The sequence below is a fragment of the Microbulbifer sp. TYP-18 genome (genome assembly GCF_040932045.1).
Lineage (GTDB): Bacteria > Pseudomonadota > Gammaproteobacteria > Pseudomonadales > Cellvibrionaceae > Microbulbifer.
In genome coordinates, this window is the sequence record NZ_JBFRBC010000011.1 from 1 (window position 1) to 57,671 (window position 57,671).

Annotated in this window: 49 protein-coding genes and 1 tRNA gene (1 of these 50 running past the window's edge); 34 read left to right on the plus strand and 16 right to left on the minus strand. The window is 56.7% G+C overall.

Annotated elements, in window-relative coordinates; translation table 11 throughout:
- Positions 1–301: 301 nt before the first annotated feature.
- The 3 genes from ABVT36_RS10590 to ABVT36_RS10600 form a co-directional block, all read right to left on the minus strand.
- Positions 302–2,953, minus strand: coding sequence for a TonB-dependent receptor (locus tag ABVT36_RS10590; RefSeq protein WP_367150370.1), 2,652 nt, complete (start codon positions 2,951–2,953; stop codon positions 302–304).
- A gap of 477 nt (positions 2,954–3,430) precedes the next feature.
- On the minus strand, positions 3,431–4,015 hold the full coding sequence (locus ABVT36_RS10595; protein WP_368456551.1) for a MarC family protein: 585 nt from the start codon (positions 4,013–4,015) through the stop codon (positions 3,431–3,433).
- A 273-nt stretch (positions 4,016–4,288) separates the two neighbouring features.
- A complete protein-coding gene (locus ABVT36_RS10600; RefSeq protein ID WP_368456552.1) occupies positions 4,289–5,188 on the minus strand; it encodes a cupin domain-containing protein in 900 nt (299 codons plus the stop codon).
- Positions 5,189–5,322: 134 nt separating this feature from the next.
- On the opposite strand from ABVT36_RS10600, the gene ABVT36_RS10605 reads away from it, so the two are divergent.
- Positions 5,323–5,709, plus strand: coding sequence for a hypothetical protein (locus tag ABVT36_RS10605; protein WP_367150373.1), 387 nt, complete (start codon positions 5,323–5,325; stop codon positions 5,707–5,709).
- A gap of 594 nt (positions 5,710–6,303) precedes the next feature.
- On the opposite strand, the gene ABVT36_RS10610 is transcribed toward ABVT36_RS10605, so the two are convergent.
- From ABVT36_RS10610 to ABVT36_RS10625, 4 genes are all read right to left on the minus strand, one after another.
- Complete coding sequence (locus ABVT36_RS10610) at positions 6,304–7,467, minus strand: metallophosphoesterase (RefSeq protein WP_368456553.1); 1,164 nt, start codon at positions 7,465–7,467, stop codon at positions 6,304–6,306.
- A gap of 24 nt (positions 7,468–7,491) precedes the next feature.
- Complete coding sequence (locus ABVT36_RS10615; RefSeq protein ID WP_368456554.1) at positions 7,492–8,040, minus strand: hypothetical protein; 549 nt, start codon at positions 8,038–8,040, stop codon at positions 7,492–7,494.
- 1 nt (position 8,041) lies between these two features.
- Positions 8,042–8,401 carry a PadR family transcriptional regulator gene (locus ABVT36_RS10620; protein ID WP_368456555.1) on the minus strand — a complete coding sequence of 120 codons (360 nt, stop codon included), beginning with the start codon at positions 8,399–8,401 and terminating at the stop codon, positions 8,042–8,044.
- A 501-nt stretch (positions 8,402–8,902) separates the two neighbouring features.
- Positions 8,903–8,989 (minus strand) — tRNA-Leu (locus ABVT36_RS10625).
- A 150-nt stretch (positions 8,990–9,139) separates the two neighbouring features.
- Here ABVT36_RS10625 and queA point away from each other — a divergent pair.
- The 4 genes from queA to secF all read left to right on the plus strand — a co-directional run bounded on the left by queA (position 9,140) and on the right by secF (position 14,524).
- Positions 9,140–10,186, plus strand: a complete 1,047-nt coding sequence (queA, locus tag ABVT36_RS10630; protein ID WP_368456556.1) for a tRNA preQ1(34) S-adenosylmethionine ribosyltransferase-isomerase QueA — start codon at positions 9,140–9,142, stop codon at positions 10,184–10,186.
- A gap of 147 nt (positions 10,187–10,333) precedes the next feature.
- Positions 10,334–11,452, plus strand: coding sequence for a tRNA guanosine(34) transglycosylase Tgt (gene tgt, locus ABVT36_RS10635; protein WP_368456557.1), 1,119 nt, complete (start codon positions 10,334–10,336; stop codon positions 11,450–11,452).
- Between the two features lie 189 nt (positions 11,453–11,641).
- Positions 11,642–13,510 (plus strand): protein translocase subunit SecD, encoded by a 1,869-nt coding sequence (gene secD, locus ABVT36_RS10640; RefSeq protein ID WP_368456558.1) that lies wholly within the window; start codon positions 11,642–11,644, stop codon positions 13,508–13,510.
- A 12-nt stretch (positions 13,511–13,522) separates the two neighbouring features.
- Complete coding sequence (gene secF, locus ABVT36_RS10645; RefSeq protein ID WP_367150432.1) at positions 13,523–14,524, plus strand: protein translocase subunit SecF; 1,002 nt, start codon at positions 13,523–13,525, stop codon at positions 14,522–14,524.
- Between the two features lie 57 nt (positions 14,525–14,581).
- Here the strand turns inward: secF and ABVT36_RS10650 are convergent, their stop codons facing one another.
- From ABVT36_RS10650 to pyrC, 3 genes are all read right to left on the minus strand, one after another.
- Complete coding sequence (locus ABVT36_RS10650; protein ID WP_367150433.1) at positions 14,582–14,779, minus strand: hypothetical protein; 198 nt, start codon at positions 14,777–14,779, stop codon at positions 14,582–14,584.
- A gap of 216 nt (positions 14,780–14,995) precedes the next feature.
- Entirely contained in the window at positions 14,996–15,643 is a 648-nt protein-coding gene (gene rnt, locus ABVT36_RS10655) for a ribonuclease T (protein WP_367150434.1), read from the minus strand.
- Between the two features lie 10 nt (positions 15,644–15,653).
- Positions 15,654–16,694 (minus strand): dihydroorotase, encoded by a 1,041-nt coding sequence (pyrC, locus tag ABVT36_RS10660; protein ID WP_368456559.1) that lies wholly within the window; start codon positions 16,692–16,694, stop codon positions 15,654–15,656.
- Positions 16,695–16,997: 303 nt separating this feature from the next.
- Here pyrC and ABVT36_RS10665 point away from each other — a divergent pair, with 303 nt between their 5' ends.
- From ABVT36_RS10665 to ABVT36_RS10710, 10 genes are all read left to right on the plus strand, one after another.
- Positions 16,998–18,218: an argininosuccinate synthase gene (locus tag ABVT36_RS10665; protein ID WP_367150436.1), complete on the plus strand. Its 1,221-nt coding sequence runs from the start codon at positions 16,998–17,000 to the stop codon at positions 18,216–18,218.
- A gap of 145 nt (positions 18,219–18,363) precedes the next feature.
- Entirely contained in the window at positions 18,364–19,821 is a 1,458-nt protein-coding gene (gene ccoN, locus ABVT36_RS10670) for a cytochrome-c oxidase, cbb3-type subunit I (protein ID WP_368456560.1), read from the plus strand.
- An 11-nt stretch (positions 19,822–19,832) separates the two neighbouring features.
- Positions 19,833–20,450, plus strand: coding sequence for a cytochrome-c oxidase, cbb3-type subunit II (gene ccoO, locus ABVT36_RS10675; protein ID WP_367150438.1), 618 nt, complete (start codon positions 19,833–19,835; stop codon positions 20,448–20,450).
- Between the two features lie 17 nt (positions 20,451–20,467).
- Complete coding sequence (locus tag ABVT36_RS10680; RefSeq protein WP_368456561.1) at positions 20,468–20,725, plus strand: cbb3-type cytochrome oxidase subunit 3; 258 nt, start codon at positions 20,468–20,470, stop codon at positions 20,723–20,725.
- A complete protein-coding gene (ccoP, locus tag ABVT36_RS10685; RefSeq protein ID WP_368456562.1) occupies positions 20,722–21,630 on the plus strand; it encodes a cytochrome-c oxidase, cbb3-type subunit III in 909 nt (302 codons plus the stop codon). The genes ABVT36_RS10680 and ccoP overlap by 4 nt, the downstream gene beginning before the upstream one ends.
- A gap of 144 nt (positions 21,631–21,774) precedes the next feature.
- Positions 21,775–23,193, plus strand: a complete 1,419-nt coding sequence (gene ccoG, locus ABVT36_RS10690; RefSeq protein ID WP_368456563.1) for a cytochrome c oxidase accessory protein CcoG — start codon at positions 21,775–21,777, stop codon at positions 23,191–23,193.
- A 46-nt stretch (positions 23,194–23,239) separates the two neighbouring features.
- Positions 23,240–23,761 carry a FixH family protein gene (locus tag ABVT36_RS10695; protein ID WP_368456564.1) on the plus strand — a complete coding sequence of 174 codons (522 nt, stop codon included), beginning with the start codon at positions 23,240–23,242 and terminating at the stop codon, positions 23,759–23,761.
- Positions 23,758–26,220, plus strand: a complete 2,463-nt coding sequence (locus tag ABVT36_RS10700) for a heavy metal translocating P-type ATPase (protein ID WP_368456565.1) — start codon at positions 23,758–23,760, stop codon at positions 26,218–26,220. Before ABVT36_RS10695 ends, ABVT36_RS10700 begins: the two co-directional genes overlap by 4 nt.
- On the plus strand, positions 26,221–26,421 hold the full coding sequence (gene ccoS / locus ABVT36_RS10705) for a cbb3-type cytochrome oxidase assembly protein CcoS (RefSeq protein ID WP_368456566.1): 201 nt from the start codon (positions 26,221–26,223) through the stop codon (positions 26,419–26,421).
- A complete protein-coding gene (locus tag ABVT36_RS10710) occupies positions 26,418–27,140 on the plus strand; it encodes a sulfite exporter TauE/SafE family protein (RefSeq protein WP_368456567.1) in 723 nt (240 codons plus the stop codon). The genes ccoS and ABVT36_RS10710 overlap by 4 nt, the downstream gene beginning before the upstream one ends.
- Positions 27,141–27,153: 13 nt before the next feature.
- On the opposite strand, the gene nadC is transcribed toward ABVT36_RS10710, so the two are convergent.
- Entirely contained in the window at positions 27,154–28,008 is an 855-nt protein-coding gene (gene nadC / locus ABVT36_RS10715; RefSeq protein ID WP_368456568.1) for a carboxylating nicotinate-nucleotide diphosphorylase, read from the minus strand.
- Positions 28,009–28,489: 481 nt separating this feature from the next.
- Between nadC and ABVT36_RS10720 the strand changes: the two genes are divergently transcribed.
- The 7 genes from ABVT36_RS10720 (at position 28,490) to ABVT36_RS10750 (ending at position 37,504) form a co-directional block, all read left to right on the plus strand.
- The gene (locus tag ABVT36_RS10720) at positions 28,490–30,802 is read left to right on the plus strand and encodes a DUF1631 domain-containing protein (RefSeq protein WP_368456569.1); all 2,313 of its coding nucleotides are present in this window, start codon (positions 28,490–28,492) and stop codon (positions 30,800–30,802) included.
- A 485-nt stretch (positions 30,803–31,287) separates the two neighbouring features.
- Positions 31,288–31,857, plus strand: a complete 570-nt coding sequence (gene ampD / locus ABVT36_RS10725; RefSeq protein WP_368456570.1) for a 1,6-anhydro-N-acetylmuramyl-L-alanine amidase AmpD — start codon at positions 31,288–31,290, stop codon at positions 31,855–31,857.
- An 85-nt stretch (positions 31,858–31,942) separates the two neighbouring features.
- Entirely contained in the window at positions 31,943–32,818 is an 876-nt protein-coding gene (gene ampE, locus ABVT36_RS10730; protein ID WP_368456571.1) for a regulatory signaling modulator protein AmpE, read from the plus strand.
- Positions 32,819–33,023: 205 nt separating this feature from the next.
- Positions 33,024–34,439, plus strand: a complete 1,416-nt coding sequence (locus ABVT36_RS10735; protein ID WP_368456572.1) for an aldehyde dehydrogenase family protein — start codon at positions 33,024–33,026, stop codon at positions 34,437–34,439.
- A gap of 134 nt (positions 34,440–34,573) precedes the next feature.
- Positions 34,574–35,566 carry a threonine/serine dehydratase gene (locus ABVT36_RS10740; RefSeq protein WP_368456573.1) on the plus strand — a complete coding sequence of 331 codons (993 nt, stop codon included), beginning with the start codon at positions 34,574–34,576 and terminating at the stop codon, positions 35,564–35,566.
- Positions 35,563–36,162: a YbhB/YbcL family Raf kinase inhibitor-like protein gene (locus tag ABVT36_RS10745; RefSeq protein WP_368456574.1), complete on the plus strand. Its 600-nt coding sequence runs from the start codon at positions 35,563–35,565 to the stop codon at positions 36,160–36,162. Before ABVT36_RS10740 ends, ABVT36_RS10745 begins: the two co-directional genes overlap by 4 nt.
- A gap of 40 nt (positions 36,163–36,202) precedes the next feature.
- Positions 36,203–37,504 carry an AmpG family muropeptide MFS transporter gene (locus ABVT36_RS10750; protein WP_368456575.1) on the plus strand — a complete coding sequence of 434 codons (1,302 nt, stop codon included), beginning with the start codon at positions 36,203–36,205 and terminating at the stop codon, positions 37,502–37,504.
- A 21-nt stretch (positions 37,505–37,525) separates the two neighbouring features.
- Here the strand turns inward: ABVT36_RS10750 and ABVT36_RS10755 are convergent, their stop codons facing one another.
- A complete protein-coding gene (locus ABVT36_RS10755; protein WP_368456576.1) occupies positions 37,526–37,768 on the minus strand; it encodes an MGMT family protein in 243 nt (80 codons plus the stop codon).
- On the opposite strand from ABVT36_RS10755, the gene ABVT36_RS10760 reads away from it, so the two are divergent.
- Positions 37,761–38,927, plus strand: coding sequence for a DUF481 domain-containing protein (locus ABVT36_RS10760; RefSeq protein ID WP_368456577.1), 1,167 nt, complete (start codon positions 37,761–37,763; stop codon positions 38,925–38,927). The two genes, ABVT36_RS10755 and ABVT36_RS10760, sit on opposite strands and share 8 nt — an antisense overlap.
- 23 nt (positions 38,928–38,950) lie before the next feature.
- Positions 38,951–39,712 carry an SDR family oxidoreductase gene (locus tag ABVT36_RS10765; RefSeq protein ID WP_368456578.1) on the plus strand — a complete coding sequence of 254 codons (762 nt, stop codon included), beginning with the start codon at positions 38,951–38,953 and terminating at the stop codon, positions 39,710–39,712.
- Between the two features lie 52 nt (positions 39,713–39,764).
- On the opposite strand, the gene cfa is transcribed toward ABVT36_RS10765, so the two are convergent.
- A complete protein-coding gene (gene cfa / locus ABVT36_RS10770; RefSeq protein ID WP_368456579.1) occupies positions 39,765–40,916 on the minus strand; it encodes a cyclopropane fatty acyl phospholipid synthase in 1,152 nt (383 codons plus the stop codon).
- A gap of 394 nt (positions 40,917–41,310) precedes the next feature.
- On the opposite strand from cfa, the gene ABVT36_RS10775 reads away from it, so the two are divergent.
- The 5 genes from ABVT36_RS10775 to ABVT36_RS10795 all read left to right on the plus strand — a co-directional run bounded on the left by ABVT36_RS10775 (position 41,311) and on the right by ABVT36_RS10795 (position 45,476).
- The gene (locus ABVT36_RS10775) at positions 41,311–41,778 is read left to right on the plus strand and encodes an FxsA family protein (protein ID WP_368456580.1); all 468 of its coding nucleotides are present in this window, start codon (positions 41,311–41,313) and stop codon (positions 41,776–41,778) included.
- Positions 41,779–41,988: 210 nt separating this feature from the next.
- Positions 41,989–42,282 carry a co-chaperone GroES gene (gene groES / locus ABVT36_RS10780; protein WP_367149668.1) on the plus strand — a complete coding sequence of 98 codons (294 nt, stop codon included), beginning with the start codon at positions 41,989–41,991 and terminating at the stop codon, positions 42,280–42,282.
- 49 nt (positions 42,283–42,331) lie between these two features.
- Positions 42,332–43,972 (plus strand): chaperonin GroEL, encoded by a 1,641-nt coding sequence (groL, locus tag ABVT36_RS10785; RefSeq protein WP_367149667.1) that lies wholly within the window; start codon positions 42,332–42,334, stop codon positions 43,970–43,972.
- A gap of 285 nt (positions 43,973–44,257) precedes the next feature.
- A complete protein-coding gene (locus tag ABVT36_RS10790; protein ID WP_368456581.1) occupies positions 44,258–45,061 on the plus strand; it encodes a hypothetical protein in 804 nt (267 codons plus the stop codon).
- Positions 45,054–45,476 carry a type II secretion system protein GspG gene (locus ABVT36_RS10795; protein ID WP_368456582.1) on the plus strand — a complete coding sequence of 141 codons (423 nt, stop codon included), beginning with the start codon at positions 45,054–45,056 and terminating at the stop codon, positions 45,474–45,476. The genes ABVT36_RS10790 and ABVT36_RS10795 overlap by 8 nt, the downstream gene beginning before the upstream one ends.
- Positions 45,477–45,577: 101 nt before the next feature.
- Here the strand turns inward: ABVT36_RS10795 and ABVT36_RS10800 are convergent, their stop codons facing one another.
- Positions 45,578–45,856, minus strand: coding sequence for a hypothetical protein (locus ABVT36_RS10800; protein WP_368456583.1), 279 nt, complete (start codon positions 45,854–45,856; stop codon positions 45,578–45,580).
- 625 nt (positions 45,857–46,481) lie between these two features.
- On the opposite strand from ABVT36_RS10800, the gene ABVT36_RS10805 reads away from it, so the two are divergent.
- From ABVT36_RS10805 to ABVT36_RS10815, 3 genes are all read left to right on the plus strand, one after another.
- Positions 46,482–47,306 carry an ankyrin repeat domain-containing protein gene (locus ABVT36_RS10805; RefSeq protein WP_368456584.1) on the plus strand — a complete coding sequence of 275 codons (825 nt, stop codon included), beginning with the start codon at positions 46,482–46,484 and terminating at the stop codon, positions 47,304–47,306.
- Between the two features lie 678 nt (positions 47,307–47,984).
- Complete coding sequence (locus ABVT36_RS10810; RefSeq protein WP_368456585.1) at positions 47,985–48,983, plus strand: alpha/beta fold hydrolase; 999 nt, start codon at positions 47,985–47,987, stop codon at positions 48,981–48,983.
- A 589-nt stretch (positions 48,984–49,572) separates the two neighbouring features.
- Positions 49,573–50,997 (plus strand): serine hydrolase domain-containing protein, encoded by a 1,425-nt coding sequence (locus ABVT36_RS10815; protein WP_368456586.1) that lies wholly within the window; start codon positions 49,573–49,575, stop codon positions 50,995–50,997.
- A 178-nt stretch (positions 50,998–51,175) separates the two neighbouring features.
- Here ABVT36_RS10815 and ABVT36_RS10820 read toward each other — a convergent pair whose 3' ends face one another.
- Complete coding sequence (locus ABVT36_RS10820) at positions 51,176–52,294, minus strand: polysaccharide pyruvyl transferase family protein (RefSeq protein WP_368456587.1); 1,119 nt, start codon at positions 52,292–52,294, stop codon at positions 51,176–51,178.
- 72 nt (positions 52,295–52,366) lie between these two features.
- Entirely contained in the window at positions 52,367–52,792 is a 426-nt protein-coding gene (locus ABVT36_RS10825; protein WP_368456588.1) for an MAPEG family protein, read from the minus strand.
- A gap of 648 nt (positions 52,793–53,440) precedes the next feature.
- On the opposite strand from ABVT36_RS10825, the gene ABVT36_RS10830 reads away from it, so the two are divergent.
- Together ABVT36_RS10830 and ABVT36_RS10835 are read left to right on the plus strand one after the other, a co-directional pair.
- Positions 53,441–56,143: a hypothetical protein gene (locus ABVT36_RS10830; RefSeq protein ID WP_368456589.1), complete on the plus strand. Its 2,703-nt coding sequence runs from the start codon at positions 53,441–53,443 to the stop codon at positions 56,141–56,143.
- Between the two features lie 691 nt (positions 56,144–56,834).
- Positions 56,835–57,671 carry the 5' end (the start) of a choice-of-anchor D domain-containing protein gene (locus ABVT36_RS10835; RefSeq protein ID WP_368456590.1) on the plus strand. Its footprint extends 2,508 nt past the window's final position, so the window shows 837 of its 3,345 coding nt (coding positions 1–837); its start codon is at positions 56,835–56,837; its stop codon lies beyond the right edge, outside the window.

Below are 57,671 nucleotides of genomic sequence, written 5' to 3' on the forward strand. Positions count from 1 at the left end.
CTTGAAGGCGGGGAAAGCCCGCCACCAAGGCCCGTAAGGGTAAAAAATGGCCTTAAATCGTCTATTTGGGCCGAGAATTGCGGATTCAAACGATTACCGTGTTCGAATCTGAGTGAAAATCAACGGCCTGCTAGGTTGCTGCGCAATGCCAGCGCTAAGCACTGAATTTAAGGCTATTACATAATTGCGAGGGATTTCAAGGGCTCTCTACATAGCTACGGATGCTTTAAATTGGCCGGTTTATAAACAAAGAAAAAGGGGCGCTAAAGCGCCCCTTTAGTTGACGATTGCTGCAAGTTGTCTAGAACTCGTAACTCACGCCAGCCCATGCATAGCGGCCTCTGAAGTCATAGGCGCTGTTCCAGTCGCCGAAGCCGGAGACATCTTCAGGCTCTTCGTCGGTGACATTGTCAATACCTGCGGACAAACGCACCGCATCGGTTACAGTCCAACCTGCATTGAGGTCGAGATAGGTTACGGCGTCTATCGGCCGGAATGAACTTTCCCCATCGCTCAGATACCGGATATCAGTACCAACCTGCCAATCGTTGCCGTACCAAGTGGCACTGGCGAGGCCTCGCCAGTCTACATACAGGCCGCTGGTTGTGCCGACGAAGTTGACCAAATCAGTCTCAGTGCCGGATTGTTCATTGAACTCCTCGTACTCCAGCAGGTGCGTGGCCTGAGCACGCAGATCCAGCTGTCCTGCGTTGAAGTAGAAGCTCTTGGACACATCCAGGTCGATACCGCGGGTATCAGTTCGGCCAATGTTCAATTGCGCACCTTCGAGCTGGATAATCTGGTTGCCAGCACCGCGGGTAACAAATTGACAGGCGTCGGCAATCCCCTCCCGGTAACAGTCGTCGAGAATACGCTGTAAATCGGGGGAGGTGATGGTATCGTCGATATGAATATCAAAATAATCCAGTGTGACAGACAGATCTTCTACAAAGCCCGGTGTCCACACTATACCCGCAGTGAAGGTTTTGGCTTCTTCTGGTTGGAGATCTTCGTTGCCGCCGATATTGGTCGGTACCTGGTTACCGGCCTGGGTGAACCCAGGATTAACAGCTGAGCAGTTGGCACCCTGACCTTCGCCATTGGCCGGACTGGTATCACAAGGATCGATCAGGAATTCAAAACTTTGAGCCGTACCGCTGAACAGCTCGTAAATGCCAGGTGCACGAAAGGCGGTGGAGTAGCTGGCACGAAAACGCAGATCTTCGATTGGCGCATATACCAGCCCAAACTTCCCGGTGGTTTCGCCGCCAAAAGTGCTGTAGTCAGAGTAGCGCACTGCTACATCTGCTGACAGCTCCTTCGCGAACCTGGCATCCTCAAAGATCGGTAGGTTGAACTCTGCAAACACCTCAGAAACATTGTAATCGCCGCCAGTGGCATCCTGCTGGTTACCAAAAGTATCGCCGCTTTGGGTTTCCGGGCTCGGATTGAACTCTCCGGACTCTTTCCGGTACTCCAAGCCAGTGGCAAAACCCAGTGCGCCGCCCTGGAACTGTATCGACTCAATGTCACCGGACAGGGATGCCCCAACATTGATCAGTTCATATTCGTTGTCTTCGCGGTCGTTGTAGCGGAAGTAATCGATAATCTCGGGGCTTATTCCTCCGGCAAGCTGGACGTCCAACCCTGCCTCGCCACTTAGGACTTCATCCAGTCGAGCCCTGTTATAGGAGTTGCCGATGGAGTTTTCACCCTCATTTCTGCCATAGCTGGCGAATGAGTCCCAGTTCCAGCCATTGGCCAGATCACCACGGAGACCGCCTACGAAGCGGTAGGTATCAGTGGTTTGTTCTGAGTTGCGGGTGCCGCCGGTTACCGGCCGGATACGAAAGTCGTTGAACCCTTCAACCCAACTGTTGCCAGGGAAGGGGTTCACCGCGTCATCAGGATTGCTTCCATTGGCCACCCAGGCATTGAATGCTTCCTGCCATGTACTTTCCAATTGGTTCTGAATCTCGACTGGCAGGTGTTGCTCCGGATTTATGACAAGGCCCGTGCTGGAAAGCATTGGTTGTGCGGCCAATTGCTGGTTGGTGGTTTTGTTGGTGTAACTGAATTCACCGTAGGCCTCAACCGAATCAGTCAGAGAATAATTACCAGACAAGCTGAAACTGGTACGATCCAGGGCACCGGATAGCCACATAAATTGGCCGATATTGTAGGGCGAATAGGGGTTCAGACTGGTGCCATCGTCACCGACAGAAAAGTTGCCGTAATTGGTAAAAATATTGCCGTTAGGGGCTATAGAGCTAAACAGACTGGCCCACTCGCGGTCGTTATAAGTGATTTCATCCCGTGTGCTATGAGTGATGTTGCCAATTATGTTGCCGCGCTCACCTTCGTTCCCGAACGTAATCGAGAGTTCGCCATTCTCGCCGCCACCCTCTTCAGTAACGCCGCCACGGGCACTTATGCGTACGCCATCATATGAATCTTTCATGACCACATTGATGACACCCGCTACTGCGTCCGAACCATATACCGCGGAAGCACCATCGGTGAGGACTTCGATGCGATCTATCATGTCCACTGGGATATTGTTCATATCCACTGCGGAACTGACACCCGAAGCAGACGACACGAAACGGCGCCCATTGACCAGAACCAGAGTGCGTGCAGAACCCAAATTACGCAGATCGACAAATGCCAGACCCAGGCCGCCGTTGTTGTCGTTCGCATTGATTCCGGCGTTGCCCAGGGAGGGCAATTCGTTCAACAGCTCATCGATGGTGCCGACACCGGACCGTTGAATCGCCTCAGAGTCAACCACTGTGATCGGCCCAGTAGTAGATAGAGGGTCACGTGCGATACGCGAACCGGTTACTACAACTTCTTCCACAGCAGGTCCAGAAGTAGAGTTTTGAGCCATCACACCGGTAGCGGTCACAGTGCTAAGAGTTGCGACAGCAACGCTCAATTTGGTTTTGATCATACTGCGTCCTTATTAAACTTAAATAAATTTAAATTAAATTGTGCTTATGAAGTATTTATCGCGGATGCGGACTTTAATGCATTAAGGGTAAATAAGGAACTAAACTGACTATATTGCGGTCAACTTACGAACGCCAAGCTGGGTAAAAATTAAACTAAACGGTCATTTTTCGTTCTTAACTAGGTAGATTTATCCTACTTTTTGTATCTAGCAGTTAATTTTTTACAAAAAAAGGTGAATTTTGTGACAATACATTTATATTGAAGTGAGTGAAGGAGGCGAGGTTAATAATTGATCTATTTGTCTATTTATTAACCTATTTCTAAGCATCTGCAACAATAAATACAATAGGCCAATACAACTGGCTGTCAGTGGCACAAATCCATTGGGTGATAGTTACACCTGGGGGCAGGAAGAAAGTATCTATGGGGGCCTTTCGCCTCTACTCAGTGGAATGGACGTGGTTGTGGGAGGGAATCAGGCAAAGGACTCTTTTACCCCATCGAGAAATAGTTGCACCGCCAGCATCACCAGCACCATGCCCATCAGGCGCTCTACCGCGATTAATCCTCGGCCACCCAGTAGTCGTGCCAGGGGTGCCGAAGCCAGCAGAATAAGTGCCGATACCGTCCAGGCTCCCAGCAGCGCCAGGGTCCATTCGAGCAGCCGCTCCCCCTCGCTGTTGGTCATCAGCATCAGGATTGCCATGGTGGACGGCCCCGCCACCAGGGGCACTGCCAGGGGTACGAAGAAAGGTTCACCCTCCAACCGTTCGCCCATGATGCCCCCTTCGGAGGGGAATACCATGCGGATGGCGATCAGAAACAGAATAATGGCGCCCGCTATACGAATGGCTTCCTGTGAAAGGCCGAGCCAGGCCAGGAGAAACCGCCCGCCATACAGGAAAACCAGCAGCACCAGTAGCGCAAAGATCAGTTCACGCATAATGACGTAGGGCTGGCGCTTGGGGGGGACACTCTTCAGTGCCGCCAGGAATATGGGGATATTGCCCAGCGGATCCATGACGAACAGCAAAGTGAGAAAGGCAGTTAGAGTATCCATTTATCCATCAACTTGAGAAGGTGCCGGCGGCAATGCCCCGGTTTCCTGGCAGGCGAAATTGCGCCCCGACCGGTAGTGTTCCAATTTTAACAGACCACAGGGTCCGGCGTGGTGCCATAAGCTAAGGTTCACCCGCCCCCAGGTGGAGCGAGATCTGGTTGGCCATAAGCGTCAGGCCTGCAGTGTGGAAAGTATTGATGTACCGTGCCCGCTCGGCAGCCTTGACCATAGGTTCCGCCACGCCCAGGGCAATGGTCTTCAGGCTACCTGTCGCTATTCACACTCCCGCTTGCGATATTGGCCCGGCGAGCATCCGGTCACCTGCTTGAACGCCTTGCGAAAGGCGGCCTCGGATTGATAGCCAGCCTGCTCTGCAATATCCGCAATGCTGCGCTGACTGGTCAGCAGAATCTGCTGGGCATCACGCATACGCCACTGTGTAAGGTATTGCATGGGCGTGATATTGACCAGGTCGCGGAACCGATTGACAAACGCCGTCCTTCCCATGGCAACGGCTTGGGCCAGAGAGTCCAGTGTCCAGGGTTGCTGCGGCTCATTGTGAATCAGGTTGAGGGCCTTGCCGATTTTCGGGTCTGCCAGGGCGCCCAACAGGCCCCGTTGCTCGGCCTGGTGCATTTGCAGGCGTAAAACCTCGATAAACAGCAGGTAGGCCAGGTGATTTGCAGCTGCGAAACAGCCCATTTCCCTTGTCTGAAGTTCGTTGATCAAGAGGCCGACAATGGTACGGATCTGCGGCTGGGAACTCTGAACCCCAAAATCGAGAATCACCGCCGGCGGCATGGCATCCAGTAATGGCCAGGCAATTCGGCTGCTGAACTCAAAGAAACCACAAACCATATTGGCGGAAACCGCCTGGCCTTGGTCGATCGGTTGATTGACTTTGTCCTCCGGGGGCTCTTTTGACTCGCTGGACACCACATGTTGATGGTCGTAGGGAAACAGCACCAAGTCACCAGCCGTCAGCAGGGTCGGCTCCTGGCCGGGCCGATGCAGCCAGGCCTTGCCCACCGTCAGTAAATGGAAGGGCATCCGACGCGACCCCGAGGTATCGATTGCCCAGTGGCCGCAGAAGTCCCCATGGGCATAGACATCTACCTTCAACCCCAGGCCCTGCAGGATCCTGCTCAGGGCGTCCCTATCATCAAGGTACATAATAGCTCTCGAAATCGTACGATCTGACCGAAAAAGTGAACAAAGTAGCATTTTAAGTTCATATGGTCCTACTTTATAGTCCACTCCGCAACCTGGTTGCCAACACTGACTATCTGTATTTGGAGGAACTAAGCATGACAATCAGAAAGATCTTTGCCCTGTGTGTCCTGGCTAGCGGCCTATTGATGGCTGCGGTCGGCTATGCCGGCACACCGCAAAAAAACAGCGAAGGCGTGACTGTGATTCATCTTGATGAATACAACGGCTATTTCGAAGCCAAGGAAACCGTCGCTGGTTTGGAGGCTGGTGAGTACGAATTTGTTGTCACCAACAAAGCTAATAAACTGGTAGGATTTCAAATCCAAAACTACAAGACACACGCCCAACTGGACATGTTCCCACTGGAGCCAGGCGAGACACGCAGATCGCGGGTTACCATCACCGAGCAAGGGGTTCGTTTCCGTTGCCCCATCAACCCCACGCCTTGGTATGACCTGGACGTTGTCAAAGCGGCGAAATAATTCTAAAGCATATCTAGGGCCTGTTCACACTAACTGAGATAGCCCTACTGCTACTGGTTTTGTGGCCTGCAAGGCAGGAATTGCGCAGTGTGGTGGGTCCACATAAGCAATTTCTAACGCCGCAGGGCGCGAAACCAGCTGCAGTCCTTCGGGTTGTGCTGGAAAAGACGCCACTCTTCGTTGCTCGTCGCTCATTTGGAAAAACCAAACCGCGCTCCTCTTGCCTCGATTGGCCCCTTTTCTGTCACAACAGGGCCAATTCAGTGGTGTGAACAGGCCCAAGTGCAGATTCAATTCAGAGTATATCGAGATGCCGGTCCGGGTGGCTGGCATCTCGAGAATAATCGGAGGTTCCCTGGTTGCCGGCTACAGGATAGAACCCCCGCAAGAACAGGGTGACAATGCGGTGGGCTGTTGGCTCACATTCCCGCAACTGGAGGCTGTAAAGAGGGTGAATTAATATGAAACCCTATTTTTAGAAGTACTACAAAGTCTTTTTTCCCGATAGGGATCGCCAGGAATTTTTTCAATCAATTCAATTTATCTGGTCCAAAAATTCCAGCTTCCCACATTAATTTATTTCAGGTTCCCAGTTTAAATAGCTTTTGCTTCACCATTTTCCAGCAACCTGAAATACTGCCCGTTTTTGATCAGTAGACCTTCGCTTTTCCGGATGGGGAAACTGACTACATAGTCCTTTGGATGTTTTACATCAATTGCCAGAACCTTGTTCTTGTATAAGGCTGTGACTTTGCTTTGCAGTGTATGGCCAACGACCACCGCATTGGCGCCTACGGCTTCCAAACCCTGCTCAATCTCCCGCTGTGATAAGTCGTCCTTAAAGTAACCTCGATACCAGGCTGGCCCGGTTGTGCTGGATCTCAAAAAAGATTCCATAGTCTCGACAACTGGCGTGTAATATAGATTTCTATAGCTTTCGCGGACAAGGTTATTGATTTCCTGCAGGGAAAGATCGAATTCCGCTAAACGGGGATGAATGCCGCCATGTGTAAAAGCAATCTCATTAATCACCTCCAGAACATTTTTTGATGCCATCCAGCGGCCCAAAAATGAGTTTTCATCGAACAGGTGATACTGTTGTTTTCCCAGCATGCCTGCAATATAAAAATATTTTTTATTCGCAGACTGATAATTACCCTGTAGACTTTTTATTTCATGATTTCCGATTATAAAATGTACCTTTCCTCCGGCCAGTTTGGCAGACTGCTCTAACTTATAGATCCCCCAAAGGACTTGGGTTGTGGAGGCGCCGCGATCCACAAAATCGCCGACAAGCACAAGGTGACCCTGGCCAAAAGTCCAGTTTAATTGTTTGTCCGCCACACCGTGAGTCACCAAAAAATCCCTGAAAGCACTGAAATTGCTTTCAATATCCGATATGGCGACTATAGGCTCTCCGTCATCATAAGTTGTTTCTGGGGTTATGATTTCAGGGTCAATAGTGACAGTAAATTCACTGGCGTCTAATGGAAATGGAACAGCAAAACTGAGTGATCCATATTCGGTATTAAATGTTTCATCGGTATAAAATCCATTTTCTTTACTGCCTTTTATTCTTTTGGCAAACGGTAGATTGTTTTCATAGAAGACATGGACTTCCCCGCCCAGTTTATAGGCAAGTTTATCTTCAGATAAATGAGCATCGGCGCCAATATACAGTCCGAATCCAATCGCGCACAGAAATAGTAAGGTAAAGGTAATTCCAAAGTGTTTTAAGTTGGTGAAAATAACAGACACGGATTAATTCCTTTTATTGTTGGTTTAAATATGCATTTTCAATATGCGGGAAATCCTGGAGGTTAAATAGAATGTCGAAAAACCAATCAATATAGCCGTGGAAATCACCCATACAGTGCCTAGATCTTGGGCTGATTGGTCTGCTTGGCTAAATGAGATTATTAAACTGTTACCATGTTCCGCAATCCAAACGCTAAAAATAGAGGGGCTGATTAATTTGACTATTGCGGCTGCAATGAGGGCGATGCTGATGCCAAATCCAGCGCTGACAATTAAATAGTAGATGCTTTTGCTAATCCCTTTCCTGATTCCCGACAAAGGCTTTAGCCCTTTTGGAGGTGCAGCACCTGTAGTAACATGCTCTATATATCCTGCTGCCAAATCCCTTGGAGTGCCCAGTCTGGCTAAAATCAATTCAATTTCTGTATTGTCAGATTTTTCCTGTAGATCGAGAGAATCATAGATATGACTTTCGATTTCCCGAACTACTTCCAGAGCTTGAATTTCACTTATTCTGGATAAGTAAATTTCCAATTCGGATAAGTAATTATGTATTAGTTTGCTTCGCGCCATATTACTTCCTTTTATCCTTTAATTCACACTGTTTAAATAACTTGTTAATATCTTTAACAGACCTTAGCCACCGGTTTTGAAGTCCATCCAGCTTGTCTTGCCCTGCAGCGGATAATCGATAGTATTTACGTGGTCTGGACTCACCTTCTTGTAGCCAATAGCTTTCAATAACACCTTCACGCTTTAGGCGATCAAGGAGAGGGTACAAGGTCCCTTCGGTAATCTTCATGGTTTCAAATTGATGAAGGCTGTGAAGAAGCTGAAGGCCAAACTGGGCTTCGTGGCCAAGCAGGGCCAAGATCACCATTTCCAGTGTCCCTTTTCGGAACTGCACATCCCATTTATGTTCGGTAGGCTCCAAATTGTATTCCTTCTATGTATTGTCAAGTAACTTTGTACTGCAATGTAGCCTTGTAATGCATTTTGATTTGAAGTGCAAGCAAATTCTTAATTCCCGAAGCTTGGTGCTACTCCTGCCCGCTCCCAATGGGTGCTTTTTAGCCCATGTTCCTTTTGAACGGATCTACTTACTGGCATCTGTCCGGAAGTGGAGATGCCAAAAAAAAGTTGTATGCGCCTAAACAGTGACTGATTACCACAAGATAATAATAAAGAAGGAGTGGGTGGCGAGTGGTCGTGGGGTGCAGCGTCTTCGAGCAAATGCTAAACCGCTCCGCGACTTCGGCAATGCTATGGATTAGTTTAGACAGGCTGTTGAAAAATACTTTTTCAACAGCCTGCAGACTTGATCTGACAGTCCGTATTAAGGCATTCGCGATTATGCGTTGACACTTTGTTGGCATTTTGGCGGGATTTTCAAAGAGTAAGGTTAAGGCACAAATCGCTAACCCCTTGATTTTACTGGTACCAGAGGCCGGACTCGAACCGGCACGGGTTTTACCCCAACGGATTTTGAATCCGTCGTGTCTACCAATTTCACCACTCTGGCACAGGTGCCGAGGTATTGGGAGGCGCCTCGGCGAGGGGGACGATTATAGCGATGGCCTGGAAGCGGTCAACCGGATTTGGCGGCGGGGCGCCTTTCCGTTACCCTTCGCGCCCCGAACTACTGACATAGCGGAACGCCTAGACTCTAGCCATGCGCCGCCAGGACTTCCATTTTGACCTCCCCGATGAGCTGATCGCCCGGACCCCCACCGAGGAGCGGCGCGGCAGCCGTCTGCTGTGCCTGAACGGGGGCACGGGAGGGCTGCAACACCGCCGCTTTGCCGACTTGCCGGAACTGGTAAAACCGGGTGACCTGCTGGTGTTCAATGATACCCGCGTAATCCCGGCAAGGCTGTTTGGGCGCAAGGCCAGTGGTGGCAAGGTGGAGATCCTGGTGGAGCGGGTGCTGGACAGGCGCCGCGCTCTGGTCCATATCCGCTCCAGCAAATCCCCCAGGCCCGGTAGCGCCATTCTGCTGGAGGACGATACCGAAATACAGATGCTGGCCCGGGAAGGCGTGCTGTTCGAACTGGAGTTCCCGGCGGAGGGGGTGCTGCCGGTGTTGGAGCGGCTGGGCCATATGCCCTTGCCCCCCTATATTGACCGGCCGGACGATGACTCGGACAAGGAGCGCTACCAGACGGTATACGGCCGCCATGCGGGCGCGGTGGCGGCACCTACCGCCGGTTTGCACTTCGATGAGGCGATGCTGGCGGCATTGCGAAGCAAGGGGGTGGAAACGGCCTTTGTCACCCTGCATGTGGGTGCGGGCACCTTCCAGCCGGTGCGGGTGGACAATATTTTTGAGCACCGGATGCACAGCGAAGTGTTGCGGGTGCCGGAATCTGTGTGTCGAGCGGTAGCGGATTGCCGGGCGCGGGGCGGGGCTGTGATCGCGGTGGGCACCACCAGTGTGCGTGCCCTGGAGAGTGCCGCGGCCGGTGGCCAACTGGCGCCTATGGTGGGTGAAACCGACATTTTTATCTATCCGGGTTACCGTTTCCAGGTGGTGGACCGGCTGATTACCAATTTCCACCTGCCGGAATCGACCCTGCTGATGCTGGTGAGTGCCTTTGCCGGCTATGGCCATACCATGGATGCCTATCGGCAGGCTGTGCAGCAAAAATACCGCTTCTTTAGTTACGGCGACGCTATGCTGATCGATCGCAACGACGACGTGCGGGGGCTGGATGACTAGGGCCTGCTCACACTAACTGAGTTGGCCCTAGCCGGGCAGGCGCGGGGCGGCGGAGTTTCTGCGGAGCGTTTAACCGTTGTTTTGCTCCCAAATTTTGACCACCGAGGATTGTTGATGAGCGGTTCCACATCTCGCCCAGAGTGTTTTATGCAGTTCGAACTGGACACTGCCGACGGCAATGCCCGCCGCGGCCGGTTGCGCTTTCCGCGCGGGGTGGTGGAGACGCCGGCGTTTATGCCCGTGGGGACCTACGGTACCGTGAAAGGTATGTTGCCGCGGGATCTGGAGGCCATTGGTGCACAGATTATTTTGGGTAACACTTTTCACCTGATGCTGCGCCCGGGCACGAAAGTGGTGGCGGAACACGGTGATCTGCATGATTTTATGCAGTGGCGCGGCCCCATTCTGACGGACTCCGGCGGTTTCCAGGTGTTCAGCCTGGGGGATCTGCGCAAGATTTCGGAGGAGGGGGTTTCCTTCCGCTCGCCCGTGGATGGCAGCCCGGTGTTCCTCACCCCGGAGGGGTCCATAGAGGTGCAGCGGGAGCTGGGCTCGGATATCGTCATGATTTTTGACGAGTGCACACCCTATCCGGCCACTGCGGATGCCGCGCGCAAATCCATGGAGTTGTCCCTGCGCTGGGCGGAGCGCTGCAAGAGTGCCCACGGCGATGGGGCTTCGGCGCTGTTTGGCATAGTGCAGGGCGGCATGTATCCGGAGTTGCGCGATGTGTCGCTGCGCGGTCTGGAGGCGATAGGTTTCGACGGCTACGCCATCGGCGGCCTGTCGGTGGGCGAGCCCAAAGAAGAGATGCTTGCGGTACTGGATCACCTGGTTCAGCGGATGCCGGCGGACAAGCCGCGCTATCTGATGGGCGTGGGTAAGCCGGAGGATATCGTCGAGGCGGTGCGCCGGGGTGTGGATATGTTCGACTGTGTGATGCCCACCCGCAACGCGCGCAACGGCCATCTGTTCACATTCGAGGGAGTGGTAAAAATCCGCAATGCCCGGTATCGCCACGATACGGGACCACTGGAGACCGGCTGCGATTGCTATACCTGTGAACACTTCTCCCGCGCCTATCTGCACCACCTGGATCGCTGTGGTGAGATGCTGGGTGCACAGCTCAATACCATTCACAATCTGCGTCACTACCAGCGGCTGATGGAGCGGCTGCGCGATGCCATCGCGGCCGGGGAGCTGGAGACCTGTGTGGAGGACTTCTACCGGCGCCTGGGGCGCGAGGTGCCGCCACTGGCATCCTGAGGGCAAGGGGGGTAGCCGGCGCGGCCGTTTGCGGATGGGTGCGCATTGTACCCCCGCGTTATCCCCGTATAATCGGCGCAGATTCCGGACGGGTGCGGCCGTCTTGCCACTGTGTGGCCAGGCCCCGGCACCGCCCGAAATTGCCAAGTTTTATGGCCCGGCAGGGTCGACCAGAACAATGAGAGCAGCATGAATCGCTACCCACTGTGGAAATATCTGTTGATTGTCGTGGTTGTGGCACTCGGCTTCCTGTACGCCGCGCCCAACCTGTACAAACCCGATCCGGCGGTGCAGATCTCCGGCCAGTCCAGTGCCCTGACTATAGGCCCGGCTGTGCTGGCCAAGGCGCAGGAGGCGCTGGATGCGGCCGGGATCGAGTATTTTGGCGGTGAGGTGGGCCAGAAATCGGTGTTGTTGCGGCTCACTGCCATCGAGGAACAGTTGCCGGCCAAGCGCGCGATTCAGGATGCGCTGGGCCACAGCGATTACGTGGTGGCCCTGAACCTGGCCTCCACTACTCCCGAGTGGCTGCGCAACCTGGGTGCCAGCCCCATGAAGTTGGGCCTGGATCTGGCGGGCGGTGTGCATTTCCTGCTGGAGGTGGACACGGACACCATAGTGCGGACCAACCTGGATGGTTACGCCCAGGACCTGAAGGCCAAGCTGCGCGCTGCCAAGGCGCGCTATCGCAGTGTGGACTTGGTGGACAACCGTGAAATCGTTGCCCGCTTCCGCACGGAGGAGCTGCGCGAACTGGCCATGTCCACCATACGCCGGGAGTTTCCTCAGCTGCAACTGACGGAGTCCGGCGGGGGCGACAACCTGGAGATCCGTGCCTCCCTGTCGGAGCAGGAAATCAAGCAGTTGGAAGACTATGCGGTAACCCAGAACCTCACCACTCTGCGCAACCGGGTCAATGAGCTGGGCGTGGCCGAGCCGATCGTGCAGCGCCAGGGGCGCAATCGCATCGTGGTGGAGCTGCCGGGCGTGCAGGACACGGCCGAGGCCAAGCGTATCATCGGCAAGACCGCCAATCTGGAATTCCGTATGGAGGCGCGGCCCAATACGCTGGTGACCGACAAGGAGTACTTCGAGTACCGCGACGAACAGGAGGCTGCCGCCTATGGCGGTGCCTGGCTGGAACGCAAGGTGATTATCAAGGGCGACCGCGTCACCGATGGCCGGGTGGGTTACGACGAAAGTGGCTTTCCCCAGGTGAATATCACACTGGACGCCCGCGGCGGTGAACTGATGCACCGGGCCACCTGGAAGAATGTTGGCCGGCGGATGGGCACCCTGTTTATCGAAACCCGCTTTACACCCCAGCCCGGGGTCGATGCCGAGGGCAACGAAACTATTGTGCAGGTGCGCTCGGAAGACAAGAAGATTATCAGCCTGGCCACGGTGCAGAGCGCACTGGGACGCCAGTTTCGGGTTACCGGACTCGGCAGCCCGGCGGAAGCCCAGGAGCTGGCGCTGCTGCTGCGTGCCGGTGCTCTGGCCGCGCCCATGTATTTTGTGGAAGAGCGGGTGATTGGCCCGTCCCTGGGGGCTGACAATATCGATGTCGGCGTCAAGTCGGTACAGATAGGCCTGCTGGCGGTGCTGGTGTGCATGCTGTTGTTTTACCGGGTGTTCGGGCTGGCTGCCAATATTGCCCTGGCGGTCAACCTGATACTGCTGGTGGCGGTGATGTCGATTCTCGGGGCCACCCTCACGCTGCCGGGCATAGCGGGTATCGTGTTGACGGTGGGTATGGCGGTGGATGCCAATGTGCTGATTTTCTCCCGCATCCGGGAAGAACTCAGGAACGGTATGCCTCCCCAATCGGCGATCAGCGCAGGTTTTGACAATGCGTTTAGCACCATCGTGGACGCCAACATCACCACCTTGATTGTAGCGGTGATCCTGTACGCGATTGGCTCCGGGCCGGTGCAGGGGTTTGCGGTAACTTTGTCCATCGGCATCCTGACGTCCATGTTCAGTGCCATTCTCGGTACCCGGGCGCTGATCAATATGTTCTACGGCGGTCGCCGTGTACAGAAACTGTGGATTTAAAAGGGGCTGGCCATGAGTGAGACCAAGGTGGAAAACGGCAAGATCACCGAGTACATGGGCAAGCGCGTGTACGATTTTATGCGCTGGCGCAAGCTGGCTTCGGCGGTGTCCATCGCGATGGTGCTGGCATCGCTGGTGGCACTGGCGATGAATGGGCTGCGATTTGGGCTGGATTTTACCGGCGGTACCCAGGTGGAGGTGGGTTATGAGATAGCGCCGCGGGTAGAGACTGTGCGCCAGCAGTTGGAGCAGGAAGGCTATGCCGGTGCTACGGTGGTGCGTTTCGGTTCCGACAACGAGCTGCTGATCAAGCTGCCTCCGGAGGTGACCGCCGAGCAGACGCAGGCGACCGCGGGAGAGCGGGATGCCACCCAGTCTATCGGTGACAAGGTGGTGGGCCTGCTGCGCCAGAACAGTGATGGCGCGGTGGAATTGCGTCGGGTCGAGGTAGTGGGTCCGCAGATCGGTGAAGAGTTGCGGGACGACGGCGGCCTGGGCATGCTATTCGCACTGGTTGTGGTGATGGCCTATGTGGCGCTGCGGTTTCAGTATAAGTTTTCCGTGGGGGCGGTGACGGCACTGGCCCACGATGTGATTATCGTACTGGGTTTTTTTGCGCTGCTGCGGCTGGATTTCGACCTGACGGTGCTGGCGGCAGTGCTGGCGGTGATCGGCTATTCCCTCAACGATACTATCGTGGTGGCGGACCGCATCCGCGAGAATTTCCGCAGGGTGCGCAAGGCGACTTCCGCAGAGATTATCAATATCTCTATCAGTCAGACCCTGGGCCGTACCTTTATGACCTCATTCACCACTTTGCTGGTGCTGTGGGCACTGCAGTTTTTCGGTGGTGAGCTGATTCACAACTTCTCACTGGCCCTGATTGTGGGTGTGGTCGTGGGCACCTATTCTTCCGTTTACGTCGCCGCCAACGTGCTGATGGTTATGAACATTAGCAAGGAAGACCTGATGCCGCCGGTGAAAGAGGGTGCCGAGCTGGAGGAGATGCCCTGAGCGGGCCGTTGCGGAAACGGGCGGGAGGGCAGCCTGTGCGGTGCTTTCCCGTGGGGCTCAGGCCCGTGGCTTTTTGCCCAGGGTGATGTGTCGCGGGCCGGAAACATTGGTCTGGCCGCTCACGCCCTTGGGAACCTGCTCAATTTCACCACCAGCGGCAAGAAACGCCTGCACCTGCTGCTCGATGGTTTCACGAGTGTCAACAGGGGCGCTGGGTTGTTTGCGCTTGGCAGTGCTGGAAGCTTTTTTGGCCACGATAATTACCCGATATCTATACGTGAACCGGCCATTCTACAGTGTTTTGATTAAAAAATCACCCCCGGGCGCAGGCGCCTGCCGCGCGTGGTTGCGCCGGGGCGGCCTCTATCCCTGTCTGTTGGAAACTGCCAGCTATCCCTGAGCCCTCGTGACGGCGCCACTGAGCAGCGTTTTGTTCGCTTTGCGGGTGGTCCATAGGGCCGGCGATGCCGGTTATTCGGAGAGCGGCCAACCCCCCAGTTCCCGCCAGCGGTTGACGATGTGGCAGAACAGTTCCGCTGTTTTTTCCGCATCGTAGTGTGCTGAGTGGGCGCTGTTGTTATCGAAGCCGAATCCGGCAACCTGGCAGGCTTTTGCCAGTACGGTTTGCCCGAAGGCGAGGCCGGCCAGGGTCGCGGTATCGAAACACGAAAAGGGGTGAAAGGGGTTGCGTTTGATCCCGCAGCGCTCCACCGCGGCATTGAGGAAACCGAGGTCGAAGTGGGCGTTGTGGGCTACCATTACCGCGCGGGTACAACCGTGTTTTTTGATCGCGGTGCGAATCTGGCGAAACAGCTCTGGCAGCGCAACCTCTTCCGGCAACGCCTCCCGCTCCGCTGACTCCAGATCGATGCCGATAAAATCTAGCGCCGACTGCTCCAGGTTGGCGCCGGCAAAGGGCTCCAGATCAAAGCTGTGGGTCGCCTGGGGCAGCAGTACGCCGCTGTCATCCATATCCAGGATCACCGCGGATATTTCCAGCAGGGCGTCGGTGCGTGCGTTGAAGCCGCCGGTTTCCATGTCCACCACCACCGGCAGAAAGCCGCGGAAGCGCTGTGCCAGCAAGGTTTTTGAGTCTGTGGGTTCTTCTGCAGGGGTCACTCGAAATCCTTTACTCGGCCTTGTCGACGAGGCGCCAGTTCAATATTTCACCCGCGGCCAGCGGGATTAGCTGTCCGTCGCCCATGGTCAGGCTGGCGGGAAGCCGCCAGGGATCGCGCGCCAGGTAGATGCTGCCCAGGTTGCGTGGCAGGTCGTAAAAGTCCGGGCCGAACTCGCTGGCGAAGCTCTCCAGTTTGTCCAGTTTGCCGGCCCGCTCGAAGACTTCGGCATACATCTCGATGGCGGCAAAGGCGGTATAGCAGCCGGCGCAGCCACAGGCGTTTTCCTTTTTGTCCCGGCTATGGGGCGCCGAGTCTGTGCCGAGAAAAAACTTGGGATTGCCACTGGTGGCCGCTTCGATCAGCGCGGACTGGTGATAACTGCGTTTCAGAACCGGCAGGCAGTAAAAGTGCGGGCGTATGCCGCCGGCCAGCAGGTGGTTGCGGTTGTACAGCAGGTGGTGTGCGGTAATGGTGGCACCTACGCCGTCGCGGGCGTTTTGGACAAATTCCGCCGCGTGGGCGGTGGTAATGTGTTCCAGGACTATCTTCAGGGTCGGGAAATCCTGTACCAGGCGCGACAGGATATTGTCGACGAACATCTGTTCGCGGTCGAAGATATCGATATCGTCATGGGTGACCTCCCCGTGCAGCAGCAGCTTCATGCCGCAGGCCTGCATGGCCTCCAGGGCGGGGTAGATGTTGGCGATATCCGTGACGCCGGAGTCGGAGTTGGTGGTGGCGCCGGCCGGATACAGCTTGGCGGCCACCGCGCCGGCCCGGTGGGCCCGCTCGATGGTTTCGGCATCGGTCCGGTCGGTCAGGTAGATCACCATCAACGGCTGAAAGGGGTTGCCGGGGGGAATCTGCTGGCGGATGCGCTGCTGGTAGGAGAGCATGTCTTCGGCATCGACCACCGGCGGCACCAGATTGGGCATCACTATGGCGCGGCGGAACTGGCGTGCGGCATCGCCGACGGTTCTGCCCAGGGCTTCGCCATCGCGCAGGTGAATGTGCCAGTCGTCGGGAGTGCGAAGGGTGATCCGCTCCATAGTGTCTTACCGCAGGTTGGCCGATTGCGTCTTGGGGCGCAGATGCTACCGGAAGCCCGGTAGAATTGCGATGTGCCTGGCATTGTATATTAATCGAGCTATTTGGGTGCGAGGGTACCCCGGCGCTGGCCGGCGGCGGTCGGAGAGGCTACAATCGCGCCCGGAAAAAGGGCGGCACTGCCGCCGTTCCTGGGCACATCTCCAACAATAATTCTCCCAGACTGACACTCTAATTGAACTCCGCAGGGTAGTTGCGCCCGCGGCATTGTTACCGGTGGCGGCGTCCGCCGGCAGGGGAAACCGATGAGCAGGATCGACAAGGTAGTGCTGGCGTATTCCGGAGGGTTGGATACCTCTGTGATAGTGCGCTGGCTCCAGGACAGTTACGACTGTGAAGTGGTCACTTTTACCGCGGATATTGGCCAGGGCGAAGAGGTGGAACCGGCGCGCGCCAAGGCCGAGGCACTGGGGGTAAAAGAGATCTACATCGATGATCTGCGCGAGGAGTTCGTGCGGGACTTCGTCTTCCCCATGTTCCGGGCCAACACCATTTACGAGGGCGAATACCTGCTCGGCACTTCCATCGCCCGGCCGCTGATCGCCAAACGCCTGATCGAGATCGCGAACGAGACAGGGGCCGACGCCATCTCCCACGGCGCCACCGGCAAGGGCAACGATCAGGTGCGCTTCGAGCTGGGTGCCTATGCGCTAAAACCCGGTATCCAGGTGATAGCGCCCTGGCGGGAGTGGGATCTGAATTCCCGCGAGAAGTTGATGCAGTACTGTGCGCAGCACAAGATCCCGGTGGATTTTGCCTCCGGCAAGAAGAAGTCCCCCTACTCCATGGACGCCAACCTGTTGCATATCTCCTATGAGGGGGGAATCCTCGAGAACCCCTGGGCGGAGGCGGAAGAGGACATGTGGCGCTGGAGTGTGAGCCCCGAGGCCGCGCCCGATGAGCCCACCTATATTACGCTGACGTTCGACCGGGGCGATGCCGTGGCCCTGGATGGCGAGCCACTGAGTCCCGCCACCATGCTGGCAACCCTGAACAGGCTCGGGGGCGCCAACGGCATAGGCCGGCTGGATATCGTGGAAAACCGCTATGTGGGCATGAAGTCCCGCGGCTGCTACGAAACTCCCGGCGGCACCATACTGCTGAAGGCCCACCGGGCCATTGAGTCGATAACCCTCGATCGCGAAGTCGCGCACCTTAAAGACGAGTTGATGCCCCGCTACGCGCAGTTGATTTACAACGGTTACTGGTGGTCGCCGGAGCGCCAGATGCTGCAGCTGGCCATTGACGATTCGCAAAAGGTGGTCAATGGCGACGTGCGGCTGAAGCTCTACAAGGGCGGCGTCACCTGTGTTGGGCGCCGGTCGGCGGACAGCTTATTCGACGAGCGTATCGCCACTTTTGAAGAGGATGCCGGCGCATACAACCAGAAGGATGCGGAGGGATTCATCAAATTGAACGCCCTGCGTCTGCGTATCGCGGCCCGCAAGGAGCGAAAACTGATCTAGATCAGTTTCTGCGGGTGAATGATGCGTTTAAATCGTCGCCTGCGGGGCGGCTCGGACTACTTTGATTGGATGTAGCTGTAAATCTAACGGCGGGCTGCCGCATGTTTAGTGGAAACGAACCTTACCAAGCAACGGAAGTAATAAAATGACGACAACCGTGGCAAAGACCGGCCCCGCGCTGGACTATGACTACAAAATCGTACGCCAGTTCACCATTATGTCGGTGGTCTGGGGCATCGTCGGTATGGGTGTCGGGGTACTGCTCGCGGCTCAGCTGGCGTGGCCGGAGCTGAACGACTTTTTTCAGCCATTCAGCCACTTTGGCCGCCTGCGCCCCCTGCATACCAACGCGGTGATTTTCGCGTTCGGTGGCAGTGTGTTGTTCGCTACTTCCTATTACGTGGTGCAGCGCACCTGCCAGACCCCGCTGTGGGGGGGGTGGCTGGTGCCGTTTACCTTCTGGGGCTGGCAGGTGGTCATAGTGGCGGCGGCCATCACCCTGCCCATGGGCCTGACCACCACCAAGGAGTACGCGGAGCTGGAGTGGCCGATCGATATTCTGGTGACAGTGATTTGGATCGCCTATGCGCTGGTGTTCTTCGGTACCATCGCCCAGCGCCGCACTTCCCACATTTATGTGGCGAACTGGTTCTTTGGCGCCTATATCGTCACTATTGCCTTCTTGTACGTTGTTAACAATCTGGAAGTGCCGGTCTCGGCCTTCAAATCCTATTCCCTGTTTGCCGGTACCACTGATGCCATGATCCAGTGGTGGTACGGCCACAATGCAGTGGGCTTTTTCCTGACCGCGGCTTTCCTCGGCATCATGTACTACTTTGTGCCAAAACAGGCCGGTCGCCCAATCTATTCCTACCAGCTGTCCATAGTGCACTTTTGGGCCCTGATCTCCATCTACGTGTGGGCCGGCGGCCACCATTTGCACTATTCAGCCCTGCCGGACTGGACTCAGAGTCTGGCGATGATCATGTCCGTGATTCTATTGGCTCCGTCCTGGGGGGGCATGATCAACGGCATCATGACCCTGTCCGGTGCATGGCACAAGTTGCGCACCGACCCAACCCTGCGTTTTCTGGTGGTGTCCCTGTCTTTCTACGGCATGTCCACTTTTGAAGGCCCGATGATGTCCATCAAGACGGTGAATGCCCTGTCCCACAATACAGACTGGACCATCGGCCATGTGCATTCCGGTGCCCTGGGCTGGGTGGCGATGATCTCCATCGGTGCCCTCTATCACCTGGTGCCGGTGCTGTTCCACCGCAAGGAGATGTATAGCGTGAAACTGATCAATGCGCACTTCTGGCTGGCGACCGTGGGCACGGTGCTGTATATCGCCGCCATGTGGGTCAACGGCATCACCCAGGGGCTGATGTGGCGCGCCTTCAACGCCGACGGCACCCTCACCTACAGCTTTGTGGAGAGTGTCATCGCCAGCTATCCGGGCTATATCGTGCGCTTTATCGGTGGTGCTTTCTTCCTGATCGGGATGCTGCTGATGGCCTACAACGTGTACCGCACGGTGACGGACAAAGAGAACTCCGCCCAGCAGGACAACACAGTGCCGCTCGCCCAGCCCGCACAGTAGGAGACCAGGCAATGAAAAACCATGACATCGTCGAGAAAAACATTGGCCTGATGGTGCTCTTTATCATTGTCGCCATCAGCTTCGGAGCGCTGGTGGAGATAGTTCCACAGTTTTTTATCAAGGCGAACAATGAGCCGATAGCGGGACTCAAGCCCTGGGATCCGGTGGTTCTGGAGGGCCGCGATATCTACATCCGCGAGGGCTGCCACGTCTGCCACACGCAAATGGTGCGGCCGCTGCGGGCTGAGGTGGAACGTTACGGCCACTATTCCATGGCGCAGGAGAATGTGTACGAACACCCCTTCCTGTGGGGTTCCAAGCGCACAGGTCCGGATCTGGCCCGGGTTGGTGGCCGCTATTCCGATGAGTGGCACAGGGCCCACCTGTACAACCCGCGCAATGTGGTGCCGGAATCCAATATGCCCGCCTTTCCCTGGCTGTTCGACAATGTGGTCACCGGTGAGCACACCGCCAATAAGATGCGCGCTCTGCGCTTCGCCGGTGTGCCTTATACGGATGAAGATATTGCCAAGGCGCGCGAGCCGTTCGTGGGTGGTCGGGTGAAGGAAATCGACGCACTGGTGGCCTACCTGCAACAGCTGGGTGTCCTGGTGCAACAGAAGCGCTGAACAGGGAGTACCCACAGATGGATATCAATGTATTGCGTCAGATCGCTGTCGTACTCGGAGCTGTGGCCTTCATCGCCATATGCTGGTGGGCCTTTTCCCCCAAACGCAAAAAGCGCTTCGAAGAGGACGCCCAGCTGCCATTCGCAGATGAGGAGCAGTCGCGGCGCGCAGCCTACAAGGCGGATGGAAAAGATATAGAAGACGAATCGGCCGCGGGTGGGGGACAAGAGCACCCGCCTTCGGCGGAACAGAACAAGGGGCAGGACAAGCAATGAGTACATTCTGGAGTTTATGGGTCATAGTACTCACCCTCGCCAACCTGGCACTGATCATCTGGGTGTTGTTCGCCAACCGCAAGGTGGCGGTGAGCGATCAGGATGAACCCGGTAACGAGACCACCGGACACGTCTACGACGGCATTGAGGAATATGACAACCCCCTGCCGCGCTGGTGGTTTATGCTGTTTGTCGGCACGCTGATTTTCTCCGCCATTTATCTGGTCATCTACCCGGGCATGGGCAACTTCAAGGGCATCGCCGGCTGGACCTCCGTGGGGCAGCTGGAACGCAGCCAGGAAAAGGCGATGGAGAAATTTGACCAGACTTTTGGCCAATACGCGCAGATGCCAGTGGAGCAGATTGCCGAGAATCCCCAGGCGCTGAAAATGGGTGCGCGCATTTTTGCCAATAACTGTGCCGTCTGCCACGGCGCCGATGGTGGCGGCAACTATGGTTTCCCCAATCTCACCGATGATGACTGGCTCTACGGCGGTACTCCGGAAAAGATTCTGCAAACCCTGTACCAGGGACGCCAGGGGGTGATGCCGCCACAGGAGCCGATTATCGGTGAAGAGGGTGTGCGAAATACCGCCGAGTATGTGCTGGCGCTGAACGGCCTGGAGCACAATGCGGAGATGGCCGCACAGGGCAAGCAGGTGTTCGACCGCGTATGTATGGCCTGTCACGGGCTGGACGCCAAGGGAAACCAGGCAATCGGTGCGCCCAACCTGACCAATAATATCTGGCTCTACGGCAGCAGTCGCGAGCAGATTCAGCACACCATTCGCGGCGGTCGCAGCAACCAGATGCCGTCGCAGAGCGACAAGCTGCGCGACGACAAGATCCGCCTGGTGGCCGCCTATGTATACAGCCTGTCCCGGCAGGAAGAGGTGGAGCAGTGAGCCGCCGCTGAGTGGTAGCACCGGCCCCATCCGCCGCCGGCGGGGGGCCTGACAACACGGGCGCGCAGGGACGAAGAACAAAAGCCTCATTGTTTAGCTGACGAAGAGTGCTCCCCGCTGCCCGGAGCCAAAGTGAGGTTTTTGGTGAGTGATCTGATCCCCACTCGGGAAGAGCAGGAGGGCGATGGCCAGGTGCGCTATCGCATGCTCTACGAGTCCGACGATAAGGTTTATACCCGCCACATCAGCGGCATTTACACCCGCGTGCGCAAATACACCGGTCTGCCGCTGTTGGCCGCTTTCTTCTTTATACCCTGGATCAATCTGGAAGGCCGCCAGGCTGTGTTGTTTGATCTGCCGGAGCGCAAATTCCACATTCTCTGGTCCACTTTCGGCCCCCAGGATGGCTTCCTGCTGGCCTGGATACTGATCATGGCGGCGTTCGCGCTGTTCGCGGTCACCACCTGGCTCGGGCGGGTCTGGTGTGGTTTTACCTGTCCGCAGACGGTGTGGACCATGATGTTTATGTGGGCGGAAAGGCTGTGCGAGGGGGACAGGGCCAAGCGCATCAAACTCGACGCCGCGCCCTGGAGCCTGGAAAAGGCCCTGCGCAAATCCGGCACCTACGCTATCTGGCTGTTGATCGCCGCCGCCACGGCGCTGGCCTTTGTGGGTTATTTCTACGGTATCCGCGATCTGGTGGTGGATCTCGCCAGCCTGAAAGCACACCCGCAAGCGGTTTTCTGGGTGGCTTTTTTCACTCTGGCTACTTTCTTTAATGCGGGTTTTTTGCGCGAGCAGGTCTGCAAATACATGTGCCCTTACGCGCGTTTCCAGTCGGTGATGTACGACCAGGACACACTGGCGGTTCAGTATGATGCGCGCCGGGGCGAGACCCGCGGGCCGCGCAAGAAAGGTATCGATTACCAGTCTGAAGGGCTGGGCGACTGCATCGACTGCTACTGGTGTGTCCAGGTCTGTCCGGTGGATATCGATATCCGCGATGGGATGCAGTACGAGTGTATCAACTGTGGCCTGTGTGTGGACGCCTGCAACAGTGTCATGGACAAAATGGGCTATCCGCGCGGACTGATCCGCTTTACCTCCGAGGACGAGCTGGAGACCGGCAGGACCAACTATCTGCGGCCGCGCCTATTTGGCTACGCATTGGTGCTGGCGGCGATGGTTGGATTGTTCAGTTATCAGCTGCTGACGCGGAGCCCGGTCGAGGCGGAAGTGCTGCGCGACCGGGGCGCCCGTATGTACCGGGAATACCGCGGCGATATCCAGAATGTCTACACGGTGAAAATCAATAATATGGATCGGACTGCGCACGAGTTTTCCATTCGCGTCGAGGGCCGCGAGGGTGTGGATTACTCACTGCGCAAGCCGCGACAGATTTACGTGGGGTCCGGGGAAATTTATGCGGTGCCGATTCGCGTCAGTGTGCCCAAGGATCAACTGCGGGATAGCAAGCACGATATCCATATCGTGGTGCAAGCGGTGGATCAGCCGGAACTGCAGGACCGGCACCAGACAGTTTTTATCGGCCCCAAAAGGTAAGGGCAGGGAAAGAGTGACGGGCTGCGGGCCCTGAGAGGCGGTTAATATGGTGACGAAACAAACCACCAAACCCTGGTATCGGGAACCCTGGCTGTGGCTGGTGATGGCGCCACTGGTGCTGGTGGTCCTGGTGACCCTGGTAATGGTCTCCATCGCCGTGCGCTACGCCGACGATACCGTCAGCGACACCTATTACAAAGACGGCCTCATGTACCACTACACCGCCGAGCAGGATGAAAAGGCCCGCCAGCTGGGACTGGCGGGCCTGTTGCAGTTTGAGGGCCAGGCGGTGACCCTGGAACTCAATGGCGATTTTGACTTGCCGCCACAGTTGTTGCTGACCCTCAGCCACCCGGTGGAGGCGAACCTGGATCGCAATATTTTACTGTCCCGGGTTTCCGCCAGCCGCTATAGCGGCAGCTTCGACGGGGATATGCGGCACCGCTGGTACCTGCGCCTGATGCCGGAGCTGGATCCGGACCGGCACCTGCAGGCGGCGTGGCGCCTGACCGGGGAGATCAATTTCGACCTGGGTCGGGCCGCTCCCCTCAACCCGGCGAGCCAATGACAGCTGTCAATTGTTTTCACTGCGGTCTGCCGGTAGCGCCCGGCAGTTCCTTTCCGGTATTGATCGGCGGCACCGAGCGGCCCATGTGCTGCCCCGGTTGCCAGGCGGTGGCGGGGGCCATTGTCGCCGGCGGCCTGGACAGTTTTTATCGCTACCGCGATGCGCGCAACGAACGCCCGGATCAGGGTACGCCGGATCCCTCCCAGTGGCAGGCATACGACCTGCCCGAGGTGCAGGCGGAGTTTGTGCGCGATTCGGACCAGGGAGCCAAAATCGCCGCACTGCTGGTAGGCGGTATCAGCTGTGCGGCCTGTGTGTGGCTGATCGAGAAACACCTGGGACGCCTGGATGGGGTGGAGCGGGTTTCCGTCAACGCCAGTACCCAGCGGGCGCAGATTTGCTTCGACCCCGCCCGGTTGCAGCCCAGTGCCCTGTTCACCGAACTGGCGCGTATCGGTTACCGCCCGGCCGCGGCCACCGCCGGCAACAGCGAACAGCTGATCCAAACGGAGCGGCGGGCGGCGTTGCGCCGCCTGGGTGTGGCCGGGCTGGGCACCATGCAGGTGATGATGTTCGCCGTGGCGCTTTACTTCGGTGCCGCCACCGGTATCGATCGCGAACTGGAACGCTATCTGCGCTGGGTCTCCCTTCTGGTCGCCACACCCGTCGTTTTCTACGCTGCGCGACCATTTTTCGCTGCCGCCTGGCGCAGCCTGACCGGGCGCCATTTGAGTATGGATGTGCCGGTGTCGCTGGCTATCGGGCTGGCCTACGCCGCGAGCTTTTACGCCACTCTGTTCGATGTGGGCGAAGTCTATTTCGAGTCTATCTCTATGTTTACCTTCTTCCTGTTGCTGGGGCGGACGGTGGAGATGCGCGCCCGCCACAGGGCCGGACTCGCCAGCGGTGGCCTGGCGCAGCTGCTGCCCCTGACTGCAAACCGAATGGGAGCGGATGGGACCCGGTCTGTGCCGGTGACCGCCCTGCGCGTGGATGATCGCATCCTGTTGCGACCGGGGGACACTATCCCCGCCGATGGCGAGGTGGTCGACGGCAGCAGCGGCGTGGACGAATCCCTGCTCAGTGGAGAGGCAGCCCTGCAGCAGAAAGAAAAAGGCAGCCAGGTGTTTGCCGGCAGCGTCAACGGCGATTCAGCGCTGGAGGTGCGGGTGACTGCAGCGGGTAAATCCACACGCTTGTCGGCCATCGAGCGACTGGTGGAGGATGCGCAGCTTCACAAGCCGAAACAGGTAGCCCTGGCGGACCGTATCGCCGGTGTCTTCGTCGGCGCGGTGTTGGTTATTGCGGCCGCAGCCTTTGCGGTGTGGTGGCAGATAGATCCGCAGCGGGCCTTTTGGGTGGCCCTGTCGGTACTGGTGGTCACCTGCCCCTGCGCCCTGTCCCTGGCCACCCCCGCCGCACTGGCGGCGGCGACCCTTAGGCTGCAGCAGCTGGGACTTCTGGTGGCCGGGGGACACCTGCTGCAAACATTGCCGGGGATCACACGGGTTGTGCTGGACAAGACCGGAACCCTGACCCTTGGGGAGCCCCAGGTGGTGCGGATTCAATTGTTGCGGGAAAGCTGGTGCGAGCAGCAGGTCCGGCAGGTGGCCGGCGCGCTGGAATGGCAGACCGGCCATCCCCTGGCGCGGGCCTTTCGCGCCTGGTCCGGCCAGCTGGCCGCATCTGACGTACGGGTGCACACAGGGCAGGGTGTCGAGGGACGGGTCCAGGGCCAGTGCTTGCGCCTGGGCCGCCCGGATTTCGCCGCCCAGGCCGCACCTGCGATACCCGGGGGGGAAGGGCAGTGGCTGCTGCTGGGGGACGACGACGGACCCATCGCCTGGATACTGATCGGGGACCGGCTGCGCCCCTCCGCACAGATGGCGTTGGCGCAGCTGCGGGATGTCGGACTGAAAGCGGAGCTGCTCAGCGGCGACCCCTCCCCTGAGGTGGCGCGCCTCGCTGCAGTGGTGGGTATCGACCAATACCGTGCCGGTGTCTCACCGGAAGACAAACTGGCTCATTTGCGCAGCCTCCAGGAGGCCGGAGAACGGGTGCTGATGGTGGGCGACGGCATCAATGACGTGCCGGTGCTGTCCGGCGCCGATGGGTCCGTGGCCATGCTGTCCGCCGCCGACCTGGCCCAGTCCAGGGCGGACGCCATTCTGTTGCGCGGCGATCTCCGGGTATTACCCCGGGCGTTGCTGCTGGCGCGTCGCTGCCGGCACATAATCCGTCAGAATCTGCTGTGGGCCCTGGGTTACAATGCACTGGCGCTGCCGCTGGCGGCCTGCGGGCTGGTCCCGCCCTGGGTGGCAGCACTGGGCATGTCGGCCAGTTCGCTGATCGTGGTGTTGAATTCACTGCGCCTGTCGCGCTGGCAGCCGGCGGGGGAATCCCGCCCATCCACAACCAATGTAGCCGGTACGGCCCTGGCCGGACCGGGAGATCACTGAATGAGCAGTCTGTATTTCCTGATCCCCATCGCCATCCTATTCGTCGCCATCGCGGTGAAAGTCTTTTTCTGGGCCGTCAACAGCGGCCAGTACGACGACCTGGAAACCGAAGGGCGGCGCATCCTGTTCGACGATGACCGGGAGGGTGCAGGAGTACAGGGCGGCGGCGAGGCGCCGGCGGAGCCGGAGCAGCGCCCGTGACCGACTGGGGTTTCATCGCCGCGGCTCTGGCAGTTGGATTTCTCGGCAGCGGCCACTGTGTCGGTATGTGCGGTGGTATCGCCGGTGCCCTGGGCATGGCCTCCGACAGCGGTAAAACTGAATGGCAGCAGCTGCTGTCCTACTCCGCCGGGCGCCTGGGCAGCTATACACTGATGGGCGCGATCGTCGGCGCCCTGGGCGCGGCACTGGTGCCGGCGCTGGGCCCGCTGCGTGTGATTGCCGGGGTCATGCTGGTGGCCATGGCACTGTACATCGCCGGCTGGTGGCGTGGGCTGGTATGGCTGGAGCGCGGCGGCGCTTATTTGTGGCGGTATCTGCAACCTCTGTCAGCGCGGCTGCTGCCGGTGCGTTCTTCCTCCCAGGCGCTGGCCCTGGGTGCTGTGTGGGGCTGGCTGCCCTGCGGCCTGGTCTACAGCGCGCTGACTTTCGCCCTGGCCCAGGGCGGCGGCGTGTCGGCGGCACTGGCGATGCTGGCCTTCGGGCTGGGTACTGTGCCCGCAATGCTGGCCACCGGGGCGGCGGCTTCCAGTGTGCGCGGGCTGGTACAGAAAACCGGGGTGCGGCTGCTGTTCGCCGGTGCCATTCTGCTGTTCGGCCTCTGGACCATCTGGGGCGGGCTCGGCCACGGAAACCACGGTGCTCACGGCCCGCACAGCGCACCGCAAAGCGGCCAGTCGGAGCACTCACACCACCACTGACCGAGACCGCCGCTTACAGGTCGATGCGCAGGGACAGATCTATGGCTCTCAGGTGCTTGGTCAGGCTGCCGCAGGACACAGAGTCCACCTCCAGTTGTGCCAGCTGCTTTAGCCGCTCGCTGTCGACGCTGCCGGAAATTTCGATCTGCGCCTTTCCCCGTGCCAGTTCCAGTGCGGTTTTGGTGTCTGTGTCACTGAACTCATCCAGCATGATCACATCCGCCCCGGCCGCCAGCGCCTGGCGCAGTTCGTCCAGGCTCTCCACCTCCACTTCCACCAGCGCGTCCGCCTTGATAGTGCGGGCCTGGGACACTGCGCTGGCGATACCGCCGGCGGCGGCGATGTGGTTTTCCTTGATCAGAAAGGCGTCGTAGAGCCCGAACCTGTGGTTGTTGCAGCCACCGCACAGAACCGCATATTTCTGTGCGCTGCGCAGACCGGGAATGGTCTTGCGGGTATCCAGCACACGGATCTGGTTGTTCCCGGCACAGGCCGCATAGTGGGCAGCGACAGTGGCGGTGCCGGACAGAGTCTGCAGGAAGTTCAGCGCGGTGCGCTCGCCGGTCAGGATAGAGCGCGCCTTGCCTTCCAACTCCAGCAGCACTGCACCGGCGTCAACTCTGTCGCCGTCGTCAAAGCGCCAGGTCAGCCGCAGGTCCGGATCCAGCTGCCGGAACACTTCGTCCACCCAGGCGCGCCCGCAAAGGGTGCACGCCTCCCGGGTAACGATCCGCGCCCGGGCCCGCCGGTCCGCCGGGATCAGTTGTGCGGAGATATCGCCCGTACCCACATCTTCCGCCAGTGCGGTGCTCACCGAACGGTTCAGATCGTGGATCAGGTTGGGAATCACAGAGTCTCGGGGGTGCATGACAAAATCTCAAAACGACGCGGCGCAAGTTTACCAAAAAGGGTGCGCTCCAGCAGATTGTTGAAAAGCCTTCCCTGGCTTTCCCCAACCCGGGTTTGCGGCGCATGTACGCAAACCCTCCGCGACAAATCAAGCAGTTACACGCTTGACTTGCGACCCGAACATCCCAGTTAGGGCCTATCCATGCCCCGCCCACGGAGGCGCATTGTTATTTGCTGTAGCAGGCCTGCCAAAGATTGACCGGACGGCTGTGACCGCGATCACAAAGTCGCGATTTGCACTTGCCAGGGCCAGAGGTTGAGGGGGTAGAATCAAGGCGCCGAAATTTGTCTCGTGGCTCTTGTAACCTGTCGTAAACCGCAATTTTCCCCGAATTGTGGTGCGGGGAGCGGCGAGCTGCCCCTGAGCGGGTGCACCTGCTGGTGGCCGGAAAAATGGCTGTCAGCCGGGTGTCCGCCTGGGTATAGAGGGCGCCAGCAAGGTGTCCGCCAGTTACGCAGAGGAAGATGTGGATAAAAAACAGCACGGCAAGGTGGTCTCCCTGCGGCATAGAGGTAACAGTGCCCCAGATATTTCTTTAGCAGCCGAAACAATACTGTCTCCGGCGGTGACTGCACTGCGGGACTACGCCACCGAGCAGCTGCGCGAACGGGTCAAGCAGGTGTTCGCCAAGGTGGATGATTCGCTGTTCGCCATGGCGGAGCGCGCGCACCGGCAGGAGGAACAGGACGGTTTGTTTCACGCCCTGCGACTGTTGCGGGTCGAGCGCGGGCGGGTCGTGGACTGTCTTGTGGGCAATATTGCCGAAGCCTTCCAGTCACCCGCAGAGTCTGAAGCCGGCGAAAGTGTGGGTGCGGAAAACCTGTCGCTGGTACACAACGATGATCTGGAGCAACTGGTCGCGGTCGATACCATGGTGGCCAGTGCCAAGCGCGCCTACGGCGAGCAGGTCACCGAACTGACACTGCGCCTGGATACGCTGTACAGCGAAAAAATCTCCAACAAGAACAACCCTATCGGCGTGGATGCAATCTGTACCGCCTGTGTGGAGGCGGTGCGTCCGCTCAATCTGCATATCCGCGCCCGCCTCACCCTGCTGAAGAAATTTGAGCAGCATGTGGTGCAGCATCTCGACGATTTTTACCAGAGCGCTAATCAGCTGTTGGTGGGGCAGGGGGTGCTGCCTACGCTGCGCCAGCAGCGGCGGGAAGCCAGGCGGCGGTCCCAGCCGACGACTCCCGGGCCCGGTCCCGGGATGGCCCGCGCTGGGGGGCAGATGACACCGGGGGGGCAGGCCCCCGGCGGCCCCGGCCCGGAACTGGGCGCCGGCGGTGGCCACTTCGCCCCCGGACTGCTGCCTGCTACGGCGGGACTGGCGCCCATGGCACCGAGTGACCTGGTGATGCAACTCGGCGCCCTGCAGGCCCAGGCCAGTGCGCTCACTGAGCGGCCTCAGCTGCTCGATGTGAACAGTCTGCTGCAGCAGCAACTGGTGGAACAACAGCGTTCAGCGTCCCTGGCCAAGGCGGATCGGGACGTCATCAAGCTGGTGGAAATGCTGTTCTCGTTTATGCTTGACGACCGCAACCTGGCAGAGCCCATCAAAAGTCACCTGGGGCGCCTGCAGCTTCCGCTGCTCAAAGTCGCCATCGCCGATAAATCCTTTTTCAGCAAAGGCGGCCATCCGGCACGCAAATTACTCAATGAGCTGGCGGATGCCAGTACCGGCTGGCAGGCCGGGGAGCAATACGAGACGGATCCGCTGTTCTGCGAAGTGGCCAGGGTTGTGGATTCGGTGGTGAATGAATTCGAGGAGGACATCTCCATTTTCGACCAGCTGCTGCAGCAACTTCGCAGCTTCACCGCGAGGGAGAAAAAGCGCGCGGCAATGCTGGAACAGCGCATTGTGGATGAAGCGGATGGTCGAGCCAAAACCCAGGCTGCGCGGGCCCGCGTGGCCGCGGTATTGGAGGCCTTGTCCGCCGAGCGTGAATTGCCCGGTGTCGTTTCCGACTGGTTGGAAAAGGTGTGGAATCACGCCCTGTTTCTGATCTGTGTCAAAGAGGGCAGCGACAGCGAAGCCTGGGCAAAGGGTGTGAGGACAGCGCGCGACCTGATCTGGAGCGTCGAGGCCCCCATGCCGGAAAATCAGCAGCAGCTGCAACAATTGCTGCCGTCCCTGCAACAGCGGCTGCGGGATACGCTGGAGATGGTGTCCGTGAGTCCCTTCGAGGCGCGGCGGCTGTTTGGCGGGCTGAAAGACATCTATCGCGAACAGTTCGCCCTGGCGCAGCGCATTCTTGCCGAGCGCGAACAGGCCGCACAGGCACAAGAGACCCCACTCGAAGAGACTCCCGCTGCGGAGGTCGTCGGGACAGCGGAAGTCAGCGGCAGCGAGGTGGAGGCGCCTCTGCCTGAAGTGGAGGAATTACAGGAGGTCGCTGCGGCGGCGGAAGTGGTCGCCGAGCCGTCTTCTGGCGCGGAAGAGGTGGCGATTTCTGAGGAGGACCCCCACTGGCAGCAGACGTTCCGCCTGTCCCAGGGCAACTGGTTTGAGTTCAAACGCTCCGACAGTGAACAGTTTCGCTGTCGCCTAGCTGCGGTAATCCGGGATATCGACCAGTTTATTTTCGTCAATCGCAACGGCGCCAAGGTGGCGGAGTTTTCACGCCGGGAACTGGCGCTGGCATTGCGCAGCATGGAGTTGATGCCGCTGGATGACGGCATGTTGTTCGAGCGGGCACTGCAGTCGGTTATCAACGATGTGCGCCGCGGCACCAGGAGTCATACCTAGGACCTGTCGACATTGCACATGCGCAAAGCCTCCACGACAAATCAAGTGGTTTCACGCTTGATTTCCCCCCTGTATATACCTGTTCGAGACAGCAGGCGGCTGGCAAAGCTTTCTTCAGCAGCCTGTTAGGCGCACACCGTTTCCCCCACCGCGGAGTGCGCTTGGCGCTCGCCCACCCTTTTTCTATTATTGAACCGTTGCCCCAGTCGATCCTTTAGCAGGCTGTTGAAATTCGAAGAATTTCGACGCCTGGTACCGGAATATGGATGTTCCGGCAAAATCAACGACGCCTAAGCCGTTGATTTTGGGAGAAAAGTGAAAATCACATTTTTCGCTTTTCGTGTTTTGAAACAGGCAGGATGCCTTTTTCAACAACCTGCTAGTAGGTGGCAGAGGCGACAAGCCATTGGGTGGGGCGTTATCTACTGGTCAAAAAGCCAATTTATTACCCTGGCGCGGCAGCCGGGCAACAGTGGGGTATCGGTGTGAAGTATCAGTTGGAATCCGGATGGCTGGCGGGGGCCCGCAGAGTACCCAGCCCCCACTGCGATCAAAGGCCCGCGGACACGCCCATCGAACTGCTGGTGATTCACTGTATCAGCCTGCCGCCGGGACAATATGGCGGCTCCCATATCGATGATTTTTTTTCCGGTGCCCTGGACGTCGACGCGGATCCCTATTTCGAGGGGATTGCCGGGCTGCGGGTATCTGCACACCTGCTGATCGACCGGCACGGCCGGGTCACCCAGTATGTGCCGCTGGACAAGCGCGCCTGGCACGCCGGGCAGTCGTCCTTTTGCGGTCGCAGTGACTGCAATGACTTTTCCGTCGGGATTGAACTGGAAGGGCTGGATTCGGACAGCTACACCGACGCCCAGTACCAGGCATTGGCGGAGGTGACCGCCGCTATCATGCTCGCCTACCCGGGCATTACCTCCGACAACATCACCGGCCACTCGGACATAGCCCCGGACCGCAAGCTGGATCCTGGTCCCGGGTTCGACTGGGGTCGCTACCACACAGAGTTGAGCGCCCTGTTATCGGATACCGCCTAATTGCCCCGAATCGCAGCATCAAGGGTTTTTCCGCTGCAGCTCCGGCGTTATTCTTCCCGCACGAGTTTACCAAGTGGGAATTGCTATGGCTCTGCTGACTGTATTGCTGGCCCTCGGCCTGGTCCAGCTATGGGGTTCCGGCGCGCCGGTTCACCGGGATGCTTGGTTCGCCTGGTGGCACCGCAAGCTGCCGGGGTCCCTGAGGGACAACCCCGGCCTGCTGCTGGGCGCCACCGTACTGCCGCCGGTGCTGCTCAGTGCCGTCATCATGGTGCTGGCCGAGGCGCTCCTGGGCCGGCTCGGCATTTTGTGTGCCGGGGTACCGCTGCTGCTCTATTGTCTGGGGCGCGGGAACTTCAATGAATGCGTGTCCACATACCTGCGCAACTGGTACCAGGGCGATTTGACTGCGGCGCGGGAGGCGGCGGCACCGCTGCTGAAAGAGCTGCACGAACAGGAGGGTGCCACCCCGGAGCAATTGCACGAACAGGTGTTCCGCGGCGCCGCCTATACCGCCTTCGAGCGCCTGTTCGCGGTGCTCTTCTGGTTCGTCCTGCTGGGAATTCCGGGCGCCCTGTTGTTTCGCCTGAGCGCCCTGTACGCCGAGTTGGACGAGTCGCAAGGCGATCCGGAGCTGGCGCAGCGCTGGCTGTGGTTGCTGGAATGGGTGCCGGTGCGCGTGATGGGCTTCAGCTTCGCTATTGTCGGCAATTTTGTCGGTTGTTTTCGCGCCTGGAAAAACTGCCTGACCTGCCGCGAGCGGAGCACGGATCAGGTACTGGAAGTGTACCTGGAGGGGGCGCTGGGGGGGATAGATGCCAGCCAGTGCAGTGCGGGCGTGGAGACCGGCGAGGCGCAGCGATATTGCGGCGCCCAGTTGGAAGGCCTGCAGGCGCTGTTGTCGCGGGCTCTGCTGCTATGGATCACCGCGCTGGCCCTGGCGGTGCTGTTCGATATCTGAGTTTCCCATTGGTACCTTGTAGGTGAACTGGTACTAAATTTGGAATTTTGTCCCAATTGTCCGCTTGACGTGGGGGCGCTGGAGCGGAATATTGCACTCTGCGTGGTCACGGGCACCGGTTGCCCGGGTACCTCGCCGGCACAGGCTCAACCCTTCGTGTAAATAAAAATGCAGAAGAGAAAATAACCTCAGCGGGAACTATCAAATGGAAGCGGCAACCACGAAATCTCCAACAGCGGCAAACAGTGAGAGTCTCAACGCCCCGGCCCTGGTCGCGGGTCTGCGCTCTTATTTCAGCAGCGGCACTTCCGCCGACCTGAGCTGGCGGCGCCGGCAACTGATGCGGTTGCGGGATATGCTGGTGGAAAACGAAGCCCGGTTCATCGATGCCCTGCACAGCGACTTGCACAAGGCGCCCCAGGAGGTGTTTACCACCGAAATATCGGTGGTTCGCGGTGATATCGACAATGCGCTGAAGAATCTCAAACGCTGGTCCCGCATCCGCCGTGCGGCCACACCGCTGGTGGCGCAGCCGGGCAAAAGCTATATCCAGCCCGAGCCCCTGGGGGTGGTGCTGATCATCGGCGCCTGGAACTATCCTCTACAGCTGCTCCTGTCCCCCCTGGTGCCGGCCATAGCCGCCGGCAACTGTGCCGTGGTCAAACCGTCGGAACTGGCGCCCGCCACCTCTGGCCTGATTGCGGAATTGCTGCCCCGCTATCTGGACCGCGACGCCTTCGCCTGCGTCGAGGGCGAAGTGGCGGAAACCACCGCCCTGCTGGAGCAGCGCTGGGACCACATCCTCTACACTGGCGGCGGCCAGGTGGGCAAGATAGTGATGACCGCAGCGGCCAGGCACCTGACGCCGGTAACCCTGGAGCTGGGGGGAAAGAGCCCCTGTATCGTGGCCGATGATGCAGATATTGATGTCACTGCGCGGCGTATCGCCTGGGGCAAGTTCACCAATGCCGGCCAGACCTGCATAGCCCCGGACTATTTGCTGTGCACCAGGGCCACAGCGGAGCGGCTGCTGCCCGCGATCGAAGCCTGTGTGCGGGAAATGTTTGGCTCAAACCCCCGCGACTCAGCGGACTACGGGCGCATCGTCAACGACCGCCACACCCGGCGTATCGCCGCTTACATCGGCGACGGAGAGGTGGCCTTTGGCGGCCAGATGGATATGGGCGCGCGCTATATCGCTCCCACGGTGCTGCGCAAGGTGCCGGTAGAATCCGCGGTAATGCAGGAGGAGATTTTCGGCCCGGTACTGCCGGTGGTGGAACTGGAGCATATAGGGGAGGCCGAGCAGTTCGTCAACAGGCGCGATAAGCCCCTGGCACTGTACCTGTTCACCCGCGACGATGGGGTGACCAAACGGATTCTGGCCCAGTGCAGTGCCGGCAATGTCTGTATCAATGACTGCATGATGTTTATGGCGGCCCATGAGCTGCCGTTTGGGGGTGTCGGCCCCAGCGGCATGGGCGCCTATCATGGTGAGCATGGCTTCAAGACCTTCAGCCACTTTAAGGCGGTGATGAAGCGCAGTTACAAGTTTGACCTGAGTGTGCGCTATGCGCCGTTTTCCGCCGCCAAGATGCGCCTGCTGCGCTTGCTGCGCTAACAGGCGGCTGAACAGGGCGACAATCCAGTGGATGAGGGATCATTTATTGGATTGATGGCTTAACAATTGATAGCGCAGTGTCACTGTACAGGGCGGATCTGCGTACCGCCGCTCACCGGAGAAGCACCGAGTTTATGTCCGTCGCCAGCCGCGATCTGCCCACCAGTGCAGATGTTTTTACCGCCGCACAAAATATCGCCGGGCGGGTGCATTGCACACCGCTGATGCGCAGCGGCCTGATCGACACTGCCACTGGCGCCAAACTATTTTTTAAGTGCGAACACCTGCAAAAAGTCGGCGCCTTCAAGGCCCGTGGTGCGGCAAATGCCCTGGCGCAATTGCCGGCGGGGGTTGAGCGTGTCGCAACCCACTCCTCCGGTAATCACGGTGCCGCTCTGGCCTGGGCCGCGGCGCAGAGGGGCCTCTCCTGCACCGTTGTGATGCCGCAAACGGCGCCTCGGGCCAAGCGGGAGGCGGTGGCGGCCTACGGTGCCGATATTGTCCTCTGCGGCCCGACCCTGGCCGATCGCCATGCGGCGCTGGAACAGGTGGTGGCCGCTAGCGGCGCCCATGTGGTGCCGCCGTTCGACGACAGCCGGATCATTGCCGGCCAGGGCACTGTGGCGCTGGAGATTATTCAGCAGAGCCGGGAACTGGGTGCAGTGCCGGATATCCTTGTCGCCCCTGTGGGCGGAGGCGGGCTGCTGGCAGGCATTGGTCTGGCGGTGGCAGCGCTGGCGCCGGAGATGCTGGTTATCGGCGCAGAGCCCGCCGGTGCCGACGACGCTCAGCGCTCACTGCACGGCGGCAGCCATGTTACCGAGCAGACACCGGAGACTATCGCCGATGGTTTGCGCACCACCCTGGGCTACCGCAATTACGCCATAGTGCGGCGCACAGTACGGGACATAGTCACGGTTTCCGAAGCGGGTATCGTCGATGCCATGCGGCTGTTGTGGACCCGCACCAAGCAACTTGTGGAGCCCTCCGCTGCGGTCGGCCTGGCCGCAGTGCTGGAGCACGGCGCGCGATTTCGCAAAAAAAATGTCGCCGTGGTGCTCACCGGCGGTAATATGGATCTGGACAGGGTTTCGGAATTGTTTCCACCGGGGGGAAATGGCGAGTGAAAGCACTGACTATGGGGCGCAACCGGTTTCCGGGGGCGGGATTTGTAGGGGCCGCGGCTGCTAAACTGGTGGCTGTCACAGCACTACTGGTAACTGCCACTATGTCCTCTGCCGCCGAATTTACCCTGACATCCACCACCATGAACGCCGGCGCGCGCATGCCCCTCGCCCAGGTTTACACTGGCTGCGGCGGCGAAAATATTTCCCCCGAACTGAGCTGGAGCGGTGCGCCGGAGGGAACCAAAAGTTTTGCATTAATGGTATTCGACCCGGATGCACCCACCGGCAGTGGCTGGTGGCACTGGGTGATGTTCAACATTCCGGCAGGCGTCACCAGCCTGCCGGAAGGGGCCGGTGATCTCAAGGCCGGCATGGTTCCCGAGGCCACCCAGGTGCGCAATGACTACGGCAGCCCCGGCTATGGTGGTGCCTGTCCGCCCCCAGGGCATGGGGACCACCGCTACCAGTTCCGCCTCTATGCCCTCAAGGTGGAGGAGCTGCCGCTGGACGACGATGCCACACCGGCGATGGTGGGTTTCAATGTCAACGCCAACAAGCTGGCGGAAGCCGGGCTGGAAGTGCTGTGGGGCCATTGAGCAAGCGGCAGCCTAAGTGTGAACAGGCCCTAGAAAAAATATGACTGGAGCAACGATCCGGCAAGCCGTATTCAACCGCCGCATGTTGATCTGTGTCGCCACCGGATTCGCCTCCGGTATGCCGCTCTATGTGCTGGTGCAGCTGGTGCCCGCCTGGCTGCGCTCGCAGGAGGTCAGCCTGGCCACCATAGGCCTCTTTTCCCTGCTGGGTCTGCCCTATACCTGGAAATTCCTCTGGTCTCCGCTAATGGATCGCTATGCGTTTCCCCTGCTGGGGCGGCGCCGGGGATGGATGTTGGCAATGCAGATAATGCTGGTCGCATCCATTGCCACCCTGGGTATCTTCGATCCCCAGGTGGACATTTGGAGCATCGCCGTACTCTGTTTTGCGATGGCATTTTTCAGCGCCAGCCAGGATATAGTGCTGGACGCTTTTCGGCGTGAAATTCTGCCCAACCGGGAACTGGGCCTGGGAAATTCCTTCTATGCCAATGCCTACCGGATATCCGGGCTGATACCGGGTTCCCTCAGCCTGATCCTGGCCGATCACCTGCCCTGGAACCTGGTGTTTCTCACCACTGCCGCCTTTATGGGGGTGGGCATAGTCACCACCCTGTTGGTCAAAGAACCGGAGCACCCGGGCGAGCGCCCCAAAAGCCTCCGCGATGCGATGGTTCTGCCATTTGTGGAGTTTTTCACCCGCAATGGCACCAAATCCGCACTGCTGGTGCTGGCGTTTATGGTTCTGTACAAGCTCGGGGACAATATGGCGACGGCACTGGCCACGCCCTATTACCTGGATATGGGCTACAGCAAAACCGACATAGGCCTGGTGGCCAAAAATGCCGGACTCTGGCCGGCGGCCATCGGTGGTTTTCTCGGTGGCCTGTTGATGGTGCGAATCGGGATCAACAAGTGCCTGTGGATTTTTGGCGTTATCCAGCTGGTGTCCATTTTCGGCTTTATGATTTTGTCGGAGGTGAACGGAGACCGGGTGGGAACTCCCGGCTTCGAACCCAGCTTATGGCTGTTGGCGATAGTGATCGCATTCGAATACCTGGGGGTGGGGCTGGGGACAGCCGCCTTCCTCGCCTTTATCGCCCGCACCACCAGTAAACTGCACACGGCTACCCAGCTGGCCCTGTTTTCGGCTCTGACCCTGTTGCCGCGCACCGTCGCCAACGCCTCCACGGGTTTTCTGGTGGAGGCCATGGGCTGGACCAATTTCTATCTGCTGTGTGCCGCCCTGGCCATACCCGGGATGCTGCTCCTGTTCGCCGTCGCCCCCTGGCGTGGCGATAGTGAGCAGGAGGAGGCCGGTAGTCACCCGGATGATCGCTGACGCGGTGCAAAAGCGGGCCGGTTATGGTCGCCAGCGATATCTGCCCAGCTCCACCCGGCCATTAAACAGCGTCACCCCCTCCCGTTCCAGCAGCTCTCGCTGTCGCGCGGCGCGGGGCTCCGGCAGGGATATTCGTCCCTGGGCGTTGATGACCCGGTGCCAGGGCAGCTTGGTGCCCTTTGGCAGCTTGCGCAGCGTCTGGCCGGCCAGACGCGCTGCGCGCGGGTAGCCCGCCATTTCGGCCAGGTCTCCGTAAGTGACCACTCGCCCTCTGGGTATTGCCGCCAGTACCCGGCAGAAGCGAGATATGGCATCATTGGTTGGAATTGCGGTCTCTGTTCCCACGATAAATCCACTGTATTTTAATCACTATAAAATCAACGCCATGGTTGTGCTTCGAGCTGTATCCAAACTGACCAGTATTCTGGCGCTTTCACTGTCCCTTGTCTCCCTTCCCGTAGCGGCGGGGATACTCACCCTCAACAATGGCGACCGCATCCACGGCCAGCTGGTACTGGTGGAGAGGGAGGCTGTGGTCTGGAACTCGGAGACCTTCGGGGAGATCCGGCTCGGCAAGGACAAGATACTGTCCCTGGATACCGACGTCGAACTGAAAATAGCCGGGCGGGACGACCCCTGTACCCTGGCCGGGCACCGGCGGGAAAAATGGGAGCTCTACTGTAAGGAGGGTTCCGGTTACCTGGTGGACTTCCCGGCGGTGGAGCGCGCCGAACCCTATGCCCAGTTCCTGGGGCACCCGGTGGTAGTGCACGGCAGTGTCAGCGTTGGCGGCGTGCTGGAGAGCGGCAACCGGGAGCGCGAGGACCTGGATGCGAAGGCGAAGCTGGATGTTCGCCACGACGACTGGCATCACCTGGTCGATGTGCTCTATCAGAACCAGGACAACATCGAGGTGGAGGGGCTGGAAAAGTACCGGTTGGGTTACAGCCTGCGCTGGATCTTCGCCCAGCAGTGGTTCGCTGCGGCCAATACCTCTGTGGAACGTGAGGAGGCGCGCAACCTGGATCTCAGCTCCAAATTCGGTCTCGGTCTCGGCTACCTGTTTTACGACACGGACAAAAAAACCTTGTCGGTGGAAGGTGGTCTGAGCAAACTGCGGGAGCGGTTTATCGATCCCGCCCTGAGCACAGGCCAGGACGACCTCTATGCAGCGGCACGGGCCGCGGTGAATTACCGTTACAAATTTGACCTTGGGCCGGAAGTCTACTTCGACCAGGAACTGCTGCAGTCGCTGGACAGCAGCGACGATTACCAGAGCAGCGCCAAACTCGGCTTGCGAATGCCCCTGGCGGCAGGGTTGCTGATGGAGACCGCCTACTACTGGCTGTACGACAGCACCCCTTCCCTCGAAAGTGTAGAGGAAGATACAAAGCTGACCGTCGGTGTCGGCTACCAATGGTAAAACAACGATCAGTGAGGAACAGAATGAAGATTGCCAACAGCGTTATTGCGATTACCGGCGCCGGGCAGGGTCTTGGCCGGGCCATGGCTGAACACCTGGCCGGCGCCGGCGCGCGCCTGGCATTGATGGATGTCAACGGGGACGGGCTTGGGGAAACTGTGGCCCACTGTCAGGAACTGGGCGCGGAAGCGCGCGGCTACTCCGTCAACGTGGCAGACGAGGAACAGGTGGAGCGCGGCTTTACCCATATCGTGGAGGACTTTGGCGGTCTGCAGGCGCTGGTCAATAACGCCGGCATTATGCGCGACGGCCTGCTGCTCAAGGTGAAGGACGGCAAGGTCGCCGACCGTATGTCCCTGTCCCAGTGGCAGTCGGTGATCGATGTGAACCTGACCGGTGTTTTTCTCTGCGGCCGCGCCGCTGCGTCGCTGATGGTGGAGACGGGGAAGGGCGGTGTCATTGTCAACATCTCCAGCCTGTCCCGCGCCGGTAATATGGGCCAGACCAACTACTCCGCCAGCAAGGCCGGTGTCGCCGCCATGACCGTCACCTGGGCCCGGGAGCTGGCCCGCCACGGCATCCGCGTGGCCGCTATAGCGCCGGGTTTTATCAATACCGATATGGTGGCGCAGATGCGTCCCGAAATTCTGGATTCACTGGTCAAGCAGGTGCCCTTGCGCAGGCTGGGTGAACAGGGAGAGATCGCCGCCACCGTCGATTTTATTCTGCAAAACGACTTTGTCAGCGGGCGTGTGCTGGATATCGACGGCGGCGCCCGGATCTGACTCGGCTCTCTGTCCACAAAAGGGGCGGTCGTGCGGTCCGGGCCAGTTCCGGTCAGGAAATTCGCGCTACGCCGCCAGTTCTGTGGTCGGACAGTATCCACTGCCACAGCTGTATGTGCCGGGCCCGGAAGGCGCCGGCGCAGGACAGCAGATAGTAGCGCCACATGCGGTAGAAATGGCGGTCGTACTGCCCTGCGAACTGCTCCCAGTGCCGCTCGAAATTACTGTGCCAGGCCATCAGGGTCTGGTCGTAATCAGTGCCGAAATTGTGCAGGTCCTCGCACACTAGCAGGTGATCCACTGCATCGCCGATCTGGCCCGCGGAAGGCAGTTCTCCATTGGGGAAAATATAGTGCTCTATCCAGGGATCGGTGGTGGAGTGACGCTGGTTCTTGCCGATGGTATGCAGTAGGAAGAGGCCGTCCGGTTTCAGGCAGCGCTTGGCCACCTGCATAAAGGTGCGGTGGTTGCGGCGCCCGACGTGTTCGAACATACCCACGCTGGCGATGCGGTCAAACTGCTGCCGCAGGTTGCGGTAGTCCTGCAGGTGCACCTCCACGGGCAGGTCCGTATAGTGCTCCCGCACATAGGCCGCCTGCTCCTTGGACACCGTGATGCCCACACATTCAACCCCGTAGTTCTGTGCCGCGTAACTCACCAGGCTGCCCCAGCCACAACCGATATCCAGCAGGCGCATTCCCGGCTGCAGACCCAGCTTGCGGCAGATAAGGTCCAGCTTGGCTTCCTGCGCCTGGTCCAGGGTCTTTGCCCCCGCGCGCCAGTAGCCGCAGCTGTAGACCATGCGCTGGTCCAGCATGGCGGCGTAAAAACTGTTGCCCAGGTCGTAGTGGCGCTCGCCCACCTCGAAGGCCCGGCGGCGGCTCTGCAGATTGATCAGGTGGCTGCGCAACAGCCTCAGGGCGCTGCGCCAGGGATTGATAAGCCGGGTCAGGTCCAGGCGCAGAATACGAAAGAAGAGCTGGTCCAGAGCGGCGGCGTCCCAGTCCCCGCGCATATAGGATTCCCCCAGGCCCATACTGCCCCGGGCCAGTATCTCGTCCAGTGCCGCCGGTCGGTGCAACCGCATGTCCCAGGGGCGGTCGCCATTGATGCGAATGTCCGCCTGTTGCAGAATTTCGTCCAGAAGATGGCGTTTGCGCACTGACACCACAGGTGCCAGGGTTTCCTGTTGCTCACCAGCCATATACGCCTCCTATGCTAAGCTGTCTGATCGTCGTTCCTGTACCATTAAGCCGGTAACCCAGTGGATAATCCCTCATCTATTGGATTACGGCTCTTGAAAAACTGCGCAATTACGTGGAATCGTTGGCTTTCCTCGGGCTTGCGCCAGCCCGAGAAATAGCAGCGTCCCTTGCCGTCACTCAGTGCCGCTCTAGTGCAGTGGGCACCAGCAGATTAGAGTACCAAAAACCCCGATGGTTGCCGTGCCGGCCATCGGCGCCTGGTCCACAGTGGCTGCGGGCTTGAGAATTGTCGCCATAGCCCACATCTATGGGGTTCCGGGGAATAGAACCAGATCCTACCGAAAATAGCAGTTACGCTCCAACCCAAAAGCGGGCTGCGCCAGAGGAGCGACAATGCGTCCACTATTGCTGATCTTCATTATCCTGCCCATTTTGGAGATGTGGCTGCTGATCACCGTCGGGAGCGAGATAGGGGCGCTGCCGACCATCGGCCTGGTGTTCCTGACCGCCATTGTCGGGCTGGTATTGCTGCATCGGCAGGGGCTCTCCACCCTGATGCGCGCCCAGCAGAAGATGCAAGTGGGGGAGCTGCCGGCGAGAGAGATGGCGGAGGGGGTGTTTCTCGCCGCCGGAGGCACACTGCTGCTGACCCCCGGCTTTATCACCGATGCACTGGGTTTTGCGTGCCTGGTACCCGGCCTGCGCCAGCTTCTGCTCGGGTGGCTCCTGCGCCATGTGGTGGTACAGGGCCGCAGTTACCAGGCCGGTTCCCATCGCCGGCCCGGTGGTCACGACATCATCGAAGGGGAGTTTTCCCGGGACCAGCGGGAGCCCCACAAGCGCAATCTGGATAAAAAATAATCAATCTGGTGGGGCTAGCGGAAACCGCCCGGTATCGATACACATTTTTTTGCTTGCGGCTGTTGAAATATGCAGTGTCGCCCATAGATAGGGTCCACCCGAAGATTTTGCCCCGTGTCTGCCGTCAGCCGGGGTGCCTGGACCGGAGGTCCTCAGACTGAGGGTCTTCCATTTGGAAAACCTTAAAACGACTCAATGGAGAGCCTATCCATGAAAATTCGTCCTTTACACGACCGCGTCGTAGTGCGCCGTAAGGAAGAAGAAGAAAAGACTTCCGGCGGCATAGTTCTGCCGGGCGCAGCCAAAGAGAAGCCCAATCAGGGTGAAGTCCTTGCCGTGGGCGAAGGCAAGCTGTTGGACAACGGCGATGTACGCGCTCTGTCGGTGAAAGTAGGCGACACAGTGGTTTTCGGCCGCTATGCGGACAGCAACACCCTCAAGGTGGACGGCGAAGAGCTGATCATCATGAATGAAAGCGATATCTACGGTGTGCTGGAAGGCTGACCGTAGCTTCTATTGAAACCGCACACAAAGAATTTGAGGAACAAGAATCATGGCAGCAAAAGACGTTAAATTTGGTGACGACGCCCGCCAGAAAATGCTGAGTGGCGTAAATATCCTGGCTGACGCCGTCAAGACCACCCTGGGCCCGAAAGGCCGCAATGTGGTACTGGACAAATCCTTTGGCGCCCCCACAGTGACCAAGGACGGTGTCTCCGTAGCTAAGGAGATCGAACTGAGCGACAAGTTCGAGAACATGGGTGCACAGATGGTGAAGGAAGTGGCCTCCAAGGCGTCCGACACCGCCGGTGACGGCACCACCACTGCCACCGTACTGGCCCAGGCCATCGTAACCGAAGGCCTCAAGTCCGTCGCCGCCGGCTTCAACCCCATGGACCTGAAGCGCGGTATCGACAAGGCCGTAGCGGCGGCCGTCGATCACATCGCCGGACTGGCAACACCCTGTGAAGACAACAAATCCATCGCCCAGGTAGGCACCATCTCCGCCAACAGCGATGAGAGTGTCGGCACCATCATCGCCCAGGCGATGGAAAAAGTCGGCAAGGAAGGCGTTATCACCGTTGAGGAAGGTTCCGGCCTCGAAAACGAGCTGGACGTTGTCGAAGGTATGCAGTTCGACCGCGGTTACCTGTCTCCTTATTTCATCACCAATCAGGAGAACATGACTGCCGAGCTGGAGAGCCCCTTCATCCTGCTGGTGGACAAGAAGATCTCCAACATCCGCGATCTGCTGCCGCTGCTGGAGCAGGTGGCCAAGGCCTCCAAGCCGCTGTTGATCATCGCCGAGGACGTGGAAGGTGAAGCCCTGGCCACCCTGGTGGTAAACAGCATGCGCGGCATCGTCAAAGTGGCCGCCGTAAAGGCACCTGGCTTCGGCGACCGCCGCAAAGCCATGTTGCAGGACATCGCCATCCTCACCGGTGGCACCGTAATCTCCGAAGAAGTGGGTCTGGAGCTGGAAGGCACCACCCTGGAGCATCTGGGTACCGCCAAGCGCGTCACCCTGTCCAAGGAGAACACCGTGATCGTGGATGGCGCCGGCGATGTCAAAGACATTGAGGCCCGCGTCAAGCAGATCCGTGCCCAGATCGAAGAGTCCTCTTCCGACTACGACAAAGAGAAACTGCAGGAACGCGTGGCCAAACTGGCTGGCGGTGTTGCAGTGATCAAGGTTGGCGCCGCCACCGAAGTCGAAATGAAAGAGAAGAAGGCCCGTGTGGAAGACGCACTGCACGCGACCCGCGCCGCCGTTGAGGAAGGTGTGGTTCCCGGGGGTGGTATCGCCCTGGTGCGCGCCATCCAGGCGGTTTCCGTAAGCGGTGACAACGAAGACCAGAACCACGGCATTGCCGCCGCCATGCGCGCCATGGAAATGCCCATGCGCCAGATCGTTGACAACGCCGGTGACGAAGCTTCCGTTGTAGTGGACAAGGTGAAGCAGGGCGAGGGTAACTTCGGTTACAACGCCGCCACCGGTGCCTACGGCGATATGCTGGAAATGGGTATTCTGGACCCGGCCAAAGTGACCCGCGCCGCACTGCAGGCAGCGGCCTCCATCGCCGGCCTGATGATCACCACCGAAGCCATGGTGGCGGAACTGCCGGAAGACAAGCCCGCGGCTCCCGATATGGGTGGTATGGGCGGCATGGGCGGCATGGGCGGCATGATGTAAGCCAGTTCATCCAGTCTGTCGATAAAAAGCCCCGCATTCGCGGGGCTTTTTTTATGAACTCGAAAATTCCAATAGTTGATTCCTTTTCGACCGGTTTGTCTTTCTTGAAACTCTGTGCGATTACGCGGAATCGCCGGCTCTTCATGGGTGTGCGCCAGCCTTCGCCTTTTGGTGGTGCATCCAGGTGTTACATTGACCCGACAACTTATTGAGTTGCCGGGTTAATAGCGGTGCGGAGTCCCGGGGGGAGCACTAGCGGCTTACAACGCGGCCCAAACCTACCACGTGACCGGAGATATCGGGCTGGCGTTCCAAAATGGCATAATCGCCGGTATCTCCGCCGCGGCCTTCTCTGCACTCCCCGGCGGCTGGAGCCCGACAAATATAGCCGTTCGGGGTGTAACCGGGGGTATACTGGCCAAGCTGAGTGGGGGCAAATTTGCCCATGGCTTTATCTCCGCGGGCGTTGGCGGTGGTTTTGGGCAGGACACCCATATAGTCACCCTAATGCTGGTGTCGGGGATGATTTCCGAGGCGACAGGGGGCAAGTTTGCTCATGGGGCGGCTACTGTGGCTTTTACAGCAATTATAAAGAAGGTAATTGTTGGTGGTTTGTCTAAGCTAGCAAGAAATACTGGTATTGTGGGTTCGGAGTTGGAGGGTTTATCTGAAGAGCAAAAGCAGAAAAACTTTGACAAAAACCTCGCGTCTTTTGAGAAAGCTCTTAGTGTCATTGATGAAGTGTCAGACTTGGAGGTTCCTAGTTTTACAGTAGTCGATTCCAGCGAGCTGAACGGCAACGTAGCTGGAATTAGCTGTGGTTTATTCGGTTGCGATGAGAATATACTTGTGTCAAAACAATATCTTCAGACTGGACGTTCAGCTATAGACTTCTTGCGCACAGCCTACCACGAAGTCTTACACTTCAATGACCCCAGATACATTAATGCTCACACAAGTTTTCTGCAAAAGTTTGGTGTGATGTCATCCAGGCATGAAGAAATTTATACTTTGGATCGACAACTTGAGCATGGGGGATTGCGAGGGACTTTAGAGAGAGATATATATAATGCTTTCACAAATGAATGAATTCAAATCTTGGTATAGAAATCCTATCTTTTTTTTCATTGGGCTGATGTTCATAGTGGGGATTGTCATGCTGAATTTGGATTCTCAAGATGAAATGGCTCTTGGGAAAAGCGACGCACAATTAATTGATTTATCTATATATGATCAAGCTCTCAATATGGTTTTTCAGGATGTTGGCTCTTACCCATCAAATGAAATTGGTTTCAGGGTGCTTTATGCAAACGAGCTTCAGCACAAAAATTGGAACGGTCCTTATCTAGGTAGGGAAATGAAAAGCATAGATCAATGGGGTAATCCGTTGATCTACAGATATCCTTCCAAATGTGGAATGAATAGTAAAAAGTTCGATCTGTATTCAAGGGGACCTAACGGCATTGATGAGTGTGGAATTGGTGATGATGTCACAAAAAAATAGCCTTATTCTCCGGCTCAAGAAGCTTGTTACTGAATAACGGTACCAAGCATTTCCATCACATATTTCTATTTCGTGCGCGGCAGATGTCCGATCAGTTCGACCTACCGCTGTAGTCGCGGTGTTGGGCCACGCTTGCCTTTAGCGGTCTTGCTGGGTTCGCCGACGATGCCTTCTCCGCACTCCCCGGCGGCTAGAGCCCGACAAATATAGCCATCCGGGGTGCAACCGGGGGTATACTGGCCAAGCTGAGTGGGGGCAAATTTGCCCATGGCTTTATCTCCGCGGGCGTTGGCGGTGGATTGGGGCAGGACACCCATATAGTCACCCGAATGGTAGTGTCGGGGGTGATTTCCGAGGCGGCGGGGGGCAAGTTTGCTCATGGGGCGGCTACTGTGGCTTTTACTGCAATAGTACGCGCAGGTGTGAAAGCTGCCAGAGAACCTACTGCGCAAGAGGTAACTTACGCTCGACTAGCAGAGGGAGTTTACGATCCTGATTACACTGGTGACGATGGTTACGTCAAGTCAGGTTGGATGATGAAACTGGCTTGCAGGCAGCTCTGTTTGTCCATGAAGAAACGGGGCATAGCGTGCTTGCTTTCGCAGGTACAAACGGTGGCTCGGATTGGCCTGCAAACCTTCGGCAAGGAGCTGGGCTTAGCAACAGGCAATACACCCAGGCATTAGGAATGTCTCGACTCGTTTACGCGAATACGGGCGGAAATGTCCATTTTGTCGGGCATTCACTAGGTGGGGGACTGGCGGCCGCTTCGGCAATTGTGAACGGAGGTAGTGCAACTATATTTAATGCAGCAGCAGTTCATTCGAATACCGTGGGAGGTCTTGCTCCAATGCCGGGATCAATAACACACTTATATAGTTCGTTTGATGTGGTGCAGGGAGTTAATGCAATAAGTCTGGGGCAAGTTTATGGAGAGCAGGTATCACTGGGGGCGGCAGGTTGGCACCCCATGGACAGTATTTGTAAGGCGATGGGGTGTTAATCATGAAATCAGTAAAAGTCAAAGATATTTTCTTGGCGGCTGTTATTTTTTTGAGTGCAGGTTGTCAGGCGGAAAACATCGATCTCAATGATATGGTTTCATCTGAAAAGAAATTCAACGAGCGACAGAGCAAAGAAATTGTTGCTCAAATGTCTCTGAAGACGATGTTCCCTGATCAGGGCGCGAGAACATTAGCTGAGGCTGCCGGGAAAGGCCAAGTGGCTAAAGTTGAAGAGCTTGTGGAAAAAGGGGTGGATGTTAATTTTCGTGGTACGAAGGACGCTACCCCATTATTCTGGGCAATGAGAAATTTAAACGGATTTGAAAAGCTGCTGGAATTGGGGGCTGATCCAAACGTGGTTTTTGCCGGTGGTTCAGTTATACATTGGTCAGCTATGAATAAGGATTTACGCTTTCTAAAGGCGGCATTAGAACGCGGTGGAAACCCTAATCTTGTTGCTGGACAGTTTGGAGAAACCCCCTTGTTTAAAACAATAGGAATTAAAGGGGAAGACAATAGAGAAGCCATGCTCTTGCTGCTCAGTGCTGGTGCAAATATCAATGCTCAGACGAGTGGTGAAGTCTTTGGAATGTCCATGGGTGGGAAGACCCCACTTATGGCTGCAGCGGATGTAGTTCGGTTTGATATTGTTGGTGAGTTATTAGAGTTAGGTGCAGACTATAGCCTTAAGGATGATAGTGGTCGTGACCTCGTTGATAGAATCACGTCTGTAAAGGGTCGTTTTGCCTCTGGTAGTGAGCAAGAGAAGTCGTTAAAAAATGTAATATTGTGGCTTGAAAGTCGAGGAGTTGATGTTCCGAACTAAGTAATTTCAATAAATTGGGTCAAAGTAAAATCTCGACATCTTTTTCATCACCCTGAATCACCTATTAGGTAGGGCTGATTATCTGCTAAAGAATAGTTCCAAGCTATGTTGAACTGCATTGATAAATTCTGATAGACGGCAAAATTAACCGGGCGGAGAATTCACGAACCAGACCTGATCTGGCAGAGCCCCAAAAGAGAAGCCGGTCACCGTCAGGTCAGGTCTGTTCACTACATTTCTAATCCGGACTTATTGACCCGTCGATATTCCTATATCAGGTCACTCAGTTTCAGTAGTTTCAGTGATCCAATCCAAAGCTGGTGCAATACGGTGATGGGTTGCCTGTTCATAGCCGTAGGCAGCCTCGATCAATAGCGGTCCGGTATTTGCACTGGAGAAAAAGGAAATGCCAGGCTTTGCCTGGCTGACAGAAGTAGACCAAAGCTCGGTAAGTTGGGAGATATCCCCTTGTTGACCTTGCGAGAAATTGTATTTTATTGGTTACTTCGGCCGATCTTGCTTTCGCCTTATCGCAAATACCAGGCTATATACGGAAATTTATAGTACAAGTTCTTTAAATTCTTAAATCCATTGAGTAACCCTGGATTGTTTGGTTTAAGATTTGTGTTAGTCATCGATGCTTGATAACCCTGAATTTTACTGCTGTTTGGTGTGCATATGTTAAATACAAAATGGTTTAAATTTCTTTTGACGGGATTCACTCTTGCTTTTCTATCCTGTAATGCCTTGGCGGACGAGGTTGATTCAAATTGGTGGCTGGAGAGTAATGGTGCAAAAGTGTACTTGGAGGTATCCGGCCGGAATTCTTCCAAGCCACTAATCCTGTTTTTGCATGGAGGACCGGGAGATGTGGAGTTGGGGTTGATCCCATTCCAGGTAGGTGTTGGGCGGGCACTTGAAGAAAAATATTTAGTTGCATACCTTCATCAAAGGGGAGCAGGCAGGTCTCTTGAAGTAAGGAAGGATACGCTAACAATAGAGAACAATATTGAAGATGTACGTAATATAGTTTCTTTTCTTAAAAAACGCTATAAGAAAGATAATATAATTTTAATTGGTCATTCATGGGGTGGAGCGCTTGCAGCCCTTTATGCAAGGGAGCACCCTGATGATTTGGAACAGGTGGTATTTATTTCCTCTTATCAAAGTGCAGAGGAACAGGCACAAACCAGCTTAAACGCGACGCTGCAATGGGCGAAAAAGGAAGGTAATCAGTTGGCTATACAGGAGCTGAAGCAGTATCAGGAATCTCCCACTGAAAACTATCAGCTTCTCTCAAAATGGGCAAGTAGGGCAAATGGCGGTATAGCTAACGGAGTCGATATTAGAGGTTTCATAGCAGACGAAAAGATTAATGAACAGTTTCCTGGCTGGCAGGAGCGGCGGGGAAATCTAGCTGCAGAAATGGATAACGAGCTTCAGGCTATGAGTGTTAGTGGAGATATCGATCACCTAAAGCTTCCTGCTCTATTTATAGTTGGTGAAAATGATACAATCACTACTCCTTCGCAGGTGAGCGCTGATTATGAAAGGTATAGAGGTAGTAAGTGTCTAATGATACTTAAGGACAGCCATCACCTTCCCTTTATGGATGCACAGGAAAAGCTTGAGAAGGCTCTATTTGGCTTCTTAGACAATGGTCACTGTGCAGCTTGACTATTATTAATAGTGGATGACTCTGCTTACTTTCTGGATACGCTAAAAATTACCTATACCGCAGGCGGCGACCTCCATTACTGGTATGGGGATCACCACAAAAGTGAATGAGACGGGGCTCTGGGGAGCGCCCATTGCCCCCGACATGGCTGGCATAATGTGGGTAAGCTCTGTCGGCGAATTGGAAAAATATTATAAATTGAAATTTTTCCAATAGTATCCGCTGCCGGAATTTATCTTTTGCAGGCTTATACAACAATTAGGGCCAAATACTCCTTAATAGCTCTGACTTTGGTCTGAGTATCGGCTTCAAAGCCCGTTTGGCGCAGCCAATGATCCTTGCTTGTGGCTTAGACCTTTCCGGCAGATTCCCTACACAGCGGGCCTGTGGCGTCACCGGGCCGCTGTTACACCGTTCGTAAGGAACAGCCAGCATTGGCTTTTGTTGGGCGGATGATTAAGCGCCAGCGCTTTCTCCGCTGAGATAGTACTGAATTAAGCAGAGGCGTTCTTGTTTTAGTGAACTTCTGACCAAATAATTTTGTCTCAAGCACACATATTTGGCTGAATTATAAACAGGTGGGTCTCTATGGACCGGCGGAACTTCTCAAAACTCGTTGTAGGCGCTGCAACCTCTTGTGCACTGTCCCAAATACTTTTAGTAAGAAATGCTTTTGCTGCCAATGATAAGGAAGAGGTTGACGAATTTCGGCGACTTGTACGTTACCGTATTCTCCAGCAACACGCGGCATATGCAGCAGTTGCGGGCACTATAAATTCTTCGGGTCGTTGCATTATTACAGTGCGTGATCCGAATGCCGGGGACGGGTACCGGCTGGGCGGCGATACAATTTTTGAGATCGCATCGCTGACTAAGGTTTTTACCGCGTTGCTACTGGCGCTAGAAGTCGTGCAGAAGCGCGTACGGCTTGATGATCCGCTGCAAAAATATGTGCCAGACGGCATAAAAACGCCCACCTTTGAGGGGCGGCAAATCACTCTTGCCGACCTGGCAACGCACAGCGCTTCGCTACCGCTACGGCCAAACAATCTCGCCACATCGGCACCCGATGCGCTGAACAAATACGCGGGTTATACTCTGAAGCAGCTCTATGGCGGTTTGCCAGACTACCACTTGACTCGCGAGCCAGGTGCCCAGTTTGAATATTCAAATCTGGCCTTTGCACTTTTGGGGCAGGGAATTGCTCTCAGGGAAGACAGCTCGTTTGCAGAATTACTGCATCGCCGTGTGGTTGAGCCTTTAGGGTTAAAGGATACCGCCTTTGAGGATGATCCCCGAGAGGCAGGAAGGCGCGCTCAGGGCCACGACTTTTATCTCGACCCGGTGGGCCCGACAAGCGATGGTGCTCTCTCGCCGGCTGGAGGTTTGCGGTCCACTGCTAAGGATCTTCTGTCTCTTCTGGACCTGTTCATCAATGGTCGCGGCCCCAAGGATCTGGTGGCCGCCGCACGTCTTATATTGTCGGTCGACAGGCCGGGAGATGACGAAGTAACCCGCATGGCCCTGGGTTGGCGTAAAACGACTATCCACGGACAAACTTACTACTGGTCGAATGGCAGCAGCGACGGATCGCGTACATTTATGGGGTTCAACCTGGCCAGGGGTTTAGGGGTTGTCACCCTGGCGGATGCTGCGAGTGGCGGAGGGCTGGACGATATCAGCCGGCGTTTCTTAGATCCCCGGCAGGAGGTGTTCACTCAGATCTTCCCTGAGCCTGTCTTTGTAACCTTGCCGGAAGGAGTGCTGCTGAGAGCGGTTGGTCGCTACGAGTATGGGTCGAACAGTGTACTCGAAATCAGCCGGGGGGCCACCGGCCTGATTGTTACGGCGGGGAAAGCTCAATTCGGAATCCGGCCACAATCGCCCACACTATATTCGTCGAAAATGGTGCCTGGAGTCAGTATGGAATTTAAAGGAGCTGAGGTTGGTCCCGCTCACGCGCTCGTTGTCCTTCAAAATGGGGAAAGCTACGTCCACAAGCGTAAAGAATGATTCGTTCAGTGATTTATCTCGCACTATAATTGTTGAGCTTTCAACGAATGGATTATTGCCTCAGGAAACTCGTGGAAATGATGGAATAAATTGCGTTGGAATCCGCTTAGCGGCATCTCTTTGTACCATATCAACTTAGCAAATTATTTAATTACAGCTTTATATTTAAAGTTGGTTTTCACTGCAAGGCTTCAGCTAGAAAGTTTGTCGATGTTTTTCTTAATTCAGAAAGTATCTTTTTGGATAAGTTAAAATCAATGTTTCCCAGAATATGTTGGAGACTAATATCGGAGATTCTCTCTACAAACCTGCAACTGATTTCAAGAGTCATCAGCAGGCTTTTCAATCTGGTGGCACCGCGATCTCTGTTGGCAATACAAATAAAATCGATGTTGAATAGAATGCAGAAACAAACACAGTGAAACGAGTCAGTAATAACCAGTCTGGAATTATATATTTCTGTTAGCCATTTGTTGACCTCTATATAGTTGGACTTATCATAGAGTTCAGTTATCTTAAGATTTAGTCTGCTTGAAAGTCGTCTTACATCATTATAAAAAATCTCATCTTTATCGAGTTTGTATACGGCAATGGAATTTTTTTTTGCCTTCGAATCTAGTAGGTGATAAAAGGTATCAGCTCCAGCCAGCAGGGTAGGATCAAGGACATGCTCTGCATTTACGTTAAAAATCTTTTCGCATATGGTTTTTCCTGAAAACTCCCTGACAGAGACAGCATGGAATTTGCTTATTTCAGCAATAATCGTCTCGGTCAATTCCTGGTTGGACTCCCATCTGTCCCTACCGAAGCTGGCTGCATAAGAGATTCTGCGGCAACTGGTTCTACAAAAATCCAGGAAGTATGATCCTGGATTGGGGGCAGTGTATTCCGGTCTCCAGACTTGATCACTCCCTACAATGACTGCATCATAGTTGGTTTTATAAAGTGACTTGGAATGAGGATAAATCCTGGAAAGCGTCATGTTTCGGCTTCTGAATTTTTCGAATACCGTGTAATTTTTGCCGTTTATATTTCTTATACAATTCTTAATATAAAACTTGATTGCTGATTTTTTGTTTCTGAAATCAATAGTTTCAACATCAAAACCCATTTTTTTAACCACTGTTTCCAATGCATACGCCTGTAAAACAGCTCCATAGTTATGATTTCCATGCTGTAAGTTTAATATTCCAATATTTTGTACTTTGCCAGTTTCGGTATAGGAATTATCAGAGCATGGTATAACTCTTTGCTTCAGGTACTTTGAATAGTGAAGATGCTTCTTTTTCTCATTCATAGTAAAGTTATCATTTATAGAGCTGTGTAAGGTCTACTTTTCCATAGTCAGCATGGTTATCTTCTTTCGTTATTAAACGACGATCATAATCGCATTCAATGTCAGCCAAAATAAAGGAATGTTCGATAAAACAAAAACAAGAAACCTTAATTCAATTTTATTGGTCAAAGCCTGGATCAGGCTATGAATAATCCTGAGTCCGACATAGCCCCAGGCTAAATAGAGATTTAAGCCGCTCCCTTCCCCTAGAAGAGCCAATGAGATAGCTAATGCATAAAATACTGTAGGTTGCTCCATTAGATGATTGTAGTTATCCGCTTTCCAGCGAACCCTTGCGGGCAAACTCGCCATTTGCACTCCTTGCGGCGCACAGGGGTCCATTTTCATTTTTGCCGCCTGGATGGCAGGTATGCGCGTTACATACATCCAAATCCACATTATCATTGACCAGGTAACCAGGCTAATGACAGGTCCTAGTATTTGATTTTCAATATCCATCTTTTCACCTTTATTTTGAATAGTATCTATAGAATCTGAATTTCATGTCTAATTAGACGCAAAGTCAATAGCCTTTGCGACGAATAATCTTTCCTATTGATTAAATGGGAAATCTACGCCGGATAGTGTCTAGCCTTGAGAATACGGTGATCATGACTTTTCCCAGTCATTGGCAGTCTGGCTGGAAAGCGGCTTTTAATAACCTGTCAAACTAATATGATCGGCCCAGAAATAAAATTTTGACATCTTTTTCGACACCCTGATTAATACATTGGCGGTAGTATCTGGCCATATTTGGAGGGATATGTCCATGGCCAAATTTCCTTGCCTAATATCCGTCGACTTTTCACAGTATCTATTTCGAGAGGTAATAATCGACAGGTTTGGCGCTGTTGCGCATGAAGTTTAACTGGTTGAGCCGGGCGTGGCAGCGGGGAGTGATGAATCGAAAAAGGAAATCGAAATTTTATTCCAGCGTATAGTTACGGAAAAATCTGGGAAAATGCTTCATGAATTTATATATCAGGACAGGTGCCAGAATTTTATAAAAATTACAAGTTTGTCAAAGAGGAAAAGGAGAGTCCAATGAGTAACAATGGCGGTAAACAAAATGAAAACTGCTGCAAAGTAACATTGCGGTCTTCTTTATTGAATAAATTTCCTCAGTGTCTCCAGATTTTTCTCGCCCTGCTTATGGCCCTGTTTATTCCTGCGGCCTTTGCGCAATGGGTGAACTATGAGGGACATCAGATCCATCCTGTCGACCTTACGCCGGATGGCAACCGGCTACTGGTGGTGAATACTCCGGATGCGCGCCTGTCGATTTTCACGATTGACGGCTCCGGCAATCTTGCTCTTCAGGCCGAGGTGCCAGTCGGGACCGAGCCGGTCAGTGTGCGGGCGCGTACCAATGGGGAGGCCTGGGTGGTTAACCATATCTCGGATACTATCAGTATTGTTGACCTCACGCCGGGGAGCGAAAGAGTGCGCCAGACCATCAAGACCGGCGATGAGCCGTCGGATGTGGTCTTCGCGGGAACCGGCAATCTCCGCGCTTTCGTCTCTATCTCCCAGCGCAATCGGGTCGACGTCTACGCCGCGGCCAGTCCCGGTACGGCGCCCCTCTTCCAGATCCCGATTGATGGCGAGGACCCGCGCGCCCTCGCGCGGAACCCGGCCGGTACCGAGGTCTACGCTGCTGTCTTCCATTCCATGAACCAGACTCTCAGCGTGTCGGGAACTATCGGCTCCGCTGTTCCCGCCGGATCGACGCGCGTGACCAGCACACAGAGCCCCTACGCTGGCGCTATTGTGCCTCCACCGCCCGGCTACAATGCGGCCAGCCCGCCCCTGGATACACGGCCCCTGACCTCGACCATCGTAAAGTGGCGCGACTGTGCCGCCAGTCCCGGGGCCGAGTGGTGCGACGATAACGACAACAGCTGGAATGCGCTGCTCGGCGGGTCCAACCCGATTCAGATGCCCGACCGGGATGTCGCGATCATCGACGCAGACGCGGCCAAGCCAGCGGTTTCCGGCTATACGCCGAGCGTGGGCACGCTGAACTTCGGCATCGCGGTCAACCCCGCCAATGGGCGGCTCTATATCTCCAACACCGACGCCCGCAACCATGTGCGCTTTGAACGTGGTCCGGAAATTCTGGGCGATGGAAAAGGGGACGAGAACGGCATCTGCGATGACAACGAAGCCCAGAATCTCTGTCTGCCGGCCCTGAATGGCCACCTGGTGGACACCCGGCTCACAGTGGCGGACGGGACAGCGGTGGTGGGTAGGGTGGACCTCAATCCACACTTCGACTTCGACACCGATCCCATCAGTACGGTGGATAAAACGCTGAGCATCGGTCAGCCCAATGGAATGGTTTTCCACAGTTCCGGCGACAAACTGTATGCGGCTGCGCTTCTCTCACAAAAGGTGGCGGTCGTCGATACCAGTGCTCTGCCGGGCACCCTGGTGGAGCGGATTGATGTCGGAGAAGGGCCGACCGGAGTGGCGCTCAAGGAGAGCGCAGACCGGCTTTATGTACTGAATCGACACGACAACACTGTCTCGATTGTCGATACCGGGTCGAATCTCCAGTTGTCCACCGTGTCCCTCTTCAATCCGGAGCCGCCCGAGGTGACCGACGGTCGGCGGTTCCTCTACGACGGACAGCTCAGCAGCGGCCGCGGTGATATTTCCTGCGCGACCTGCCACCCCTTCGCTAACTTCGACCTCCTGTCCTGGGACCTGGGCGATCCGCTGAAACTGCCACCCTTCGACCCGCGGCCCGCCCAGTCCCCGGGGGGCGCAGGTGCAGTGGAATGCGGCACCAACCCCAACCAGATCGGCTGTGGCCCCTTCCACCCGGTGAAAGGGCCCCGGACGACCCAGACACTGAAAGACCTCGGAGGAACGGGACCGCTGCACTGGCACGGCGACCGGGAAAATTTCAATGCCTTTAATGCTGCCTTCCCGGGTCTGCTGCGGCGCCATGCGCAGCTCCCGGCGAACGATATGCAGGCCTTCACCGACTTTATCCTGACGGTAAAATTCCCCCCGAACCCGAATCGAAATCCCGACGACACGCTCTCCGCCAGCGCCCAGGCGGGGTTGACCGAGTTCACCTCGATGACCCGGGACAACCCCTTCCAGTGTTCGGACTGTCACTCCCTGCCCACCGGGACCAATGGCAAGTTCATCAATGCCCTTGCGGACCAGTCGAGTCAGGCCATGAAGGTGCCACATCTTCGCAACATGTACGAAAAGGCCGGGCTTCTCGCGCTGCATCCCGATCCCTCCGAGCCGGTTCCCACCGAGACACGGGGCGGCTTTGGCTTCGCCGACGAAGGCCAGATCGACACATTGGTGACCTTCCTCGAAATCCCCGTCTTCTCGTTTACCAACGCCTCGCAGATCGATGACACTGTTCAGTTCATGATGGAGTTCGATACCGGGCAGCCGGCGATGGTGGGCGACCAGTTTACTTTCGATGGAGCGAACAACGCCGACGCCGTGCTCAATATGCGACTCGATACCTTCCAGCAGGCCCTGTTCGGCGGGAAAGTGGATCTCGTTGTGAAGGGTATCTTAGGCGGTATTCCGCGCTCCTTCCGGTGTACGGCGGTCAGCGCGGTGACGGCCAGCTGCCAGCCTGACCGCGTCGCCGAGTCCGCAATCGATTCGGACGCACTGAAGGCGATGGCGGCCGCGGGTGCCGAACTCACTTTCTGGGCGGTGCCCGCGGGGTTTGGCGAACGGATAGGCCTGGACCGGGACCTTGACAGTTTTTATGACCGGGACGAACTGGACGCTGGCTCTGACCCGGCCGACCCCCAATCGACCCCTTAGTGCCAACAGACTGGAGTGAAGGAAGGCCCTCCGCCGCAACGCTGGAGCCGGGTGGGGCTCACTTGAGCAACGGAACAACTCCGGCCTGTTGCTCCGGTCGGGGATCTTCGGGTCGCAGTTCAAGTGTGTGACACCTTGATTTTTTGAGGAGGGTTTGCGGGCGGGCGCCGGAAATCTCGTCTGAATATCCCAGTTGGATTGATACTTTGGGCGTGACCGATTCTGATTTGTTGAATTAATCAGAGGCATCCTGGCCTAAAATCCAGCGAATTTCCTCGGCATCTTGATCTCGCCGACGTCCCTCTCCGACCGATTACTGACCAGCCTGCTACCACAGGCACAAGGGACAGGTATGGCGCCATGTCATGGCTGTTGTTCATAGAACCTTTGGAAAGGGGGCTATCTACCAGTTTCGTGAAGTTCAGTCGACCCATCGGTGGGATACTTGATAATTTCTTGATCTGCGCCTCTTTTGCCCTCAGTATACTTCCAAAATACCGAATCTATTAGTAGTCTCAAAATTGTCTTTACTGCAATTTCAGCATTTTTTGCAGAAAGGCTTAAAAAATAGGCGTTTCCTCAGGGGGGCCTGAAAAACTGTCAAGACAATTATGGGACCCGAAATTAAGTAGACCTGTTGATTATCCGTTCAGATAAAGCAGGCAGACAAAAGAACAAGTGGGGATCTCAAATGCGTTGTTTTGTTGGGCTAGCATTGCCTGTGCTTCTGTTGGCCTTTGGCTTTCATGCTGGTGAAGTTGCTGCTCAGTCTGAAATAGAAGTGACGTCTTCGGAGGGCGGGGCGCTACCCGACGGGGGTACCGACGCGCAGGGTAACGAGCCAGTGGGCGTTTCCAAGTCGGTTACCTACACTATATCCAATACCGGTCTCACCGACCTGACGCTGATGACGGCCTCCGCTTCTGCCGCCAGCAACGTCACCATCGACTCCGTCTCATCAATGGGCTCGGCCTCCGTTATTCCAGGGGGCACAACCAACTTTATTGTCCAATACACGCCGAGTGCACCCGGGGCCTTCTCGTTCGAGTTGAGTTTTGTCAACAATGACGGGGATGAGAACCCATACAACTTCACGGTCAGCGGCACCGCGCCAGGGCCCGAGATAGAAGTGACATCTTCGGAGGGCGGGGCGCTACCCGACGGAGGCACCGACGCGCAGGGCAATGAGCCAGTGGGCGTTTCCAAGTCGGTCACCTATACCATATCCAATACCGGCGGCGGTGACTTGACGCTGATGACGGCCTCCGCTTCTGCCGCCAGCAACGTCACCATCGACTCCGTCTCGTCAATGGGCTCGGCCTTGGTGACTCCGGGTGGCACAACCAACTTCATTGTCCAATACACGCCGAGTGCAGCCGGGGCCTTCTCGTTCGACCTGAGTTTTGTCAACAACGACGGGAATGAGAACCCATACAACTTCACGGTCAGCGGCACCGCGCCAGGGCCCGAGATAGAAGTGACGTCTTCGGAGGGCGGGGCGCTACCCGACGGAGGCACCGACGCGCAG

Excerpts from the sequence above, each read along its gene's own strand:
- ABVT36_RS10590 (WP_367150370.1), bottom strand. The coding sequence starts at position 2,953 with ATGATCAAAACCAAATTGAGCGTTGCTGTCGCAACTCTTAGCACTGTG.
- ABVT36_RS10595 (WP_368456551.1), bottom strand. The coding sequence starts at position 4,015 with ATGGATACTCTAACTGCCTTTCTCACTTTGCTGTTCGTCATGGATCCG.
- ABVT36_RS10600 (WP_368456552.1), bottom strand. The coding sequence starts at position 5,188 with ATGTACCTTGATGATAGGGACGCCCTGAGCAGGATCCTGCAGGGCCTG.
- ABVT36_RS10605 (WP_367150373.1), top strand. The coding sequence starts at position 5,323 with ATGACAATCAGAAAGATCTTTGCCCTGTGTGTCCTGGCTAGCGGCCTA.
- ABVT36_RS10615 (WP_368456554.1), bottom strand. The coding sequence starts at position 8,040 with ATGGCGCGAAGCAAACTAATACATAATTACTTATCCGAATTGGAAATT.
- queA (WP_368456556.1), top strand. The coding sequence starts at position 9,140 with ATGCGCCGCCAGGACTTCCATTTTGACCTCCCCGATGAGCTGATCGCC.
- tgt (WP_368456557.1), top strand. The coding sequence starts at position 10,334 with ATGCAGTTCGAACTGGACACTGCCGACGGCAATGCCCGCCGCGGCCGG.
- secD (WP_368456558.1), top strand. The coding sequence starts at position 11,642 with ATGAATCGCTACCCACTGTGGAAATATCTGTTGATTGTCGTGGTTGTG.
- secF (WP_367150432.1), top strand. The coding sequence starts at position 13,523 with ATGAGTGAGACCAAGGTGGAAAACGGCAAGATCACCGAGTACATGGGC.
- pyrC (WP_368456559.1), bottom strand. The coding sequence starts at position 16,694 with ATGGAGCGGATCACCCTTCGCACTCCCGACGACTGGCACATTCACCTG.
- ABVT36_RS10665 (WP_367150436.1), top strand. The coding sequence starts at position 16,998 with ATGAGCAGGATCGACAAGGTAGTGCTGGCGTATTCCGGAGGGTTGGAT.
- ccoN (WP_368456560.1), top strand. The coding sequence starts at position 18,364 with ATGACGACAACCGTGGCAAAGACCGGCCCCGCGCTGGACTATGACTAC.
- ccoO (WP_367150438.1), top strand. The coding sequence starts at position 19,833 with ATGAAAAACCATGACATCGTCGAGAAAAACATTGGCCTGATGGTGCTC.
- ABVT36_RS10680 (WP_368456561.1), top strand. The coding sequence starts at position 20,468 with ATGGATATCAATGTATTGCGTCAGATCGCTGTCGTACTCGGAGCTGTG.
- ccoP (WP_368456562.1), top strand. The coding sequence starts at position 20,722 with ATGAGTACATTCTGGAGTTTATGGGTCATAGTACTCACCCTCGCCAAC.
- ABVT36_RS10695 (WP_368456564.1), top strand. The coding sequence starts at position 23,240 with ATGGTGACGAAACAAACCACCAAACCCTGGTATCGGGAACCCTGGCTG.
- ABVT36_RS10700 (WP_368456565.1), top strand. The coding sequence starts at position 23,758 with ATGACAGCTGTCAATTGTTTTCACTGCGGTCTGCCGGTAGCGCCCGGC.
- ccoS (WP_368456566.1), top strand. The coding sequence starts at position 26,221 with ATGAGCAGTCTGTATTTCCTGATCCCCATCGCCATCCTATTCGTCGCC.
- nadC (WP_368456568.1), bottom strand. The coding sequence starts at position 28,008 with ATGCACCCCCGAGACTCTGTGATTCCCAACCTGATCCACGATCTGAAC.
- ampE (WP_368456571.1), top strand. The coding sequence starts at position 31,943 with ATGGCTCTGCTGACTGTATTGCTGGCCCTCGGCCTGGTCCAGCTATGG.
- ABVT36_RS10735 (WP_368456572.1), top strand. The coding sequence starts at position 33,024 with ATGGAAGCGGCAACCACGAAATCTCCAACAGCGGCAAACAGTGAGAGT.
- ABVT36_RS10740 (WP_368456573.1), top strand. The coding sequence starts at position 34,574 with ATGTCCGTCGCCAGCCGCGATCTGCCCACCAGTGCAGATGTTTTTACC.
- ABVT36_RS10750 (WP_368456575.1), top strand. The coding sequence starts at position 36,203 with ATGACTGGAGCAACGATCCGGCAAGCCGTATTCAACCGCCGCATGTTG.
- ABVT36_RS10765 (WP_368456578.1), top strand. The coding sequence starts at position 38,951 with ATGAAGATTGCCAACAGCGTTATTGCGATTACCGGCGCCGGGCAGGGT.
- cfa (WP_368456579.1), bottom strand. The coding sequence starts at position 40,916 with ATGGCTGGTGAGCAACAGGAAACCCTGGCACCTGTGGTGTCAGTGCGC.
- ABVT36_RS10775 (WP_368456580.1), top strand. The coding sequence starts at position 41,311 with ATGCGTCCACTATTGCTGATCTTCATTATCCTGCCCATTTTGGAGATG.
- groES (WP_367149668.1), top strand. The coding sequence starts at position 41,989 with ATGAAAATTCGTCCTTTACACGACCGCGTCGTAGTGCGCCGTAAGGAA.
- groL (WP_367149667.1), top strand. The coding sequence starts at position 42,332 with ATGGCAGCAAAAGACGTTAAATTTGGTGACGACGCCCGCCAGAAAATG.
- ABVT36_RS10795 (WP_368456582.1), top strand. The coding sequence starts at position 45,054 with ATGAATGAATTCAAATCTTGGTATAGAAATCCTATCTTTTTTTTCATT.
- ABVT36_RS10800 (WP_368456583.1), bottom strand. The coding sequence starts at position 45,856 with ATGAGCAAACTTGCCCCCCGCCGCCTCGGAAATCACCCCCGACACTAC.
- ABVT36_RS10805 (WP_368456584.1), top strand. The coding sequence starts at position 46,482 with ATGAAATCAGTAAAAGTCAAAGATATTTTCTTGGCGGCTGTTATTTTT.
- ABVT36_RS10810 (WP_368456585.1), top strand. The coding sequence starts at position 47,985 with ATGTTAAATACAAAATGGTTTAAATTTCTTTTGACGGGATTCACTCTT.
- ABVT36_RS10815 (WP_368456586.1), top strand. The coding sequence starts at position 49,573 with ATGGACCGGCGGAACTTCTCAAAACTCGTTGTAGGCGCTGCAACCTCT.
- ABVT36_RS10820 (WP_368456587.1), bottom strand. The coding sequence starts at position 52,294 with ATGAATGAGAAAAAGAAGCATCTTCACTATTCAAAGTACCTGAAGCAA.
- ABVT36_RS10825 (WP_368456588.1), bottom strand. The coding sequence starts at position 52,792 with ATGGATATTGAAAATCAAATACTAGGACCTGTCATTAGCCTGGTTACC.